The following is a 56,865-nucleotide window of genomic DNA, read 5'->3' on the forward strand; positions in this document are numbered from 1 at the left end:
AAGGCGCGCCCTATAATGTCTATACCCGGCCAGCGGATAAAGCGGCGGTTGCGTTCTTTAGTGATGTCAATGTGTTGAAGGCGCAAGTTAACGGAGCTCTGGCGGAAACGCCATTCGGCCAGTTTCTTGCGCCGGGTGTACCTGACGGCACGGACGTTGAGATCGTCTTCCGCCCGCAGCACGTCAAACTGGATTTCGACCGAAACGGCAAAGGACCGCTGCCCACACCGACTGATGGGGTGGCCGCGCGTGGCGTGGTCCAGCGGGCGCGCTTTCTGGGCAATGAAAGCCTGGTTGAGTTCCGCATGGACTATGACGGTTCGATCCTGAAGGCCACGGTGCCGAATGTCTTTGTACCGCAGCCGGGGCGCGTTATGTGGCTGACCATTCGCCGGGACCGGTGCTTTGTTTTCCCCGAATAATGCCTGACGTGGCATTTTAGACCCAACTGGTGCGCGAATGCCGCAGATTGCGCGTGCGCTTCGCTTGCCGAGGCGCGGGGCCGGGTCTATCAAGGGAGAAACGCAGGGATGGATGGGGCATATGCGTATTCTTCTGACCAATGATGATGGCATCAATGCACCGGGCCTGATCACGCTTGAGGCAATCGCCGCCCAGCTTGCCGGGCCCGACGGAGAAGTCTGGGTCGTTGCGCCAGCATTCGAGCAATCCGGCGTGGGCCATTGCATCAGCTATACCCATCCGATGATGGTCGCCAAGCTGGGTGAACGTCGCTATGCCGCCGAGGGCTCGCCCGCCGATTGCGTGCTGGCCGGTCTGCATGATGTGATGAAGGATGCACTGCCCGATCTGGTGTTGTCCGGGGTGAACCGGGGCAATAACTCGGCCGAAAATACGCTCTATTCCGGAACGATCGGTGGCGCGATGGAAGCCGCTTTGCAGGGTGTCCCAGCGATAGCCTTGTCGCAATACTTTGGCCCGCGCAATCTGGGGCTGGACGACCCGTTCGAGGCCGCCGCCCGGTTTGGGGCGGATCTTGTGCGCAAGATCTTGGACGCGACCCCGGCCGAGCAGGGCGATTACCGCCTGTTTTATAACGTGAATTTCCCGCCCGTTCCCGCAGATGAGGTGCTGGGCACCCGCGTGGCGCCGCAGGGCTTTCGCCGTGACACGCATTTCTCGGTCGAACCACACAGCTCGCCCTCAGGGCGGCGGTTCTTGTGGATCAAGGGCGGCTATCAGCACAATCCGACCGCGCCCGGGACGGATGCGGCGGTCAATCTGGCGGGCTATATCTCGGTCACGCCGATGCGTGCGGACCTGACAGCGCATGACACGCTTGAGACCTTGAAGTCGATCGAATGACGGGCTTGAGTGCAGAAACCAAGATGCAGTTCCTGTTTGCGCTTCGGTCACGTGGCGTGACAGACAAGCGTGTGTTGGCGGCGATGGAACAGATCGACCGGGGCCAGTTCGTCAGGGGCCTGTTTGCCGAGCGCGCCTATGAGGACACGCCGTTGCCGATTGCTTGCGGGCAGACGATCAGCCAACCTTCGGTCGTGGGGCTGATGACGCAGGCGCTGGATGTGGGGCCGCGCGATACTGTGCTCGAGATAGGGACCGGGTCGGGCTATCAGGCGGCTATCCTGTCCAAGTTGGCCCGCCGGGTCTACACAGTTGAGCGTCACAAGCGATTGGTGCGGGAAACCGGCGCGTTGTTCCGCGAGCTGGGTCTGACCAATGTGACCGCGATGTTGACGGACGGCTCATTTGGTTTGCCTGAACAGGCGCCGTTTGATCGTATCATTGTGACCGCGGCGGCTGAGGACCCTCCGGGCCCGCTCTTGGCGCAGCTCAAAATCGGCGGTATCATGGTATTGCCGGTGGGGCAGTCGGATGCGGTTCAAACTCTGATCCGTGTGCGACGGACCGAAACCGGCCTGGACTATGACGAATTGTTGCCTGTTCGTTTCGTGCCCTTGCTGGAAGGGCTGGGAAAAGACGAGGCGTAGAAGTTTATTCTGAGGAACCCACCCGAACCCCGGTCAACAGGGGCAGGTGATGAGGACGGTAAAATGAGAGCAGTTTCCAAATCAGCGACGCTCCGCTGCGCAAGCGGCATGGTGGCAATGGTGGTTCTGGCCGGGTGTGAAGGCCCGCTGGACTATGATCTGCGCGGTCAGGTAGGCGGGTTTTCGACCGCTGACGCGGCGCAATCGGCCACCACAAGGCGCCCTGCGCCCGATGCACGCGGGGTCATTACTTATCCCACCTACCAAGTCGCCATCGCTCGGCGCGGCGACAAGGTCAGCGACGTGGCGGCGCGGGTCGGATTGCCCGAAGGGGAACTGGCCGTATTCAACGGTTTGAAGCCGACCGATACGTTGCGGGATGGCGAGGTGATCGCGTTGCCGCGTGCGGTCAGTGCGTCGTCGGGCAATGTCGATATTGCCACGATTGCCGGGACTGCGATTGATGAAGCACCGACCGATGGGTCTGTGCGTACCTCGACCCTTGCGCCTGCGCAGCCGGCGGCAGCGCCTGCACCGGTGGCCTCGGGGCCGGAGCCCATCCGGCATCAGGTCAAGCGGGGGGAAACCGCGTTTACGATTTCGCGCCTTTATGACGTGCCGGTGGATGCACTGGCCGATTGGAACGGATTGGATTCCGATTTCACCGTTCGCGAAGGCCAGTATTTGCTGATCCCGGTTAAAACCCAGACGCCGCCACGCCAGACAGAGGAACCGGCGACAAATGTGACTCAGCCGGGTGAAGGCTCACCCACGCCGACGCCTCCAAGTGCCACCCAGCCTTTGCCTGACGAAGAGGTCGTAGCAGCGCCGTCCGCGCCGGATGTGACGGCGGAAGCGCCGACGTCTCAGAGCAACTCGGCGCTGGGTTTGCCGGTGACGGGTTCGATCATTCGGACCTATGAAAAAGGCAAGAACGAGGGGATCGACATCGCGGCAGCTCCGGGCACCGCGGTAAAAGCGGCCGATAGCGGCACTGTCGCGGCGATCACTGCGGATGCAGATCAGGTTCCGATCATTGTGATCAAGCACAACAATGATCTGCTGACTGTTTATGCCAATGTGGACGGTATCACCGTTAAAAAGGGAGATCGGGTGCGTCGCGGTGAGAAGATTGCCGCCCTGCGGGACGGTGACAATGCCTATGTGCATTTCGAGGTTCGCAAAGGGTTCGAAGCGGTCGATCCTGAGCCTTTTTTGAAATAGGAAATGGCCCGTTCCGGGCTATGCCTCCGGCGGGGATATTTTTGGCCAGATGAAGGGCGGATCACGCTTTGGGGTCGAAGTCGCTCAGGCGTTTGCCGGGTTCATCTGTGAAGAGTTCGGGCAGGGGATGGACAGCTTCGATCAGGTCGATGCGGAAGACGCGGAAGCCCTGACGTAGCTCGCACCAGGCGGTGAGGGTCCAAACGCGCCCCCAATATTCCATGTGTAGGGGGCGGATTGTGCGGTCGATCAGTGTGCCGTCGATCCGGCGGTAGCTGAGGTGCAGTTTCTGGCGCGATTTTATGGCGGCGCGGATCGGGGCCATATGGGCCAGTCCACGCGCGGCATCGGCAAAGGGGTAGACGGCGAATTTCCAGGCGTCGGCCTCGGCGATCACCTGCGTGGGAAGAACTGCGTCGATTTTGTCTGCGAGCGTCTCGGCTGCGGTTTTCAGATCGGGGTCGGCGGCCTGGGCAACGATCGCCATGCCAAGGTTCAGCGCCTCAAGCTCGGCTGGGGTCAGGTTCAGCGGCGGCAGAGTGATCTGTTCGCGCACCATATAGCCCACGCCGCGCTCACCCTCGACCGGGACGCCCGAGGCGACCAGCGTATCCATATCGCGATAGATCGTGCGGACCGACACCTCGAGCCGGTCCGCTATGTCCTGCGCGCGGTGCAATTTGCCGTCGCGCAGGATTTGAATGATGTCAAACAGGCGATCCGTGCGGCGCATGTCACGCCGTCCGAACCGCGTTTAAGCGGTCATGTTCCATAGCACTTTCTCGTGACGCATCTGGATGCTGTCGGGCTTGATTGCCGTCATCAAGGCGGCAGCGAAGTCTTGTTGCGGGAACTGCGCGGCGGCGTCCTGTGCGGCTTTCATATCGGTCCAGACAACGTAGTCGGTCCAGCGGCCATCCTCGCCTTGGCTCAGCTGTCGATGCGCAAAGCCGGGGGCCGCGCGTACGAAGGCTTCGGTGGTTTGGCTTAGCTTCACGAACGCCTCGGGTGTGGTGCTGTCAGCGAGGGAAAAGGTGACGATTTCGGCAACATGGGTCATTTCAATCTCCGTTGACCTGGTTTCGATGATCTCTTCCTAGTCACGTACAACTGACATAAACCTGTCAGTTGAGAAAATCCAGCGCCCAAAAAACGCGTGAACGGGGCGAATTCGAACGCGGATTTGATCTGGCGCACTGTTGTCCGCGGCTCGTCAAGCGTAGACACATGGCCAAACAACATTCCCGGCGCTCGGCGTCGATGTAGAAGGAGACAAGACATGCTTAACAATATCGGCCTTCCCGGTCTGCTGCTGATCGCCGTTGTGGTTCTGGTTCTGTTTGGCCGCGGCAAAATCAGCTCGCTGATGGGCGAAGTGGGCAAAGGCATCACCTCGTTCAAGAAGGGCGTCAAAGAAGGCGCGGATGAGCTGGAACAGGACGCCTCCGAGATGGCCAAGGACGTCACCCCCGAGACCGACAAAGACAAGGCCTAAGCGCAGATGTTTGATCTGGGCTGGACCGAGCTTCTGGTCATCGGCGTTGTTGCCCTGATCGTTGTAGGGCCAAAGGACCTGCCGGTGCTGTTCCGCAATGTGGGGCGGTTTGTCGGCAAGGCCCGCGGCATGGCGCGCGAGTTTTCCAGCGCCATGAACGAGGCTGCTGACCAGGCGGGTGTCAATGAGATCAAGAAGGGTCTGAACGCGGCCACCAACCCTGTCGGCAGCGCCATGGATGGCGTGAAAGAGGCCGCGCAGGATCTGGCCAAGAGCATCGACCCGACCAAGTTCGACCCCGACAGCGAGACCGGCAAGCTGGCGGCCGAAAGGGCAGAGCAAGCCAAGAAGATCCAGGCTTCGACTGCGCGCGCCGCCGCCGAGCGCAAGGCGAAAGAGGCGGCTGACGCTCTGGCCAAGGCCGAAGAGGCCGAGGCCGCGCTGAAATCCGAAAGCAAGACATGACCAAGACCGACGAGATCGAGGACAGCTCGGCCCCATTGATCGAGCATCTGGCAGAACTGCGCACGCGGCTTATTCATTGCGTTGTGGCGTTTCTGATCGGGATGATCATCTGTTTCACTGTGGCGACGCCGCTTTTCAACTTTCTGACGCGCCCCTTGTGTGACGTTCTGGCTGAACGCGGGCAGGATTGCGGGCTGATCTTCATCTCGCCGCAGGAAGGGTTCTTTGTGGCCATCAAAGTCTCACTGCTGGGCGGGTTCATTCTGGCCTTTCCCTATATCGGGATGCAGATGTGGCGGTTCGTGGCGCCTGGGTTGTACAAATCCGAAAAGAACGCGTTTTTACCGTTCATGCTGGCCTCGCCCTTCATGTTCCTGTTGGGGGCCAGCTTTGCCTTCTACGTGGTCACACCGCTGGCCTATGACTTCTTCCTTGGCTTCCAGCAATTCGGTGCCGAAGGCGAGGCCGTGACCGATGGCGCAACCGCAGCACCACTGAGCGTGGTCTTCCAGGGCTCGGCGCAGGAATATCTAAACCTGACGATCAAATTCATCGTAGCCTTTGGTCTGTGCTTCCAACTGCCGGTTCTGCTGACGCTGATGGGCAAGGCGGGGCTTGTGACGGCCGAAGGTCTGGGATCGGTTCGCAAATACGCCGTGGTCGCCATTCTGGTGCTTGCCGCGCTGGTGACACCGCCCGACGTGATTACTCAGGTGATCCTGTTCGTGGTGGTCTATGGACTGTACGAAATCTCGATCTTCCTCGTAGCGCGTGTCGAGAAAAAGCGCGAAGAACAGCTGCGCGCTGACGGCTACTATGACGACGAAGAAGAAGCGGACGCCGATATCGTGAACGAAGAAAGCAAGTAAGCCGGCTTAATCCTGAACAGGCGCGCTCACTGGTGGCGCGCCTTTTTCATGCATGGGCCTTGCCGCTTGCATCTGATCATGGTTTGAACCCCAAAACAGTCGGAGGCCCTGATGGATGACCAAGCCCTGAACCGCATTGCTGATGCCTTGGAGCGCATGGCTCCAGCCCCCTTGGCAGCCCCGGATTTCGGCGCGGCACCGGCTTTCGTCTGGCATGTGGACCCGGACCGGCTGGAACCGGTGACAAAGGTCAACCGGGTCGATCTGGACCTGCTGATAGGCATTAACCGCTCGCGCGACACACTGTTGGACAACACGCGGCGCTTTGCGGCTGGGTATAAGGCAAACAATGCGTTGCTCTGGGGTGCGCGGGGTATGGGCAAGTCCAGCCTTGTCAAAGCGGTCCATGGGAGCTTGCAAGATGAATACCCCGATCTGAAACTGGTCGAACTTCAGCGCGAGGACATGGGCTCGGTCGCGCGTCTGCTAAACCATCTGCGGGCCGCGCCGCATCGGTTCATCCTGTTCTGCGATGATCTTTCGTTCAGCCATGATGACCAACACTACAAATCGCTCAAGGCGGTGCTGGACGGTGGTATCGAAGGCCGCCCGGAGAATGTTGTCTTCTACGCCACCTCGAACCGCCGTCACCTGATGCCGCGCGACATGATTGAAAACGAACGGTCCAGCGCCATCAACCCGTCCGAGGCGGTCGAGGAAAAAGTCTCACTCTCCGACCGCTTCGGCCTTTGGCTGGGCTTCCACCCCTGCGATCAGGACGAATACCTCGCCATGATCAACCGCTACTGCGCCGCCTATGGCGTCAACGTCGCCCCCGACACCCTACGCGCCGAAGCCATCGAATGGCAGGCCACACGCGGCGCACGTTCTGGCCGCGTAGCGTGGCAATTCTTCGTCGATCTGGCCGGGCGCACCGGGACCCATATCGGCTGATCCGCCCGCTTCATCTGGCTAAAAATATCCCTGCCAGAGGCATGGCCCGCAAGGGCCATTCCCCTATAGCGACGCCAAAATCCGGGCCGCCTCATCCGTAGGGCTCGTCAAAGCACCACGGTCCTCGCCGGGATGGAACCGGGCGCGTACGGCGGTGGGCATGGGGGCGGGCTCGACAATAGACACGCGCGGGCCAGTACGCTCGGTCTCAAGCTGCCAACTCCGCGCCAACGCCATCTGTGCGCCTTTGGTCGCGCCGTAGATGCCATAGAATTTCTCACCCGCCTTGGGGTCGTCGAAAAACACAGCGTGACCGCTCTCGCCCAACAAAGGCGCAACATATGGGATCAGAACTGAAGTCGCCGTCGCGTTGGTATTCAAAGCCTTCGCCCATTCCTTGGGATCGATGAAGTGCGTAGGCGTCAGGGCCGAGGTGTGGATGGCGGTATGCAGCCATAGATCCACCTTGCCCCAGCGATCGTGAATACCTCGGCACAGGGTTGCCATGGCGTTCGGGTCGGCGATGTCCATTGGCGCCAGCGTGGCCGCGCCGCCCTTGGCCTGAATGCGGTCGTCCAACTCTTCCAGCCCACCGGTGGTGCGGGCAACAGCAACGATGTGGTATTCGGGGGCCAGCGCCTCGGCCAGGGCAGCACCCAGGCCCCGAGACGCCCCGGTGATGAGGGCAATTTTAGTCTGATCGGTCATGGGTGGGGTTTGAACCCCTGCGCGCAAGCCGTCAAGACAGGATTAGCGACCGGGGATGGCGATCCGCTGGGTCTGGCCGCTTTGTCGCAGCATGATCCCTTCGGCATCAATGGCTACGACGGTGCCCGAGGCAACGCGGCTACCCGGTTTGACCTCTTTGACCCGACCCGAGGACAGGCGCATCAGCGCACGTAGCTCGGTTTTGGGCCCGAACACGCCCAACAGGGCGACCGAACTTTTCTTTAGCGCGTCCTTCTGCGTAGCCGCGCTTTCGACGGTGGAATTTGGCATGGTTTGCGGCAGGGGCGAAGGGCCCCAACCCCTTATGTCTGAGTGAGTGGTGGCAGCGGCCTAGCAAATGAGCAGGTGAAACGAAAGGCGGCGGTGCTCGCTGGTTTTCTCACAATTTCGCGTGGGTCTGCGAACCCATTGCGATTGCGTTTCCTTCGCCAGAGAGTTGTGTGTCAGAAAATTTTGCCCCCGGCGCTGCATCTGACAAAAACGCCCGGACCGACACTAAGATCCGAGCTTTTCCGCGCTTCTGATTCGCTGGATTTACGAACCCGACGCCAATTTCGTGGCGTTCCAAGACCCGCCCGGCACCTGCATGTCCTCGCGCTTTTTGCTGACGCGGGTGCTGTTTTCCAGGCTGTCCAGATAATCGTCGCTGACGCTGCCGGTGATGTAATTACCGTCAAAGCACGAGCAATCAAACGCCTCGATCTCGGGGTTGCCTTCCTTGGCGGCCCAGATCAGGTCGTCCAACTTTTGATAGAACAGCGCATCTGCGCCCAGTTCCTGCCGGATCTCTTCGATCTCTTTGCCGTTGGCGACCAGTTCATGCTTGGTGGGCATGTCGATGCCATAGACATTGGGATATTTCACAGGCGGCGAGGCGCTGGCGATATAGACTTTTTTCGCGCCAGCCTCGCGGCACATTTGCACGATCTTCTTGATCGTGTTGCCGCGAACGATGGAATCGTCGATCAGTAGCACGTTGTGACCTTTGAACTCCAACGGGACCGCATTCAGCTTGCGGCGCACCGATTTCTGGCGTTCTTCCTGACCGGGCATGATGAAGGTTCGGCCGACATATCGGTTCTTCACCAACCCTTCACGGTAGGGAATACCGGTGATCTTTGCGGCCTCAAGCGCCACAGGGCGGGCGCTGTCGGGGACGGGAATGATCCGGTCGATCTCAAGCCCTGAGTCCTGGATCTGCTTGGCCAGAGTCTGCCCCATGCGCATCTGGGTTTTGTAGACGGAGACCCCATCCAACAGCGAATCCGGACGGGCGAGGTAGACATATTCAAAGATACAAGGCGTCAGCTTGCCTTCGACGGCCTGAAACTCATGCTTGTTGCCGTCGAGATCGATCAGGATTGCCTCGCCGGGGCGCAGGTCGCGCAGTTTGTCAAAACCGTTGATGCCAAAGGCCACATCCTCGGACGCAAAGGCAAAATCGTCACCATCCACATCCGATTCTCGGACCGCGACGGACAAGGGGCGAATCCCGTGCGGGTCGCGGAACGCCAGCATGCCGACACCGGCAATCAGACAGATCACCGAATAGGCGCCCTGAATACGCTCCATCGTCATCTTCACACCGGCAAAGATGTTGCGGATCGGATCGGCATTGCCGTTGACCTTGATCGCATCAGCCACCTTGTCTGCCAGCACATTCAGCAGAATCTCGGAGTCCGAGGTAGTACGCAGGTGGCGGCTGTATTTGCCGGTCACTTTCTCTCGCTGTTCGGCCGTGTTGGTGATGTTGCCGTTATGGACCAGATAGATGCCATATGGGGCGTTCACGAAAAACGGCTGCGCCTCGGCGGCGCTCAGCGATCCGGCGGTCGGATAACGCACATGGCCGATGCCCACCTTGCCCAGCAAGGTTTCCGCATCCTTGGCGTTGAACACGTCCTTGACCAGACCATTGGCTTTCTTCTCGCGGAAGAATTCGCCGTTATAGGTGACGATCCCCGAGGCATCCTGACCCCGGTGCTGCAACATTAGCAGCCCGTCATAGATTTCCGCAAACACATCATGCGTTCGGCTTGCGATCCCCAAAATCCCACACATGTACGGGCTCCAACTTTCTATGACGTAGCGATTGACGGCAGGTTGAGAAACATCGGGGCGCTTGCCCTGTTCAAAGCCGCTGGCTTGCCTGTGGATACAGTCGCACCCTTGCCGCAACGGGCTGGTGCGAAAGAAAACGGGTACAGCAAGATCGGTGGCTCCGATTCCATCTCAGTTCGGCCCTCACATACTGCGTAACGATGCCTGTGTCATCAAAGGATCACAATTCACATCTGATGCAGGCGAAATTTGCTGCAACGACGCCTGTTCAAGTGACAGGCAGGGCAGGGTGTGCTGTCATGACCGGATAGAGACTATCATTTTTTTCGCCGGGATGAATTGAGCCATGTGGCAACACAAACAGGGTCAAAAGAAAGAAACACCCCCAAAACGCCGGTGTCACCGATGCCGTGGCATGGGGCGCGCGCCCTGTCAGATCTGCAATGGCGCAGGCGAAGTGGTCAAAAGCCGCGATGTGTTTGGAAAACCTATAACCAGCCGCTGTGATGGCTGCTTCGGCTTGAAGAATATCCGCTGCACCGTCTGCGCAGGCGAGGGCTTTACTTGACCGGTAAAAGAAAAGCCCGGCTAAAGCCGGGCTTTCAGGGTTATTCAGTTGCCGCTGGTTCGGTCAGCTCTTCGGTCGCGGCGGGCTCGGTCGAGCAGCTGGCGACAAGCTCTTCATATTGCTGTGTGATCCAGCCAAGCGCCTCTTCCGGGTTTTGTTCTTCGATCTGGTCGCTGAACTGTTCGAACACTTTGGCCGAGCGGCTTTCATCGACGATCGTATAGGACTGACCGGTCATGACGGTGTCGTAGACAAAGAAGGCAATGGCGACCAGCAGGATGCCACGCGCAATCCCGAAGAAGAAGCCAAGTGCCTGATCCAAACCGCCCAGGGCTGAGCGTTGCACCAACGACGAAAACAGCGGGGTAAAGATGCTGACCACGATCAAGGCTACCGCAAAGACCGCCGCAAAACCAGTGATTACTGACAATTCGCAACTGTCGCGCAGGAAATCTCCGACAACCGGAACTTCTTTGATAAGCGGAACCGCTTGGGGGGCGAAAATAAAAGCCAAAACAGCGGCCGCGACCCAACCTGCAATTGCCAAAATCTCGCGCAATAAACCGCGGGAATAGGCCAGAAGACCCGACACCACGATGATCAGGGCAACCACCCCGTCAATAATTGTAAAACCTTCCATGGCCCTCGCCTGTAGTTTTTTTCAGCCTCTCAAGGCTTTACCTTAACCTGCTCCGAAGGTTTCGCCAACAAACCCCACTAAATCAGAGGGTCGGGTGAGTGTCAGACCTGCCACAGTGCCGGTTTTGCCACCTGCCGGAGCTATAGCTGATGTGAAACCAAGTTTCTGGGCTTCTTTCAACCTGTTTTCGGTTTGGGCTGCGGGTCTCAGAGCCCCGGAAAGTGAGATTTCTCCGAATACGACAGTATCTGCAGGCAGGGCGGTATCTTCGCGCGCACTGAGCAGGGCTGCTGCCACCGCAAGGTCGGCTGCGGGCTCGCTGACCTTCAGGCCTCCGGCGACGTTCAGGTAGACGTCCAAACCGGTGAACGGCACGCCACAGCGCGCTTCGAGCACCGCCAGGATCATGGCCAGTCGCCCGCTATCCCATCCTACAACGGTGCGGCGCGGTTGTGAGTGGGGAGAGGGAGCGACAAGTGCTTGTAACTCAACAAGAACCGGGCGGGTGCCTTCGATCCCGGCAAACACGGCCGAGCCGGGACTGGGCGTGCCGCGTTCGGACAGGAACAGGGCCGAAGGATTGGTGACCTGTGCCAATCCCTTACCCGTCATCTCGAATACGCCAATCTCGTCGGCGGGGCCAAAGCGGTTCTTAACTGCGCGTAGAATACGGAATTGATGTCCGCGTTCGCCCTCAAAATACAGCACCGTGTCGACCATGTGCTCCACGACGCGGGGGCCCGCGATCTGGCCCTCTTTGGTGACATGGCCGACCATGATGATCGAAATGCCGTATCGTTTCGCAAACGTGGTCAATTCATGGGCTGCGGCCCTTACTTGTGACACGGAGCCGGGCGCGCTGTCGACATTGTCGGCCCACATGGTCTGAATCGAGTCGATTATAGCAAGGCCGGGCTTTTCCGCCTCAAGCGTGGTAAGGATGTTGCGCAGGTTTGTTTCTGCCGCCAGTTGCACCGGCGCGTCCTCCAGCCCCAGACGGCGGGCGCGCATCCGTACCTGGGCGCTGGCTTCCTCGCCCGAGACATAGATGGTTTTGACGCCAGCACGAGCAAACCGTGCGGCGGCTTGCAGCAAGAGGGTGGATTTTCCGATGCCTGGATCTCCGCCCACCAGTAGGGCCGAGGCGGGGACAAGGCCACCGCCCAGTACGCGATCCAGTTCCTCGACCCCACACAATGTGCGAGGCGGAGGGGTTTCCTCGGTCGACAAGTCCGTGAGTGCGATGGTCTGGCCCCGCTTGCCGCCGAGGGATTTCTTGGCTGGGCCAGCCGAAAGGGGGGCTTCTTGTACAATCGTGTTCCACTCGCCGCAGCCGTCACAGCGGCCGGACCAGCGGGAATGCGTGGCGCCACAGGCCGAGCATGAAAAAGTCGTCTTTGCCATGCGGCCCTTGGTGCCCGAGGTGGGGCGGTTCTTCAAGCCCTTGCGGGCTTTCATTGCCGCCGGTGGCGCGCCACGTCCTCAAGCCCTGCGGGCCATCGTCCGCGGCGGGCGCCCAAGGGCGCCTACTCTGCGGCGCGCGAAGGCGACATGGCGATGACGCTGGATGTCGCCGTTTTGCGATCCTCGACCGGGGCCTGAAGCTGGGTCGAAAGTTCGGGCAGCAGGTCGAACAACTCGTCCCGCAGGCGTGCCAGTTGCGATTTGGCGATGGATTCTTCGATTTCGACATCGCGGGTCCATTGCCGCAGTTCTTGCTGGATGGTTTGAGCGTCACCGATGCGCTGCTGGAATTGTTCGATCTCTTCCTGACGCTGTTGCAGGAAGGTGCGCGCCCGGGTCACGCGTTCATCACTGTAGGTGACGGCCAATTCATGGCTGATCTGGCTCATCTGAGCGGCGAGTTCCAGAATTTCAGGCTCCAGAGCTTGCAGGTCGGGATGTTGGCGCAAAAAGGCGATACGTTCTTTGACGGCATCGAACTCGGACGACATCATGAATGTGTCACCCCGATCCGCGGCATGAGCTAGTTGGTAGGCATAAGTGATGTCCTGCATGTTCATCGCAAACTTGCGATGCGCATTTTCAAGCGCCATCATCCGGCTATTTGCGGGCAGGTAGAAGGCCAGCATGAGAATCAGTGCGGTCAATCCGATCTGTATGAACATGCCCGCATCTGCGGTCGGCGCGGTGCCGAAACCAGCTTGCATTGACAGCCAGGGTAGGACCCCGAGTGCGGATAATGCGGTGGTTGCCACGGCCGCAAGCGCAGCCATGCAGATGAGGAAAAAAGTCAGTCTTAAAAAGGCATTCTGAAATTGCAATGTTATGTTGTGGAGGGCGGCCATGGTTGTCCATCTCCTTCTAGAACCGGAACACACCGGAGCCGAAGCGGAGTAGACTTAACGCATACAGAGTGATCCGCTACGGACCCGAAAACTACAATTTGCTGCTCGAAATATTAAGATGATACTTGGGTAAGTGTTTTCAATCAATTGGCTTTAAGCTTTTCGTGAGGTGGATGTCATCTCTGTAATATGTCCCAATGCCAGCGAGGCCAGAATACAGCCTGTAAACAGGTAAAGACCCCAGGCGGTTTCGATGGTGGCGTAAGAGATGCCCTTGGCCAGCGTGATGTAGAGTGCGATCAGGAAAATATCGGCCATGGCCAACTTACCAAGGATGTTCAGCGCGGGTTGAACGCGCGGGTCCAGCAGGCTCCATTGGATCAGGGCGGTGCCGATGGTTTTTATATAGGGCGCAAACAGGGCGAAGACGGTGACGACCAATGCGAGGAAAATGTCGGATTGCCAGAGGGACTGGAGCCCGGTGATGACGCTGATTTCGCTGAGGCCGAAGATCGGCAGGAGACCTGCGCGCATCAGCGGGGCGAACCACGCGATGGGGTAGAGGATCAGGAGGGCGAGGGTGGCGAGGCGGAGGGTCATGACAGGGCGTCTTGGCGAGATTAAAAATTCGCTGCGATGTTCTGCTATGCTTAACCTAAATCAGCACTCACCACAGAGTTATTTTTTGAAGGGAGGAACGATGTCGGGTTTTGTGGCCTACAAGTCAATTGTCGACCCATCGGACTGTGATTTTCTTGGGCACATGAATGTGTCCAAGTATTTTGCAGCCTGTTCGGATTCCGTTTTTGCGCTGCAGGCTGAGTTGGGGCTTACGGCCGACGACATGCGGTCGGGACGAAAGCTGTCCTTTGCGGTGGTCCATGCAGACAGCAATTTTCTTGCGGAATTGAGTGCTGGCGAAGCCATCCAGATGGAAAGCGAGATTCTAGAGGTTGGAACGAAATCTATGACTTTCAGCCACAAACTAGTTCGCGTTGCTGATGGAGAACCTGCATTTACGACCGTTTTCAAATGCGTTTTGCTCAATTTGCAGACGAGGCGCGCCGAAGTCATTCCGCAGGAAATTGTCGAGCGTTCGACATATTGGATGGCAAAGAACGAAGATTAACGCACCGCCTCAATCGGCCCTTCTGCACTGCCACTGATGAACTGCTCCACATAGGGATCACCCGAGGCATCCATTTGACCAACAGGCCCAGTCCACTGGATGACCCCTCCGTGCAGCATCGCCACATTGTCGGCAATGGCGCGGACGGAACTCATGTCGTGGGTGATGGTCATGGCGGTGGCGCCCATCTCGGTCACGATTTCGCGGATCAGGTCGTTGATGACGCCCGACATGATTGGGTCCAAGCCCGTGGTAGGTTCGTCAAAGAAAATGATCTCGGGTTCGGCAGCGATGGCGCGGGCAAGGCCCACGCGTTTTTGCATGCCACCCGACAACTCAGACGGAAACCTGTCGGCCACGTCCGATTTCAGACCCACGCGGCGCAGTTTCTCGATGGCGATCTCGCGGGCATATTCCGGGGGACGTTTCAACGGGCCGCGCAACAGGCGGAAGGCGACGTTTTGCCAGACGGGCAGCGAGTCAAACAGCGCCGCACCCTGAAACAGCATCCCGAACCGCGCTAGAAACGCGTCCCGGTCGCCTTTGGTGGCGTCTTTGCCGTCCACGTAGATCATGCCACTGTCGGGTTTGATCAGACCCAGAATACACTTCAGCGCCACGGACTTACCGGTGCCCGAGCCGCCGATGATCACCATTGAGGTGCCCTGGGGGATCTCAAGGTTCATGCCCTGCAGCACGCGGTTGTCGCCAAAGGCCTTGTGTACATTCTCAAGCCGTATCATACCGAAAAGAACACCCCTGTCAGAATGAAGTTGGCGGCCAGGATCATAATGGCTGCAGCCTCGACCGAAGACTTGGTGGCACGCCCGACGCCCTGTGCGCCCCGGCCCGAGTTCATGCCGTAGTAGCAGCCCATCACGGCGGTGATCAGGCCGAAGGCGGCCCCTTTGGTTAGGGACGAGATCACGTCGTGTAGCTCAAGAAAGTTGACTGTGTTTTGCAGGTAGACGGCGGCGTTGAAGCCAAGGCTTTGCGTTGCGACCACATAGCCGCCGGCGATGCCGATCACGTCGCCCACGGCCACCAGAACAGGCACGGTGAGGATTGCGGCCAATACGCGCGGAGCGGTCAGGTACTTCATCGGATGGGTGGACAGCGTGACCAGCGCGTCGATTTGCTCGGTCACTTTCATCGTCGCGATTTCCGCCGCGATAGACGAGGTGACGCGCGCTGCGATCATCAACCCGCCCAGCACCGGGCCCAGTTCGCGTACCATGCCGATGGCAACGATTTGCGGCACCACGGCCTCGGCGTTGAAACGGGCGCCACCGGCGTAGATTTGCAGCGCCAGCGCGCCACCGGTGAAGATCGCAGTCAGACCGACAACCGGCAGCGACAGCCAGCCGATATTCATCAGTGCTACGACAAATTCGCGCGGGTAGTAAGGCGGGCGGAAAATGTGCGAGATCGCATCGACCGTGAAAAGCGATACCTTGCCGAAGTTCGCAAACAGGGACAGGACGACGCGACCCAGCCCGCCCAGCATATACAAAGGGTTCATTCCACGTAGCCTCGGGAATAGCGCGCGCCCAGCGATGTGAGGATTTCATAGCCGATGGTGCCTGCGGCCTCGGCCAAATCATCCACGGTCTGGTGGCCGTTCAGGATGCGCAGGCGTTCGGGGTCTTCGGGCAGGTCGGTGACATCCACGGTGATCAGGTCCATCGAAATGCGCCCAACAACCGGGCAGGGCTGACCGCCTGCAAAGGCGTCGATGCCGCCCCCAATCGCGCGATGCAGCCCGTCGGCATATCCGGCCGCGACGGTGGCGATGCGGGACGGACGACGCGCGGTCCAGCTGTTGCCGTAGCCGACCGTCTCACCTTCGGCCAGTTCACGGACCTGAATGACGGGCAGGTCCGCTGTCACCACGGGTTTCGCCGCAGCAAAGGGCATGCCGCCGTAAAGGCCGACGCCAGCGCGGCAGAGGTCAAAGTGATATTCGGGTCCCAACAATATCCCACCGGTTGCTGCCAAGGAGCGTCGTGCAGTGACACCCTCGGTCATCTCGCGGAAATTGCGCAGTTGATAGGTGTTCATTGGGTGGTCGGGCTCATCGGCGCAGGCCAGATGCGACATGATCAGCGCAGGGTTTTGTGCCTCGATCCGTTCGCGCAGTTCAGCCCAATCTGAGCGTTCCAGACCCAGACGGTTCATGCCCGTGTCGAGCTGAATGCCGAAGGCGTGGCCGGGCAGACTTTGTTCGTGGCGCTGGACCTGTTCTGGTGAGTTCAGCATCGGCGTCAGGTCATGGGCCTGCAACAGATCTGCATCGCCCTCCATATGGCCTGAGAACACGCCGATCATCGGACCGGGGCCTACGGCGGCACGGACCTCGGCACCTTCTTCGGCAGCGGCAACAAAAAAGGTGCGCACGCCTTCTTCGGCCAGCGCATCGGAAACGGGGCCAGCCCCAAGTCCATAGGCATCGGCCTTGACCACCGCAGCGGTCTCGGCATTCGTCTTGGCATCCAAGGCGCGCCAGTTATTGGCCAGCGCAAGAAGGTTGATAGTCAAACGTGCGGTACTCATGGCACTGTTCATGACATTGGATCGCGGCAGGTCAAGGGGGTACGCACCGTTTATTGCCCGGTTTGACAGGAACGTGGGCAGGGATTGGCCACGGATCAGGGAAAAGCGCGCAGGAAATCGCAAAAAATCTCAATCCCATTGAAATTGCCGAACAGCAGTCGCAGGGTTAGGCGAGGAATCATGCTAAACGGTGTTATGCAGCGGGCAAGGGTGAAATTATGATGCTATCTTCGGGGCTTACCGGGCAAGAGGCCGCAATTCCTGAATTCTACCGCGATGTGTTCGCAGCGTCCGAGGGCGAAGCGGAAGGCGATGCGCTTTTTGCGCTAACGCAAGCCCTAATGGACACCACGCCCCCCGAAGCCCTGTTCTGCGTCACTGCTGGCGAGGTTGGTGATCTGAAGGGTTGTATCTTTTTTTCTCGGCTTTTTTACGAAGATGATCCGCGCGACGTGGTTCTGATGTCTCCGGTCGCGGTTCGTACTGACTATCAGGGGCAGGGGATTGGGAGAAAACTGATTGCTTATGGTCTGGACCAGATGCGTCAAGCGGGTTTGGATGTTGTCGTTACCTATGGCGATCCCGCTTACTATAGCAAAGCAGGATTCCAGCCAATGACGATAGAGTTCGCCAGCCCACCCCACGCGCTGAGCATGCCACATGGATGGCAGGGGCAATCGCTCACCAAATCGGACCTGACGCCGCTGGCAGGCTCGTCACGCTGCGTGTCTGCCTTCGATGTGCCAGAGATGTGGTAGGTCAGTAGCCCTCGATCTGGCCGTCCTGCTGCCAGGGTTTGACCAGATTGCCAAAGCGGGTGAACTGCGCCTCGAACGAGAGTTCAACCGTGCCGATGGGGCCGTGGCGCTGCTTGCCGACGATGACCTCGGCCTTGCCATGCAGGCGGTCCATGGCCTGTTTCCACTCTTCCATCTTTTCCAGCTCATGATCGCCGGGCTTTTCGCGCTCTTTGTAGTATTCCTCGCGGAACACGAACATCACCACGTCGGCATCCTGTTCGATCGAGCCCGATTCCCGCAGGTCTGACAGTTGCGGACGCTTGTCGTCGCGGTTTTCCACCTGGCGCGACAGCTGGGAGAGGGCGATGACCGGGATGTTCAGTTCTTTGGCGATGGCCTTCATGCCCATCGAAATCTCGGCAATCTCGTTGACGCGATTGTCGGCCATGCCGCGACACAGCTGCAAATAGTCGATGACCAGCAGGTCCAAACCGTGCGTCCGCTTCAACCGCCGCGCGCGGGCAGCAAGTTGCGAGATCGGCAAAGCCGGGGTGTCGTCGATGAACAGTGGGCAGGCTTCCAACTCTTTCGCCGCGTCTACAAAGCGGCGGAACTCGGCTTCGGTCATGTCGCCCTGACGGATCTTGTGCGAGGAGATTTCCGAGGCTTCAGCCAGAACCCGGCCTGCCAACTGCTCGGCGCTCATCTCCAGCGAGAAGAAACCGACCACTCCGCCGTCAATCGCACCCTCAGACCCATCTGGCTTGGTGCCGCGTTTGTAGGCTTTGGCCACGTTGAACGCGACGTTGGTCGCCAATGAGGTTTTCCCCATCGACGGACGACCAGCCAGAATAATCAGGTCGGACGGGTGCAGGCCCCCAAGCTGTTTGTCCAAGTCGGCCAGACCGGTGGAAATCCCTGCCATGCCACCACCGCGCTGATACGCTTCGTTGGTGACGTTGACGGCTTCTGTGACCGCCTTGAGGAAGGATTGAAATCCCTGTTCGGTCTGGCCCTGCTCGGATAGCTGATAAAGCTGTTGCTCGGCCTCGACGATCTGTTCCTTGGGCTCGCTGCTGACATCCACCCGCGCCGCCTTGTCCGAGATATCGCGGCCCAGCCGGATCAACTCGCGCCGGATGGCGAGGTCATAGATCATCTGGGCATAGTCATGCACCGCAAAGGCACTGATCGACGCACCCGCCAGTTTGACCAGATAGGCGGGGCCACCCAGTTCCTTGAGGCCCTCATCCTCGGCCATGAAGGATTTCAGCGTCACGGGCGAGGCCAAAGCATTCTTGGCGATGCGATTGGCCGCCACCTCGTAGATGCGGGCATGGACCGGGTCATAGAAATGCTCGGCCCCAATGATCGAGGCGACGCGATCATAGAGATCGTTATTGGTCAGAATCGCGCCCAAAAGCTGCTGCTCGGCCTCGATGGAATGCGGCATGGTTTCGGCGTTCTGAATCTGCGCCGCCGCCTGCTCGATACTGCTTATCTCGTTCATTTTGTCCCCGCTGCCCGTGCGACAGTTCTAATCAATCCGGCACCCGTTGGGCCATCTGTAAATCTCTGAAGATAAGTCGCGAATAACTCGACTTCAGCTTGGGATAAGTTTGGACAACTTTGCCAAAGAACACCGCGCGGCGCAACATTTAGTGCAGCTTCATCGCGGCAGCACTAGATGCGAGCGCTGAGGGGGCGATTCTTTGCCAAGTTACCCCCAGTTTATGCACAGGCACTTTAGGAGGGTTTGTTGGCTTCCTGCCATCCACGCGGGTCGTTCAGGAAGGCTTCGACACCGTCAAGTGTCTCTGCATCAAAGGCTTTCTGCGCTTTTGCTTCGGCCAAAACATCCCACCAAGTGCACAGGTGATGCAGTTTCACACCGTGATCGCCCAGGGTTTTCTCGGTCTCGGGGAAGATGCCGTAGTAAAAGATCACCGCCGTGTGGCCGCAGGTCGCCCCGGTGTCGCGGATCGCATCCACGAAGGACAGCTTTGATCCGCCGTCGGTGGTCAGATCTTCGACCAGCAGAACGCGCTCACCCTCGGACATTGCACCCTCGATCCGGGCATTGCGGCCGTAGCCCTTGGGCTTTTTGCGCACATAGGTCATGGGCAGGGCCATCCGCTCGGCGACCATGGCGGCAAAGGGGATGCCTGCGGTTTCACCACCTGCGATGTTGTCGAACGCCTCGAACCCGGCTTCGCGCATCACGGTGACGGTCAGGAAGTCCATCAGGGTCGAGCGGATGCGGGGGTATGAGATCAGCTTGCGGCAGTCGATATAGGTCGGGCTGGGCAGGCCAGAGGCCAGTGTGAACGGCTCGCGCGCGTTGAAGTGGACGGCTTTGATCTCCAGCAGCATGCGCGCGGTCAGGCGGGCGATTTCGGTGCTGTCGGGGTACGAGCTGGGGATCATGATGCAAACCTCTGGGCTGATAACACGTTGCGGGCTGATAGCCCGCCGCAGGGCACAGAGTCGAGGGGGCGGGCAAAAGAAATGCGGACCCGCAAGGGGCCCGCTTTGCACATTCAGTATGACGCGCGATCAGCTTGTCATGTCGTAAGCGCGCTCACCATGCACCGACAGATCGAGGCCATTGGTCTCGGTCTCTGCATCCACCCGCAGCGGAGTGATCAGCGCGACCAGTTTGATCAGTACAAAGGTAACAACGACTGTGAACACTCCTACGATGACCAGGCCACCCAACTGTGCAGTCCAGGCGCCCAGGCCAAAGACGGCGATCATAAGCGTGCCAAAGATGCCGCCGACGCCATGCACGGCGAATACATCCAGCGTATCGTCGATTTTCAGAACGTTGCGGATGACATTGACGGCTTCCTGACACAACACACCGGCCACGGCACCGATGATCAGCGCCTGAACCGGATCCACATAGCCCGAGGCGGGTGTGATCGAGGCCAAGCCGGCGATCGTACCTGTCACTAGACCGACCATCGAGGCCTTGCCGTACTTGATCCGCTCATACAGCGCCCAAGTCAGAGAGGCAGTCGCGGCCGAGATATGCGTCACGGTCATCGCCATCGCAGCACCGCCGTCAGCGGCCAGTTGCGAACCGCCATTGAAGCCGAACCAGCCAACCCACAGCATCGCGGCACCGATCATGACAAAGCCCGGATTGTGCGGCGGCGTCGTGCGGTTGCGGCGCGGGCCCAGAACCACGGCGATAATCAGCGCGGCCAGACCGGCGGTTTCATGCACCACGATTCCGCCTGCAAAGTCACGCACGCCGACCTCGCCCAAAATGCCGCCATCTGTCAGAATGCCACCACCCCAGATCCAATGCACCACCGGCGCATAGCACAGCAACATCCACAGGCCCGAGAAGGTCAGCACAAAGCCAAAGCCCACGCGCTCGACATAAGCGCCGACGATCAGGGCAGGGGTGATGATGGCAAAGGTCATCTGGAATGCGAAGAAGAGAACCTCGGGCAGCGTGCCCGATAGGCTGTCTGCATCGACACCGTTCAGAAACGCCTTGCCCAGACCGCCCCACAAGCCTGATCCGCCATCGCCGAACGCGATGGAATAGCCTGCGACCAGCCACAGGATGCTCATCAAACAAGCGATCGAGAAACAGTGCATGAACACGCTCAGCACGTTGCGGGCGCGCACGAGGCCGCCATAGAACAGGGCGAGGCCCGGCAATGTCATGAACAGGACCAAGGCGGTTGCCACAATGATCCAGGCTGTATCGGCTCCATTCATCGGCCGGTCTCCTCTTCAACTTGCGTGGCGCGGCTTGAAGCGGATCAGGGACGAGGAAAAAAGAGGCAACATCACAAAAAGCAGCCTGTTTTTGGGGCTTTTTGTGAAAAGGTGATTAAATAGGCGGCGATCAGAGCAACATGCCCTATTTTTGAGCAATACTAGAAAGCGCCTGAGAAAGCAGGCCCAGCGCGTGATCTCGAGCCGCGCGCCGGACGTTTTCCCGACCCAACGGACCAAATTCAACTGTCTCAGACCGTGTGTGCAAACCATCGGCGGCAAGGCCGAAGCAGACACGGCCCTCGGGTTTGAACTCAGACCCGCCGGGGCCTGCAATGCCTGTGATCGACACGGCAAGTTGTGCCTGTGAATGATGCAGCGCGCCTTCGGCCATTTCGCGTGCGACCTCTTCCGAGACTGCGCCGTAAGCATCCAGCGTCGCAGCCTTCACGCCCAGCATCTGTTGTTTGGCGGCGTTGGTGTAGGTGACAAAGCCGCGATCCACTACGGCCGAACTGCCGGGGATATCAGTCAGGGCAGCCGCTACCATGCCGCCAGTGCAGCTTTCAGCAGCGGCAATCATCACACCTTGCGCCTTGGCGCGGTCCAGTAACGTGGCGACGATCAAAGTCCCAACACCCCGTGCGCGATCCCGGCCAGGATCAGCACGCCGATGGCGGCAAACACCCCGGCGATCACATCGTCCAGCATCACGCCCATCGCATCTCCCTTGCGATCCGCCCAACCCACCGGGCCGGGTTTGGTGATGTCGAACAGCCGGAACAGCACGAACCCTGCAACCCAGCCGGGCCAGAGGGCCGTGATCTCGATCCCATGCGCCCAGGAGGGGTAAGAGATCGCCCAAAGCGCGATGAACTGGCCTGCGACCTCATCTACGACGATCTCGGACGGGTCGTGATCCTCTTGCCCTGCGGTCATCACGCGGGTCGCCCAGAGCCCGCCAAAGAACACCGCAAACGTGGCGATCACCAGCAGGGGAAAACCACCCAGTGTATGAAAGACCCACGCCAAGGGCAGGGCGGCCAGTGACCCCCACGTGCCCGGTGCGGGGCGTAGATAACCCAAGCCACAGACGGTTCCGATCAATTGTGCCGCGTTCATGATTTCACCAGACAGGCTGTAGCCAGAGAAGCAATACCTTCGCTGCGGCCAGTGAAGCCCAGCCGCTCTGATGTGGTCGCCTTGACTGAGATCTGATCGGTCCGCAGCCCCATAATCCGAGCCATCCCGATCCGCATCGCCTGGGCATGGGGGCCGATCTTGGGGTATTCGCAGACCAGTGTGCAATCGATATTCGAGATCGCGTATCCCATCGTCGCGGCCAGTTCGACCGCATGGCGCAGGAAAATCTCGCTGGCGGCCCCTTTCCATTTTGGGTCCGAGGGCGGGAAGTGTTGGCCGATATCGCCCTGCGCCAGCGCGCCATAGATCGCATCGGTTACGGCGTGCATTCCCACATCAGCGTCCGAATGCCCCTGCAGCCCACGATCATGCGGCACCTGCACGCCGCAGAGGATTACATGATCCCCGTCGCCAAAGCGATGCACGTCATACCCGTTGCCCAGCCTTACATCCATTTTCGTTCCCAATATGCGTTCCGCCCGGGCAAAATCCTCGGGCCGTGTGATTTTGATATTGTCCGCATCGCCAGGCACGATGGCCACGTCCAAACCTGCGGCCCGAGCAACCTCGACATCATCTGCGGCACTGCCGGAATACGCAGCATGGGCCGCGACTATAGCGTCATAGTGAAAGCCCTGCGGCGTCTGCGCGGCGAACAGGCCGCTGCGGTCTTGTGTGCCGGTGACGGTTGCGCCATCTCCGGTCCAGAGCGCGTCTGTCATCGCCAATCCGGGGGCTGCTGCAGGGCGAGTTTCCAACGCTTGCAACACGTTGCGAATAATCTGCGTGCTGACACAGGGGCGGGCGACGTCGTGGATCAGAACGCGGGTCACATCCAAACCGCTCAGGGCGGCCAGCCCCTTGCGCACCGATCCCGCGCGATCCTCGCCGCCTGCGGTCAGAATCAGGCCCGACTCGGCGAGCTCTGCCCACGCTTCTTGGTCATCAGGTGATAGAACTAGCGCAATATGATCGACGTGCTCATGAAACCGCTCGATCGTCCAGTCCGCGACGCGGCGTCCGGCTAGAGGCCGCCATTGTTTCGGGATACCCCCTCCGGCCCGCAGGCCGCGTCCTGCGGCAACGATAATGGCGGCGGTGGTCATAAGGAGTGTCTCCGGCAAATTCAGGGCAATGTTTAGGGTGCGGTGAATGCAGAGGCAATCACCCGCGTTAACCCGCCTAAAAATTAAGCATGTGATGATTTTGCGGGCTTTTCAGTTGCCGATTTGTTGTTCATATACGCTCAATTCGATATCTAAGTCGCATCTGCCCAAGGATTAAGCACGTTGACACTGCAACTCGCTGAAAAAGACCTGACCCCTCCGGTTCTGCTGGCCCCGATGGCCGGAATCACCGACCGCCCGTTCCGCGATCTGGTGATGCGCTTTGGCGCGGGCATGGTGGTTAGTGAGATGGTCGCCAGTCAGGAAATGGTGCAGGCCAAACCCGGCGTGCGCGAACGGGCCGAGCTGTCGGCCGACGTGGAAAACACCGCCGTTCAACTGGCCGGGCGCGAGGCGCATTGGATGGCCGAGGCCGCCCGGCAGGTCGCTGATCGGGGCGCACGGGTGATCGACATCAACATGGGGTGTCCCGCCAAAAAGGTAACGAATGGCTATTCCGGTTCGGCGCTGCTGAAAACGCCGGATCATGCGCTGACATTGATCGAGGCGGTGATCGCGGCGGTCGATGTTCCGGTCACGCTGAAAACGCGGTTGGGGTGGGACGACAAGTTACTGAACGCGCCGGACGTCGCGCGGCGCGCGCAGGAGGTAGGCGTGCAAATGGTGACTATCCACGGGCGCACGCGCTGTCAGTTCTACAAGGGGCAGGCGGACTGGCAGGCCATCCGTGCGGTGAAAGAGGCGGTCGATATCCCCGTTATTGCAAACGGGGATATCGTGGATACAGAAACAGCGGGAATAGCTCTGAACCAGTCAGGCGCGGATGGCGTCATGATCGGGCGTGGCGCTCAGGGTCAGCCCTGGGTCCTGGCGCAGGTATGCCACGATCTTTATGGCGCGCCGGCACCGGTGGTGCCGCAGGGCGATGACCTGATCGAGATGGTGCGAACGCATTATCAGGCGATGCTGGGCTTTTACGGTACCGATCTGGGTCTGCGCGTCGCGCGTAAGCATCTGGGTTGGTACATGGATCAGGCTAGAACGCCCGCAGCCTTGCGCCGCGCTGTTCTGACTTCTCGCGATACGGATGAGGTGATCCGCCTGCTGGGTGACGCGCTTGGGACGCAAGTGGAGGCGGTTGCATGAATTCGGACCAGAGTATTTGGACTTCGCTTCCGGTACCAGCCTTCATCATTGATGGCGACGATCGGATATCCGACGTCAATTCAGCCGGAGAGGGCTTCCTGAACGCCTCGCGTAAATCGGTGATCGGGCACCCGGTGTGGGATCAGATCGCGGTTGATGCCCCTCTCGAGGAAGCGTTCGAGCGGGCGCGGGCACAGGGAACACCCCTGTTCGTGAATGATGTAGATGCGGGATCGGGTAATCGTGCGCCGCTGCAATGCGCGCTACAGATTGCCCCTTTGGTTGGGCATCCGGGGTCGATGATCATGATCATCTCACCGCGCGAGTTGGCGGGACGGATGACGCGGGGCAATACGGTTAAATCGGCGGCGCAGTCGGCGATTGGTATGGCCGAGATGTTGGCGCATGAGATCAAGAACCCGCTGGCCGGCATCACCGGCGCTGCGCAATTGCTGAGCATGAATATCTCTCAGCAAGACCTTGAGTTAACAGATCTTATCGTTGCCGAGAGCCGTCGAATTGTAAAGCTGCTGGAACAGGTCGAGCAATTCGGAAACCTGTCGGAGCCCGACTTCAAACCTGTCAATATCCACGACGTTCTGGACCGCGCGCGACGCTCTGCGTTGCTGGGGTTCGGCGCGCATATGAAGATTATCGAGGACTACGACCCCTCGTTGCCCTTGGCCTATGGCGACCCCGATCAATTCCTTCAAGTTATTCTGAACCTATTGAAGAATGCTTCGGAAGCAGCTGATTCCAAAGGCGGAACCATTCGTCTGCGGACGTATTTCGAACATTCCTTCCGCCTGCGGCGCAGCGATGGCTCGGGCCATTCGTTGCCCCTGCAGGTTGAGATCATCGACGATGGTCCGGGCCTGCCCGAGAAAATCCGTAGCGATATTTTCGACCCTTTCGTGTCGGGCAAGGAAAACGGCACCGGCCTCGGGCTGGCGCTGGTGAGCAAGATCATCTCGGACCATGACGGCTGGATTTCCGCCGACTCGGTGCCGGGCCGCACGGTGTTTCGTATCTCGCTGAGGCGGGCACCGAAGGATGCAACGTAGGACAAAGCCGACAAGAGCTTAAGGAGAGCACCCAATGGATGGAACAGTACTGGTCGCAGATGACGACCGCACGATCCGCACCGTTTTGACACAGGCCCTGACGCGGGCGGGGTGCAAGGTGCACGCGACCTCTTCGTTGACCACGCTGATGCGCTGGGTTGGCGAAGGGAAAGGCGATGTGGTGATCTCAGATGTCGTTATGCCGGATGGCAATGGCCTGGAGATGCTGCCCAAGATCGCGCAGGACCGACCCGGCCTGCCTGTCATCGTGATCTCGGCCCAGAACACGATCATGACGGCGATTCAGGCGGCCGAGGCCGATGCCTATGATTATCTGCCCAAGCCGTTTGACCTGCCTGATCTGATGAAACGGACCGCGCGAGCGCTGGAGCAGAAACAGCGCGTGCAAATCGACGCCAGCGAACCGGCGCAGGACCGCCCAGAAGAACTGCCCCTAGTCGGGCGGACCCCGGTGATGCAGGCGCTGTACCGGTTGGTCGCACGGGTGATGAACACTGATCTTTCGGTGATGATATCCGGTGAAAGTGGAACAGGTAAATCATTGATTGCACGGGCTATTCATGATTTCTCGGACCGTCGCACACTGCCCTTTGTCACGGCAACAGCCGCTGATTTGCGCGATCTGGAAGGTCCTGCACGGGTGATGGCGCGGGTTCGAGGTGGGACGTTGCTGATCGACGAGATTGCCGATATCGAGGACGAACTGCAGGCGCGTATCGTTCGCATGATGGACACGCCCGGCGACCACGTCCCGCGCTTTATGGCCACCAGCCAGTCGGACCTGACCGACGCGATGGAGAGCGGGCGCGTGCGTCAGGACCTGTATTACCGTCTGTGCGGCGCGACAATCCACGTGCCTGCGCTGCGCGAACGTGTGGATGACATCACCCTTTTGGCCGACCACTTTCTGGCGCGGGAAGAGCGCGAACACGGCACCAAACGCTGGCTCAGCCCGGATGCGGTAGAGCTGGTGCGGCGCTATTCGTGGCCGGGCAATGTGCGACAGTTGGAAAACGCGATCCGTCGCCTCAGCCTGACCAGCCGTGCCGATGAAATCTCGAAATCCGAGGTCGAGGCGGTTCTGGGCAGCCAGCCCGAAGCCGAACCTGTTCTGGGCGATGGTGAGCGCGAGAAACTGTCGACTTCGGTCGCGCGTCACTTGCGGCGGTATTTCGACCTGCACGGCAATATTCTGCCCCCACCGGGTCTGTATCAACGCATCCTGCGCGAAGTAGAGGCCCCTCTGATCGAATTGGCCCTGGATGCAACCGGCGGAAATCAGGCAAAATGTGCTGATCTTCTGGGGATTAACCGGAATACGCTGCGGAAAAAGATCACAGACCTCGATATTCAGGTGACACGCCGCCGCAAACTGATGTAATATCGCCACACAAAGCGTGGCATTCGGGTTCAACCCCGACAAGGACCACGAAATATGGCGGTTTGCCGTGAAAACGGCGCATCAGGATGAGGGCAGACGGTGGCATCCCGAGCACAGAGCGGGCTGATCCTATCGATTAATCGGTGGCGGAAATCCCGAAAGCTGCGCAATATTAGCACCTTGGGTCTAGTTCTTCTGGGCCCGGTTCTGGCGTTGGTGACCTATCTGGTCATCGGTCCCTTTGACTTGGGCACAACCGCGCCGTCGCTGCGCCTGATTCTGCTGGCAGATCTGGTCTATGTGCTGGTGGTTGCTGCGCTGGTTCTCAGCCAATTGGGCAGTTTGATCGCCGCGCGCCGGGCGAAATCGGCCGGATCGCGTCTGCACCTGCGTCTGATTGGTGCCTTTACCCTGCTCGCACTGGTGCCGACAGTGACGGTGGCGATTTTCGCTGGCCTGACGGTGAATATCGGTCTCGAGGGCTGGTTCTCGGACCGGGTGAGGCAGGTTGTTGGCTCATCCCTGACCGCAGCCGAAGCCTATGAGCAGGAGCACCGCGAAGGTTTGCGGCAGGACGCGACGGTTCTGGCGCTGTACCTCAACAATGCGCGCGCGGTGGATTTCTATATCTCGGACGCGGAATTGCGCGCGGTTCTTGCGCAAGGGCAATCGCAAATTCAGCGTGGGCTGCGTGAGGCTTATGTCATTGACGGAGCAGGGGAAATAAAGTCGCGCGGCGACCGGTCTTACCTGTTCAACTATGAGGCACCGACGCCCGAGCAGATCGTAGAGGCCTCGGACACGGGCCTTCTGATCATCGACGATTGGCAAAACAGTGAATTCCGGGCGCTCGTGCCGCTACGCGCCTATCTGGACCGGTATCTCTATGTCAGCCGCGAGGTGGATGGTCAGTTGTTGACGCTGCTGGATGACACCAAGGAAACGGTACAGTTCTATCAACAGCTTGAAAGCGAACGGGGCAGGGTACTGTTCGAATTTGGTCTGCTCTATCTGGGATTTGCGGTCATTTTGATCTTGGCGGCGATGTCGCTGGGTATGTGGTTTGCCGAGCGCCTGTCGCGTCCCGTCGGACGGCTTACTACAGCGGCGCAACGTGTGGGGGCCGGTGATCTGAGCGTTCAAGTCATCGAAGAGGCCAGCGACGACGAGATTGCCATATTGGGACGTTATTTCAACCAGATGACGCGGCAACTTAATGCACAGCGCGACACTCTGCTAGAAAATACCCGCCAGATCGAACGTCGTCGTCGGTTGTTCGATTCGGTGCTCAGTTCGGTCACGTCGGGCGTTGTTGGTGTCGATCCCGATGGGTGCGTTACACTGGTGAACCGTTCGGCGGAACGATTGTTGGACTGGTCGCGCGGGGACGAAACGCTGGCGATTGGCATAGCGGTGCCCGAGTTTCTGCCCTTGTTCGAAAGCCTTAAGGAAAGCGGGCAGGAAGCCGTTCAGGGTGAGGTCAAGGTGACGCGCAAGGGCCGTCTTGAAAACCTGCTGGTGCGGATGGCAACCAGACGGGGTGAGGATGGCGGGCTAGAAGGCTATGTTGTCGCCTTTGATGACGTGACCGATCTGGTTAGCGCGCAGCGGATGGCCGCGTGGGGCGATGTGGCGCGACGCATTGCGCATGAGATCAAGAACCCGCTGACCCCGATCCAACTGAGCGCCGAGCGGATCAAACGCAAATTCTCGCGGAAGCTGGATGAAGAGGATTGCGATAGCCTTGTATCCATGACCGATGTGATCGTACGGCAGACCAATGATCTGCGGCGGATCGTGGACGAATTCTCGAAATTCGCACGGATGCCCGAGCCCGATCGGCGTGAAGAAAACGTTGTCGATCTGGTGCGCGAGGCGGTTTTGTTGCAGCAATCAGGGCAGCCCGATGTCGAGATCACAGCGCAATTGCCAGATGATCCGATTCCAGCTGATCTAGATGCGACGATGTTGAACCAGGCTCTGACGAACCTGATCAAGAATGCCGGGGAAGCCATAGAAACCCTTAAGCAAAAAGGCCCCCCCGAGAACCTGAAGCCACAAATCAAAGTGGACGTAGAACGCGATGACGCGGGTACCGTCATCACCATTGCAGACAACGGCATTGGCTTGCCCGAAGATCGGGCGCGCCTGTTCGAGCCGTATGTGACAACGCGGGACGCCGGGACAGGTTTGGGCCTGCCCATCGTCAAAAAGATTATCGAAGAGCATGGCGGCGCGCTGACTTTAGAAGATGCGCCGGTCTTCGACGGACAGGACCATTTTGGCGCGATGGCCGTGATCCGTTTACCAGCGGGTAATTTTTCCCCGTCTGACGCGCCCCAAAAGCAGGCAATTCAAACAAACAAACTGAAAGCAGGCCAAAGATGAGCGACATTCTGATCGTAGATGACGAACGCGATATTCGCGAACTGGTGTCCGACATTCTGGAGGACGAGGGCTATACGACCCGCTTGGCAGGGAACTCGGATGAGTGCATGGCCCAGATCAACTCGGAACCGCCGGGGCTGTTGATTCTGGATATCTGGCTGAAGGATAGCCGGATGGACGGGATCGACATTTTGAAAACCGTCAAACGTGACAACCCGGATGTGCCGGTGGTGATTATTTCCGGCCACGGCAACATCGAAATTGCGGTCGCGGCGATCAAGCAGGGGGCTTATGACTTTATCGAAAAGCCCTTCAATATTGACCAGTTGATGGTGGTCATCCGTCGTGCAATGGAAACATCGCGTCTGCGCCGCGAGAATGCCTCGCTCAAGCGCAAAGAGGTGACAAATTCCGATATGATCGGCAAATCCGCCTCGTTCCGAGCGATGCAGGGGCAGTTGGACAAGGTCACAAAATCGAACGGCCGCGTCATGCTGAGCGGCCCGGCAGGGTCGGGCAAAGAGATTGCCGCGCGCTATATCCACGCGCATTCCAACCGCGCCAATGGGCCCTTCGTGACCGTGAATTGCGCCGGGATCGAACCCGAACGCGTGGAAGAAGTTCTGTTTGGCCGCGAATCCTCGGACCGAGGGGTCGAACCGGGCCTGCTGGAGGAGGCCCACGGCGGTGTGGTCTATTTCGACGAGGTTGCCGATATGCCACTGGGCACGCAGTCCAAAATCCTGCGCGTGCTGGTCGACCAGCAATTCCAACGTGTCGGTGGGTCGGACAAGGTTCGGGTGGATTTGCGCGTGATCTCATCCACCAACAAGGATCTGGATGCCGAGATTGCCGCTGATCGCTTCCGCGAGGAACTGTATCACCGGCTGAATGTGGTGCCGATCGACGTGCCCTCGCTTGAGGATCGGCGCGAAGATATTCCGGTTTTGGCCCAGCATTTCATCGAGATGTGCAACGAAACGCAGGGCCTGCCGGTTCGCGAGATTTCCGAAGAAGCGGTGGCCTTGCTGCAGACCATGACATGGCCGGGTAATGTGCGTCAGTTGAAAAACCTGATCGAACGGGTGCTGATCCTGGGCGACGGCACGGGGCCGATCGAGGCTAAAGAGCTGCCGACCGAGGATGAAAAGGCCGACGATTCCGGCCGCGTTGTTCTGTCTGGCGCACTGGCGACCTTGCCGCTGCGCGAAGCCCGCGAGGCGTTCGAGCGGGAATACCTGCTGACCCAGATCAACCGCTTTGGCGGCAATATCAGCCGCACCGCCAGCTTTGTCGGGATGGAGCGCAGCGCGCTGCACCGCAAGCTGAAATCACTGGGCGTGGTGACGTCGAACAAATCGGGCGCAAGGGTGGCGCAACTGGACGAACCGGAGCCGGCGGAATAATCCGCCGGTCCTTCACCCCGTCTGGCCGGGTGTGATGATCTGAAACGATCCGTCGTCGAATTTAACAAAGCAGGACTCGGTTCCGATCGGCGGAAATTGGGTCGTGCGTGCGGGTGGTACACTGGCTTTTATCCGTTGCTTGCATGGTGGCAGGCTGATCGGGCGATACCCTTTGGCCGCCATGCACTGTGCTTCAACACGGTCGCGTAGGCCTTTATTGACGTCCACGGTGTAGATCTGCCCAGGCTGCCACCATCCCGCTGTGCGATAACAATTGCCGCGCCCGTCGCAGCGGGTACGGCCCGGCCAATAGGTGGGGGGGCCTTGACGCACCTGGGTCGCCACCGGAGCGTCATCCAGTGCCTGAACCTGACATTGTGTAGTCTCGGTCTGCACACGCGAAACGCTTGCGCCTTCTTGGTAATACATCGAAAGCGGACCGCATGAGGTCAACGCAAAGACAGGTATCAGGAAACGGGCAACTGTTTTCATAGGCTTATCTTGCCCTCGGCAGGCGGAAATGACAATTCGATTGACCGTTTTGGGGCCATCTGTCATTCAATCCTTTCAGGCAGAAGGGCCAGGTATATGAAGGTCATCATTTGCGGGGCCGGTCAGGTTGGCTGGCAGATTGCGCGGCATCTGTCGGGCGAACTGAATGACGTTACAGTGGTTGACAACAACCCGGACCTGGTGCGTCGCGCCACGGAAACACTGGACGTTCAGGGTATTGCCGGCTTTGCCAGCTATCCTGACGTACTTCAGCGCGCGGGCGCCCGTGATGCGGATATGATCATCGCCGCCACCCATTCCGATGAGGTGAACATGGTCACCTGTCAGATGGCGCATTCTGTCTTTTCGATCCAGCGCAAGATTGCCCGATTGCGGTCTAAATCCTATTTACAGGCCATCCATTCCGACCTGTATCGCCGCGATCACTTGCCCATCGACGTGGTCATCAGCCCTGAACGCGAGGTGGCCGCCGCCGCCATGCGCCGCCTTTCGGCCCCTTCGGCCTTTGATACCGAGATGTTCATGGACGGGCAGGCGCAGCTTTTGGGCATCCGCATTGACGAGGATTGCCCGATCGTAAACACGCCCCTACGTCAGTTGACCGATCTGTTCTCGACCCTCAGCTCGATCGTGGTTGGGGTGCGGCGCGAGGGGACTCTGTTTGCCCCGGAGTCCGAGGACCAGCTGTTCGTTGGTGACGAATGCTATGTCTTTGCCAACGTAAAAGACGTCGACCGCACGATGGAGGTTTTCGGCAAGGCGCAAAAGAAACAGGACCGCGTGGTCATCGTGGGCGGCGGCAATGTCGGGCTCGAGGTTGCGAGGACGCTTGAGGAACGCGAAAGCCGGGTGCGCGCCAAGATCATCGAACGCGACCGCAGCTGTGCCGAACTGGCCGCCGAAGCGTTGGAGCGCACGATTGTTCTGAACGGCGATGGCTTGGACTCCGCGCTGTTGCGCGAGGCCGGGATCGAGCGTGCCGACGCTATGCTGGCCGTCACTGACGACGACCGTGCCAACTTGCTGGCCGCCGTGCGGGCCAAGGCCGAGGGTTGTGCGCTGGCGATTGCACTGATCAATGATCCCAGCATGGTGGCCTTGATGGGACCTTTGGGCATTGACGCCTATATCAACCCGCGCGCCACCACTGTGAGCTCGATCCTGCGCCACATCCGCCATGGGCGCGTGCGGCAGGTTTATTCCATCGGCGATGCCGAGGCCGAGGTGATCGAGGCCGAGGTTCTATCGACCTCTCCCATGGCGGGGCAAAAGCTGCGTGACATCGACTTTCCCGAGGGCGTTCTGGTCGGGGCTGTTCGCAAAGGTGATGAGTTGCTGCGCCCCACGGGCAGCCTGCGGATCGAAGAGAAAGACGTGCTGGCGATCTTTGCCATGGCCAAGGACGTGCCCGAGGTCGAGCGCTTGATGCAGGTTTCGATTGATTTCTTCTGATGGAGCGCGCGCGGACACAGCGGATCGGATTGGTGCGGCGCTTGCCGCTGTTTCTGCTGATCTGGGCCATTGCCGCGCTGTCCATGTGGATACCCGCGATTTATGCGCTGGTTCTGGATGATCACGACACCTCGCGCTCGTTCTTCTATTCTGGGTTTCTTGGGCTATTTATTGTGGCCATCATTGCTTTGGCCTCATCGAACCGTGTGCCGCGCAGGGGGACATTGGGGCAGTTGGCGGTGCTTTTGGCCTGTTTCACCGTTTTGCCCCTCTATTTGGCAATCCCGCTGCATGACGCTTTGGGGAATACCACTTTTCTGAACGCCTATTTCGATATGGTCAGCGCCTTGACCACAACCGGCGCCGACCTGTTTCCCGACCCCGATCGTCTGAACGCGCCTCTGCATTTCTGGCGCGCGCAAGTGGGGTGGATGGGTGGCCTGCTGATGTGGATTTCAGCTGCCGCGATCCTGGCCCCTTTGTCGCTAGGCGGGTTCGAGGTTACTGCGCGTGGCCAACCGGGTCGTCCGGTCTCGGGTGTGGCGCAAAGCGAAAAGGTTGACCCGCGCGGGCGGCTAATCCGGGTCGCGCGGACGCTTACACCGATCTATGCCGGTCTGACGCTTGTGATCTGCCTGCTGCTGTTGATTGCGGGCGAGCAGGGTCTGACGGCGATCTGCCACGCCATGTCTACGATGGCGACCTCGGGGATTTCCCCCGTCGGCGGAATGGAGGGCGCGCAGGCCGGAATCACGGGCGAGGCGATCCTGTTCTTGTTTCTGTTCTTCGCCTTGTCGCGCCTAACCTTTTCGACCGACACCGCAACAACCGGCTATTCGCGCCTGGACAAAGACCCGGAATTTCGCATCGGACTGATGATCGTTGGCGCCGTCGCTGCGCTTTTGTTCGTCCGGGTTTGGCTGGGGGTCAATGAGATCGGCAACCGGTTAGAACCGATGCAGGCGGTCAATGTGATTTGGGGTATGCTCTTTACAGGCTTGTCCTTTTTGACCACGGCAGGGTTTGAAAGCGCGAACTGGAACGATGCGCAGCAACTGTCTGGCCTTGGCACGCCGGGTCTGATCCTGATGGGCATTGCTCTGATCGGCGGCGGGGTCGCGACAACCGCCGGTGGGGTCAAACTGCTGCGCGTGTTTGCGCTCTATCTGAATGGTGCGCGCGAGATTGACCGGCTGATCTATCCATCCTCGGTCAGTGGGGTGGGCGGCGGTAACCGACGTATTCAAAGCGATGGTGCATTCATTGCGTGGATCTTCTTGATGATGTTCGCTTTGACCGCCGCGCTGTTCAATATGTTGCTGGCCGCGATGGGGGCGGGGTTCGAACAGGCGATGGTGCTGACGGTCGCGGCGCTCAGCACCACGGGTCCGCTGATCGAACTGGCAACCGATGTACCTCTGCGCCTGATTGACCTTTCGTCAAACGCGAAGCTGACCATGTGCGCGGCGATGGTGATTGGCAGATTGGAGACTCTGGCCATTATTGCCTTGATTACGCCCACGCTCTGGCGGGACTGAGAATCAACACTCGTGTTAATGATTGATTTTTCATCTGGAAACTCGGTTAACGACACTCCATACTCCGCCAGAGGGAGCGCGTTGGTCCGCAGCGCGTAGCAAGAACAATGGCGAGTTTATAAAAATATGGCTTCGGACAGACAGAATCTGCAGGACGCGTTCCTGAACAATGTACGTAAGGCAAAGGTCCCGGTCACAATTTTCCTGATCAACGGTGTGAAATTGCAAGGTGTGATCACGTGGTTTGATAACTTTTGCGTGTTGTTGCGCCGCGACGGACAGTCGCAGCTGGTTTATAAGCACGCGATCTCGACCATCATGCCATCACAGCCGATCAACCTGTATGAGGGCGAAGACGCCTCTTGATGGAACATGACAGGACGCGCACCCGTGCCTGGGTGCTGCATCCGGAAATCAAGTCAGATGAACAGCGTCGTGTCCCCGAACCGGCGCTGGCAGAGGCGGTTGCACTGGCCGCTGCGTTGCCCGACCTCGACGTGGTCGGCTCTGAAATCGTGCGCCTGCCGCGGGCGCAGGCCGGGTTGTTGTTCGGCAGTGGTAAGATCGAAGAACTGGCCGAGCGGCTACATGACAATGAAATTGAGTTGGTGCTGATCGACGGCCCGGTGACACCCGTTCAGCAACGAAACCTCGAAAAAGCGTGGAAGGTTAAAATCCTCGACCGGACCGGGCTGATCCTTGAGATTTTCAGCGACCGCGCCCGTACCCGCGAGGGTGTGCTTCAGGTCGAGATGGCCGCGCTCAGCTACCAGCGCACCCGTCTTGTGCGCGCTTGGACCCACCTTGAACGACAGCGCGGCGGATTGGGTTTTGTCGGCGGCCCCGGCGAGACGCAGATCGAAGCCGACCGGCGCGCCATTGACGAACAACTTGTTCGCTTGCGGCGGCAGTTGCAGAAGGTGGTCAAGACCCGCACCTTGCACCGTGCGGCCCGTGCCAAGGTGCCGTATCCGATTGTGGCGTTGGTGGGTTATACCAACGCGGGCAAGTCCACTCTGTTCAACCGTCTGACCGGGGCCGAGGTGATGGCCAAGGACATGTTGTTCGCCACGCTTGACCCGACCATGCGCCGGGTAGAACTGCCCGACGGCCCCGAGGTGATCCTGTCGGACACGGTGGGCTTCATCTCGAACCTGCCGACCGAGCTGGTGGCGGCTTTCCGCGCCACGCTCGAGGAAGTGTTGGGCGCGGATATCGTCGTGCATGTGCGCGACATCAGCCATGAAGAGACTGACGAACAGGCCCGCGATGTCGAAACGATCCTGACCTCGCTGGGTGTGGATGACGCGCGCCCCCGGCTTGAGGTCTGGAACAAGATCGACCTGTTGACCGCCGACAATCGCGAAGCCGCCATAGCCCGCGCCGAGCGTGATCCTGCGGTTTTTGCCATCTCGGCGGTGACTGGCGACGGGGTTGACGCGCTGCTGACCGAGATCGCCACCAAGCTGCAAGGCGTCCGTCACGAGATCACCCTGACGCTCAGCTTTGCCGAGGGCGACAAACGCGCGTGGCTGTTCCGTCAGGACGTCGTGCGGTCCGAGGAGCAGACTGAGGATGGCTTTCAGATAACCGTCTTGTGGACGGATAAGCAGGCGGCGCAGTTCGCCGCCCTCTAGGTGTTATGCCCCGTCGATCTGCCGCTGGTAATCGTCAGCATCGAACCAGCCTAGCGAGGATTTGACCTTGTTATCCGCGGTCAGTTCCCATTCTTCCCAGCCTCGGGCAACGACGTGGTTGCCGGTCTGTGCATGGTGCCCTTCAAGGGTCCAAACAAAGATGGCGTGGCTCCCCGCCCAACGCAGCATGTCGCAGCGCACTTCAAGATCCGGGAAGTCGGCATAGAACCCGCGTGCCATCTCGGCCACCGCAGCGCGACCGACAATGGGCTCGCCCCGATTGATGATGATTTGCCCGTCGGGTGCATAGAAACTTGCAACGGCGTCCGGGTCGCCTGAACTCCACGCGATTGCATAGTCGCGCGCAAGATTGTTCATCGTATCTCTAATACTGGCCATCAATTCCCCCGGTCTCAAATCGTTTCACCTTGAGATCGTAAGCCAGAACACGGGTCTGCGTCCACGAAACCTTGTTTTCAGGGCAATGTCTTGCCTAAAACCCGGTGTCAGCGCGGGGTCAGGTGGGTCACGCCGACCGCCGCCGCACGCGCCAGATCAAGGTCCAGCGACATTGGGATGTATTCCCCGCGCCGCCACAGCTGCGCCTGATCGTCATAGTAGCGCGACAGGAAATGGCCCGACTGACCTGTGGCCGTGATAAAGACCGAGCTGTCAGGGTCGGCGAAATCATAGACGCCCCGATACCCCGCGCCATGTACGTTCTGGAATGGGTCTGGCCCTTCGCCCGAGGTGCGCCCCCGCAGCAAAGTATTGTCGCCGCCGCTGGTGGATTGACGGATATTTACGAAGAACCGCAGAACCGGAACCGAGCCCAGAACCGGGTGATCATGGGTGGCCTGATGTGCATCGCCCCAACGCAGAGATTCCAGCGCTCCACCGTATTTCTCGGAAATCCAGATCAGCGCATCGTCCAGCGCCAGTCGCGCCATGTCAGTGCAGGTTTCGACCGGTGCGCTTTGACGGACGTCACACCAAACTGACGCGCCGTCGATGTCGCGGTAGACGCGCTCGATGAACAGCGGCTCGACATGTTTGTATTCTGCGGCTAGCGGGCCCAGCTCGTCCGAGATCAGGCGGATTTGTAGCGCCCGCAACCAGGCGGCATAAATCAGCGGTTCGGGCAGGTGCTCGTTCATCTCGCCGTTCCATTCGGCCAGCAGACCAAGCGCGATCTGGCGCTGGCGTTCGGGCGTGCCTTCGGGTGCAGAGGCACCGGTGAACCACAGGTCCGCACCGATCAGCGGCAGAAGCGAGCGGGCTGTGAAACTGACCGTGTCTAGCTGCGCCTCGATAAAGCTGTCGCGGGTGTGCACTTCGCGCGATTGCATCAAACGCTGCCAGCGGTGAATGCGCTGTGTGTCGCCCCATTCGTATGAAACATGTTCGGGAAAGGGACGGTCGATGATCTTGTTGTTGGTATTGCCCAAAATGCCGCCCGCCGGGGCCACAAATTCGGGGTTGTCGGCATAGGGCAGGCGACCTTGCCAGCGGTTCTCGTTCAGCCAGCCGGGTGTCGGGATACGGCCCCGGCTTTGGTTGCGCAGGGCGCGGCGTGGCATGGCCCCGATCAGTTTCATCCCGATGGTGGTCCGATCGACCAGCGACAGGTTCTGTGACGGAGCGATATAGCCCTCGGCTGCTTCGATCCCTTGACGCACGCTGTCGGCATTCATCAGGGCCAATGCGGCGGACATGGAGGTGTCCTGCGCACTCAGCGCGGTCCACGACAATGAAGTCACGTGACCGGGTGGAGTGATCGTTTCCAGATCATAGTGGCTGCCGGGCAGCACAGGCCCGTTCTCGGTCCAGCGCAGGGTCAGGGTGATCGGGGCTTCGTCCTTGATCTCGATGATCGAGGGGCGCGCGCGGAAGGCTTTGAACCCGTCCGGTGTTTCGTATTCCTCGGGGTTGTCGGGGTTGAGCCGTTCGATATGCACATCCTGATCGTCCAGATAGGACGAGGTCAGTCCCCATCCCAGCCGATCACTGCGCCCGGCCATGACCGCAGGCACACCAGGGATTGTCGCGCCGATCATGCCGCCTTTGGCCAGCTCTAACCGTGCCAGATACCAGACGCCGGGTGCGGTGAAGCCCAGATGCGGATCATTGGCCAACAGGGTGCCGCCAATAGCCGAGCGTGAGGGGGCAGCGGTCCACGCGTTGGACGCGCCTGCAAGGCCGTGCTTGGGGAAGGGCGACAGCGGACTATCGGACATCGGCGTGCCATGGGCATAGCGCGGAAGTCCGGGAAAGAGCGTGGCATATTCCGGTAGAGCCGCGATCCCGGCACCGGGTACATCGGGCAGGATATCGGCCAACCGAGCCGAGTCGTTCAGCATAAGCGAAGTGCGCGCGCGCAGCACCTCATCCTCAAGGTGGCCGGACAGTTGCAGCGCCATCAGCTTGATGACGGCAAGGCTGTCTCCGGGCTGCCAGGGCGAAACGGGGGCGTTGAACAGAAACATCTCGGGCGCGCCGCGGCCAAGGGCCATTTCGTTGATCTCGTCCAAACGCGCATTCACGCCCGCCGCATAGGCCCGCAGGGCGGCTTTGGTATAGTCGTCCTGTACCTGAAACGAGCGATGCGCCAGACCGTAGAGGTCCAACCGGCGCAGCAACTTGTCGATATTGACCGTGCGTGCGCCGAAGACCTCGGACAGGCGACCCTGGGCGGTGCGGCGCATGACGGTCATCTGCCACAAACGATCCTGCGCGTGGGCGTAGCCCAGCCCAAAGAACACATCCGGGTCGGATTGACCCAGAACATGGGGTACATTTGCGGTGTCTCGCACGATTTCGACGGGGGCGGTCACGCCCCGCACGGCGACGGTCTGGTTATACTCGGGCAGGGATTGGCTAGCCAAAAAATAAACCAGAAGCACAGCCCCCAGCGTCAACATGACAAGGGCCGAGGTGATACGCACCAACCAGCGAAAAACTATACCCATCTGCGGTCCATGATCCGTTCCGTCAAACCTTGCCCGCAGAGTAAAGGAAGGCTGTACCAACCGAAAGAGGAACGCCACGAAATATGCAGGTTTAACTCTGCTTTAGAAACGCAAAACCCCGCCACGACCGTTGGGCCATGACGGGGCACGTAGCGAAGAGGGGCATTTCAGCTTCACGGAATGATCCGCGTGTATTTTGTGCCTTCGACGGTCGCCCCGATTTGCAGACCTGCCTGACCAAACACAGCCGCCAGAACAGGCGAGCGCAGTGTCGTCGTGTCTGTCGAAAGGCTGTCGCCCTGATCGCTGACCACGTAGCCGATGTCGGCTCCGGCGGTCCAACCGCTGGCGCGGCGGAAGTCGTTCAGCGCATCTTGTGTCATGAAGAACAGAACATGCGCATACTGCTGGGCGCCGATCTGTAAGCCGGCGGTGCCTTTGACGGCTGAGTAGTAGTCTACTGTTGCCCCGTTGATGCGCAGCGCGCCACGCCCAAAACCGCCGCCGAAGACAAAACCTGCTTCGGTGATCAGTGGCATGACTAGCATACCATTGGCCTTGTTGGCGATCTCAACAGTGTTGGGATAGCTCGCATACATTTCGGTCAACGTCGCATCGACGCGAGCGTCGATCGTTGCCGCATTGGAATTGCCGACGCCATTGCCACAGGCGGCGGTCACGGTCAGACCGGCCATGCCAAGCGCAAAGCCACGACGGTTCAGTCGGGGAAGGTTGGAACTGCTCATATGTTTTCTCTGTATAACTGCCTGATTTGCCGGGTGATCCCGATCTTATGTGCAAGACTACGCCGATTGCGGCGTCCTGTCACGGGAAAGCTGCCGCCGCACTCATCACAATCGGCGAAAAACCGCGTCACACAGGAATTTTATCCTTGCAAGAGGCGTGCGACCGTGGGCGCGAAATAGGTCAGGATGCCGTCACAGCCCGCGCGCTTGAAGGCCAGCAGGCTTTCCAGCATCACCTTTTCTCCGTCGATCCAACCGTTTTGCGCCGCCGCCTGGACCATCGCGTATTCGCCTGACACCTGATAGGCATAGGTTGGCGCGCCAAAGGCGTCCTTCACACGGCGACAGATATCCAGATAGGGCAAACCGGGCTTGATCATCACCATGTCTGCGCCCTCGGTCAGATCGCGCTCGATCAATCTCAAAGCCTCGTTCGAGTTGGCGGGATCCATTTGATAGGTTTTCTTGTCTCCGGTCAGCGCACCCGATGCGCCCACCGCATCGCGGAACGGCCCGTAAAAAGCGCTGGCATATTTCGCGGCATAGCTGAGGATCATCACGTTGTGATGCCCGGCGTTTTCCAAAGCACGGCGCACTTCCCCGATGCGTCCGTCCATCATGTCCGATGGTCCGATGATATCAGCCCCGGCCTCGGCCTGCGCCAGCGTCATTTTGACCAGTGCCTCGACGGTCTGATCGTTCACAATCTCGCCATCCACGACGTATCCGTCGTGACCGTTGATGTTGTAAGGGTCCAGCGCGACGTCCGTCATAACCGCGATATCGGGGGCGGCGGACTTGATGGCCCGGATCGCCCGGTTCGACAGATTGTCGGGGTTCCACGCCTCGGCGCAATCTTCGGTTTTCAAGCTTGGGTCGGTATAGGGAAAGATGCAAATCGCCGGAATCCCCAATGCTTGAGCCTCAACAGCGGCTTTTGCGATTATATCGACCGAGCGGCGAACGACACCGGGCATCGAAGGCACGGGTTCTTCCACGCCTTCCCCATCGCGCACAAACACCGGCCAGATCAGATCATCGGTCGACAGGCTGTTCTCGCGCACCAGCCCGCGGATGGCTTCAGACTGGCGGGCCCGGCGAAAGCGCGTCAGGGGATAAGGGGCGATGGTCGGTTTCATGTCGCGCTCTCCTTGAATATTCGTGCATTGGGTGGCATGAATTCGGCGTAGTCTCAAGGGTAACGATCGACGCGGGTCCCTCAGGACAGTGAATTAAAGGGCTGACGCGTGGACTTATTTTCTTCGATTTTCGAAATCATCGATATGCGCAGCTTTTCGAACCTGTGGTATTGGATCGGGCTGGCCGTTTTGTGGTCGACCGCCAGCCATTGGTCGATGGGTGTGCCGTTTGATCTGGTTCAGCGCGCCCGCCGGATCGGAGGGCAAAGCGAGCAGGATCTGCTTGACATCGTCCGGATCAACCGCAATCGGCTGCTTTATATTGTCGAGGTGTCGGGACTTGCGCTGCTGGGGCTAAGTTGTTTTTTCTTCACCGGGCTGGCCATGCTGGGCTTTGTCTATGGCGTGGAATTTGCGCAGGCGGTGTTTTTACTGATGTTTCCACTGGTGTTGGTAACGCTCATCAATATCTCGGCCGCGCGCAAGTTGAGCCGGGTTGAACCTGAATTGGCCTTTGTGGCGAAAACCCTCACGCGGTGCAGGATCTACACGCAGATCGTGGGGATGATTTCGATCTTGATTACCTCGCTTTGGGGTATGTATCAGAACTTTTCCATCGGCGTTCTGGGATAGAGAATTCGGAAAGGTTAGGCGATGAAGGCTCCGAACCATGTCACGGTTGGCGGCGCCCCCGAAGGGTTTGACGCACAGCTTGTCCTGAACGAGATCGCCCGGTCCGGCGGGCCGGTGTGTCATGTGGCGCGCGACGACAAACGGCTTGAGGCGATGCGAGCAGCCCTTGCCTTTTTTGCGCCGGATATGCCGGTCTTTGTGTTTCCCGGCTGGGATTGTCTGCCCTATGACCGGGTCTCGCCCAACGCAGATATCGCCGCCGCGCGCGTGGCGACGCTGGCGGCGTTAGTGCACCAGATGCCAGATCAGTTCGTGCTGCTGACCTCGTTGAACGCGGCCACCCAGCGGGTGCCCGCCCGCGAAGTTCTACGCGAGGCGGCCTTTACCGCTCGTGTGGACCACCGCGTGGATGAGGCCGCGCTGCGCAATTTCCTTGTGCGCATGGGCTTCACCCAAAGCCCCACGGTGATGGAACCCGGCGACTATGCCATTCGCGGCGGCATCATCGACATCTTCCCTCCGGGCGAATCCGGCCCCGTGCGTCTGGACCTGTTCGGAGACGTTCTGGACGGCGCACGCCGGTTTGATCCCGTCTCGCAGCGCACCACCGAAAAGCTGGACGTAGTAGAATTGGCTCCGGTGTCCGAGGTCATTCTGGACGATGCCGCCATCACGCGCTTCCGCCAGAACTATCGTATCGAGTTCGGCGCGGCGGGCACTGATGACCCTCTGTACGAGGCGGTCAGCGCAGGGCGCAAACATCAGGGCATTGAACACTGGCTGCCCTTCTTTCACGAAAAGCTGGAAACGCTGTTCGATTACCTTCCCGACGCAACGATCACCGTAGATGATCAGGTCACACCCGCGCGTCTGGCGCGGTGGGATACGATTGCTGATCAGTATGAGACCCGACGTTTGGCGCTGGAAAACCGGTCCCGAATGGATACGGTTTATAAGCCGACCCCGCCTGGATTGCTCTATCTGGATGATGCCGCATGGGAGCAAGCGGTCGGTGATCGTCGGGTGCTGCAATTCAGCCCGCTGCCACAGGCCAGTGGGCCGGGTGTGATCGACGCGGGGGGGCGGATCGGGCGTAACTTTGCGCCTGAGCGGCAGCAGGAAAGCATCAGCCTGTTTGGCGCTCTGGCCGCGCACATCACCGACAAGATGGCCCAAGGCCCGGTGCTGATCGCCTCCTATTCCGAAGGCGCGCGCGAACGTCTGACCGGGTTGATCGAAGACGAAGGTTTGGCCGAGGCGATCCCCGTTACCGACGGCACCCGCGTCGGCAAACGGGGCCTGCATCTGGCCGTCTGGGCGCTGGAGCATGGGTTTGAAACCCCCGACTTGACCGTTATCGCTGAACAGGACGTGCTGGGCGACCGCCTGATCCGCCAGCCAAAGAAGCGCCGCAAGGCCGAAAATTTCCTGACTGAGACTCAATCCCTGACCCCCGGTGATCTCGTGGTGCATGTGGATCACGGCATCGGCCGCTATCAGGGGATGGAGGTCGTCACCGCCGCTGGTGCTGCCCATGAGTGCTTGCTGCTGGAATACGCCGAACAGTCCAAGCTGTACCTGCCGGTCGAAAACATCGAACTACTGTCGAAATACGGCCATGACGAAGGTCTGCTGGATCGTCTGGGCGGCGGCGCATGGCAGGCCAAAAAGGCCAAGCTGAAAGAGCGCATCCGCGAGATGGCGGACAAGCTAATCCGTATCGCAGCCGAACGCGCATTGCGAAAGGCTCCTGTGATGGATCCGCCGCCTCACGCATGGGAAGAGTTCAGCGCTCGTTTTCCCTATCAAGAGACAGACGACCAACTGCGCGCGATTTCCGAGGTGATGGAAGACATGCATTCCGGCGCGCCGATGGATCGCCTGATCTGTGGCGATGTGGGTTTCGGCAAGACCGAGGTCGCAATGCGCGCCGCCTTTGTCGCCGCCATGTCAGGCGTTCAGGTCGCGGTGATCGCGCCGACAACGCTGCTGGCCCGACAGCACGCGGCCTCGTTTAAAGAGCGCTTTCGGGGTTTCCCGCTTGAAGTGCGGCAACTCTCTCGTTTCGTTTCAGCGAAAGAAGCGCAGCAAACCCGCGACGGGCTGGCACGCGGCACCGTGGATATCGTGATCGGTACTCACGCATTGCTGGCCAAAGGTATTCGGTTCAACAATCTGGGCCTGCTGATCATTGACGAAGAGCAACATTTCGGCGTCGGCCACAAAGAGCGCTTGAAACAGCTGCGCAGCGACATCCACGTCCTGACCCTGACCGCCACGCCGATCCCACGGACATTGCAACTTTCCCTCACAGGCGTGCGCGACCTGTCGATCATTGGCACGCCGCCCATCGACCGCCTGGCCATCCGCACCTATGTCAGTGAGTTCGACGCGGTCACCATCCGCGAGGCCTTGCTGAGAGAACACTATCGCGGTGGGCAGAGTTTCTACGTGGTACCGCGTATCTCGGACTTGCCTGAGATCGAAGAGTTCCTAAAGGAACAACTGCCGGAACTGACCTATGTGGTCGCCCACGGTCAGATGGCGGCAGGTGAGCTTGATGATCGGATGAACGCTTTTTACGATGGCAAATACGATGTGTTGCTGGCTACGACGATTGTGGAAAGCGGGCTTGATATTCCTACCGCGAACACGATGGTCGTACACCGCGCCGATATGTTCGGCCTGGCGCAGCTCTACCAAATCCGAGGCCGGGTGGGACGTTCAAAAACCCGCGCCTACGCCTACCTGACCACCAAGCCTCGTGCCCGCCTGACAGCTACAGCCGAGAAACGTCTGCGGGTTCTGGGCTCGCTAGACACGCTGGGCGCCGGGTTCACCTTGGCCTCTCAGGACCTGGACATTCGCGGCGCGGGCAATCTGCTGGGCGAGGAACAGTCCGGCCAGATGCGCGATGTTGGTTACGAACTTTATCAGTCGATGCTGGAAGAGGCGATTGCCAAGATCAAAGCGGGCGAGATGGAAGGGCTGTCGGATGCCGACGACCAATGGGCGCCACAGATCAATCTGGGTGTGCCAGTTCTGATCCCCGACGACTACGTACCCGATCTAGACGTGCGTCTGGGCCTTTATCGCCGTTTGTCCTCGCTGTCGACTAAGGTCGAGTTGGAAGGCTTCGCCGCCGAACTGATCGACCGGTTCGGCAAATTGCCGAAAGAGGTAAACACCTTGATGCTGGTCGTTCGCATCAAAGCCATGTGCAAACGCGCAGGTATCGCCAAGCTGGATGGGGGCCCAAAGGGTGCTACCATTCAGTTCCACAACGACAAATTCGCGTCTCCGCAAGGGCTGGTCGAATTCATCCAAAACCAACGTGGCATGGCTAAGGTCAAAGACAACAAGATTGTGGTGCGGCGGGACTGGAAGAATGACGGTGACAAGATCAAGGGGGCGTTTGCGATTGCCCGTGATCTGGCCGAGAAAGTCATCGCCCAGAAAAAGAAGTCCAAAACCAGTTGAAACCGGTGGAAGGGGGCGCTGCCCCCGGCGCGTGTCGCGCGACTCCCCCGGGATATTTAAGGCCAGATGAACGGGGGATCCCAGCTTCATCTGGCTAAAAATATCCCCGCCGGAGGCATCGCGCTTTAGCGCGATTTAGCTTTGCATCGCGGCTTGGGCGCAGAAACACGAAGCTGCGACCGCCCGGTCGGCCCGAGCTAGAGCGAGGTCAAGCCGTTGTTTGATCTGTTGGATTTCGAGCGTTTCATTCCGCGCCTTGAGGCAATCATGCAGGCCCTTGAGGCTCCAGACATTGTCCGGGTGGATCGAGGCGCGGCTGAGCGTTCCGCCCAGACCCAGATCTTCCCGATATACGGCTTCAGCCTCGGTCACGTGACCTTGTTCGAACAAAAGCGCCCCAAGCGCGTGGCGGGTGGGCTGCATCCAGCCCCATGGCTCGTCGTAAGGCAGCGTATCATCCAGTTCGACCGAACGCCGCAGATGCGCGTATGCCGCTTCATAGTTTTCTTTGCGGTATTCGATCTCACCCCGCAGCATTTCACTGGCGATTTCCAGTAGGTCGATGACCCGGTTGTTGTGCAGGCGGCGGGCCTCGGGCACGCGGGCTTTGGCGGCGTGGAACTGGGTTTCTTCCGCTTCGGCTTCGGCAACCTCTCCGGTCGCAGCATGGGCGAGTGCGCGGGCATAGTGGGTTGTGGCCGTGAGCGTTCGGTAGAGGTCGGGGTCATCCGGCAGGTCTAGCGCTTTGGCCTCGGCCCAGCGACCAAAGCGGATCAGGATGTGAGGTTTCATGGACAGATAGGCTTCGAAGAAATCGGCCATCGGAGGGCTTTCGATCCGCAGCATCTCTTCCGGCGTAGTGTCCCAAATTGCCTGATTTGCGGCCAGAGCCGGTGCCATCTGACCCAGAAAGAGCGCGCCATAAATTGTGAAGTGGTAATTGTGCAGCCGGTAGCCCGTATAGATCGTGAAGGCGCCTTCGCGCTCGAAATACTTCAGGTCCGCGACCGAAGCCTGCTGGTTCCACTGAACGACATTGTGGTAGTGGCCGCACAGAACGTCGATATGGGTGGGCATGTGTACCAGGTGTCCTGCCTCGGGAACCAGTCTGCGCAGCACGTCGCCAGCCTTGAGCGCTTTTTCCGGGGTTGGCGACATTTCCATCAGGTGCACGTAAAGGTGCAGCAGGCCGGGATGAGACATGGCTGCGGGATCGTCGGCCATGGCGTCTTCCAGCGCGGTTTGCGCCTCAAACGTTGCTGCACCTGCGGCGGGTAGGCCTGTCTTCAGGTCCCACATTTTCCAAGGTGTGAGGTTCAATAGCGCTTCGACATAAATGGTGCGCAGGTCCAGATTACCGGGCTGGGCGGCAAAGGCGTCACGCATGGCTTCGGCAAAGTCATGGTCCCAGCTGTGCATGTCGGGAATTGGTTCGCGCTGTGGATAGCGGGCGGGTAGGGCGCTGATCAGCGCTTGTTCGACCGGGTTGCAGATTGAGGCCAGAGCCAGTGCCTGCTGCGCTGCGTCATAGGCTTGCTCTAGCGACTTTTTCTTCCCGCGGTCATCTCGCAAATCCCAGGGAAGGTTATAGTTAGGACCCGCCGCATAAGCGATACCCCAAAAGGCCATGGCGCAGTCCGGGTCGGCCTCGGCAGCGCGCTGGAAACAGGCGACGGCCTCGTCATGGTTATAACCGTAGGTCCAGTTCAGCCCCCGATCGAACCAAAGCTGCGCGTCGGGTGAAGTCGTAGTGATCGGGCAGGAATATGGGCCCAGATCGTAATAGTCGCTCATTTCAGTCTCCCCTCGGGTCGAGCGGAGGTTAGCGCGTTTCAATCAAGCTGCACAGGTCAGACGAGTAGTCTGTTTTCGATCCGGCCCATATGCAGCATCAGGCCGAAACCCAATGTGCTCATGGTCAGTATACCCGCGCCCAGAGGCAGGATCGAACCGTCAAAGAGCAGACCGATTGGGCCAGCGATCAGCGCGGCCAGAACGGTTGAAACCGAACCGATCACCGAAGCCGCCATGCCCGCGATATGGCCCATCGGTTCCATCGCGATGGCGTTGAGGTTGCCCATGGTCATTCCGGCCATGAAGAATACGGCCGTCTGCCAACTGACGAATAGCGCAAAGGACAGGTTGGCCGACAGGTCGAACGAATTCAGCAGCAGTACGGATGAGGTGAACAGAATCTGACCGCCCAGCCCCCAAGTCACCAACCGCCGCATGCCCAGACGCACAACAAGGGTCGCATTCAGCAAACTGGCCGAGCCCGACATCAGTGCCACAAAGCCGAACCAGAAGGGAAAGCTGTGGGCGCTGTTGTGGATCTCGTCATAGACCTGCTGGACCATGGTCAACATGGTAAACAGCATGCCAAGGCACAGGGTCTGCACCATGATTGACAGGCGCACCGTGGGGTGGCTGAACATCTCGCGGGCGGCATCCAGCATTAGCGGCAAGCGCAAGGGACGGCGGTTTTCGGGCGTCAGCGACTCGGGCAGACGCAGGCCCATCCATACGATGGTGATCAGCGAAAACAGCATGAAGGAGACAAAGACCGCGCGCCAACCGGCCAGGGCGATCACGCCGGCGCCCATCATGGGCGCAATGGCCGGGACCAACGTGAAAATCATCATGGCGATGGAGACGATCCGCGCCATCTCGCGCCCAGAATAGAGATCGCGGATTATGGCCACGGCGACCACACGCGGCGCGGCGCTGCCGACACCTTGCAGAACGCGGGCCAGCAGCAGCATTTCCAGCGAAGAACTTGCCCATGCGGCGGCAGCGGCAAGGATATAAAGGGCCGAGCCTACATAGATTACAGGTTTGCGCCCGAAAGCGTCCGACAACGGGCCGGTGAAAAAGGTGCCTATACCCATACCCAGCACAAAGGATGTCAGGATCAGTTGCGCCTTGTTGTTGTCATCGGGGCTAAGCTGTGCGCCGATATCGGGCAGCGCAGGCAATATCGAATCGATGGAAAACGCAATTGTTGCAAACATCATTGCGACAAGTGCGACGAACTCTCCGCGAGACATGCGACTGGCCATGGTGCCCTCCTGACCCGTTCACGCTATCACGCGCGGTCAGGGGGCGCCAGTCATGCCAATGCACACAGACCTGTGCTAATTTGCAGGGGAGGCCTCAAGTTGAGACATGATGTCCGCGATCACGCGCTCCCACATCTCGGGCGGCTGCGCACCGGGAACGGCGTGCTGGTTGGCCACGATGAAGGTCGGGACCGAGTTCACGCCCATTTGGCGCGAGTGGCTGTCGCGGTTGCTGATATCCGAACGGTCTGCGTCTGACTTCAACAGTTTCAACACTACGGCGGCGTCCATGCCGATGCTGTCTGCAATATCGCCAAGAACCTCATGGTCTCCGATATCGCGCGCCTGGACGAAATAGGCGTCGAACAGGGCGTCCACGGCCTCGGTTTGCTTGCCCTCGATCCCGGCCCAATGGATCAGGCGGTGCGCGTCCAGCGTATTTGGGGTGCGCTTCATGCCTTCGAAGTCGATCTTCAGCCCGGCATTCTCGGCATGTTCGACCACCGGCGCATAGGCCCGCACGGCGCCTTCTTTGCCGCCGAATTTACGCTCCAGATATTCACGACGATCCATGCCGTTATCAGGCATGTCGGGGTTCAGCTGAAACGGGTGCCATTCGATGACGAAGGGGTGGTCGGGGATCGCGGCCAGCGCTTTGTCCAGATGGGTCTTGCCGATATAGCACCACGGGCAAATCGGGTCGGACATGATATCAAGCTTGACGGTCTGGGTCATTGTTGGCTCGCCTTGAAGTAGGCCGGAAGCGCCCGGCGCAGGAGTTTGCCGTTCCCACCGGTCGGCAGTTCGGGCAGATAGATAAAGGCGCGCGGTTGCTTGTAGCGCGCCAGATTTGCTTCCACATAGGTGCGCAAGTCCGCCTCGTCCAGTTCTTCCGGCCCGGTATAGAAAGCGGCGATCAGAAAAGTGTCCTGTTTGACCTCAACCGCTGCCGCTCCGACCTGCGCGATGCCTGGGTATTGCGACAGCACCGCTTCGACCTCAATCGGTGAGACCCGATAGCCGCCCGCGTTCATCATGTCATCGTCGCGCCCCAGATAAGTGATCTGGCCGTCAACGGCCATCGCCCCTTGATCTCCGGTTAAAAACCAGTCGCCCTGCATTCGCGCCTGCGCCTCGTCCGGGGCGTTCAGATAGGTCAGCATCAGGCCGGGGTCCGAACGGTGGATGGCGATGGTGCCTGCCTGACCCCGCGGTGCAGGGCCGTCGGGCCCCAGAATCGCAACGCGACGACCGGGTTGCGGTTGTCCCAATGACTCTCCCCGTGCCGGATGGTTAGGGCTGGAGGAGATGAAGGTCGAACATTCGGACATACCGTAAGCTTCGAACAGCTCGGTTCCCGTGGCGCGCATCCAGGCATGGTGCAGCGTAGGCGACAGCTTTTCCCCGGCGCACAATCCATGGCGTAGATCGGGCAGGTGCAGGTAATCAGGGGACGATACGATCTTGCGGAACACCCCCGGAGCGGCGGCAAAGATCGTGGCTTGGTGGTCGCGCAGCAAGCCGGGCAGGGCGGTCAGATCGGTGCCCGGTTCTGGGATCAGCGCCGTAGCACCGATTGTCCAGGGATCCATCAACCCGGTGCCCAGCGTATAGGTCCAGTTGAAGGCGCCCGCGTGGCACAAACGGTCATCTTCGCGCAACCCGTACCAGCCATCGACCATCATTTGCCGTGCCCAGATGGCCCTATGCGCATGGGCGACAGCTCGGGGTTTGCCCGAAGTGCCCGAGGTGTAGACGACATAAGCCAAACGCTCGGGGTCGCCCATCTGGACTGTGGCGGGTGCGAGGTCGCGCATCATGGTCAGGTCGGACAAGGAAACTTGAACCGGATGAGGAGCACAGGCCACCGATGGATCACGCAGCACAGCCGCTGGTTTCAGATCCTGAATGATTTTCGCCGTTTCAGGTTCGGTCAGTTGAGACGAGGTTGGAACGGGGACAATCCCCACCGCAATTGCGCCCAGATACGCAATCGGAAAATCAACCGTGTTTCCCAACCGCATCAACGCGATATCACCCGGGAACAGACCCGCCTGCAGCAAGCCGGCGCCTGTGCCCAGTATGGCGCGTTTCAACGCGGCATAAGTCCAATGTTGCGCGCCCTGCGCACCCAGCACTGACAAAGCGGTCTTTTCCGCAAAATCATCCGCGTGACGCAACACATGCGCAGCCAAATTGAATGGTACGGGGCAAGCTGGTGGCGGGCCTTGATCGAAGACAGACAACATGGACCTTGGCTAACGTGACGTCTGACGCGTTGCAAGCAGGACGGGCTGGCCCTATAGAAAAACGCATGAGCACCCAAGAGCAGACATCGCTGATCCGCATCGCGCGGGAATCCGGAGACCATACCGAGCTTGAGCCGTTGGATCTGGGCGCCCGTGTCCGCGAATTGCGCAAAGCACGCAACTGGACGCTGGAACAGGCGGCCACGCAGGCAGGGCTGGCGCGTTCGACGCTCAGCAAGATCGAAAACGGTCAGATGTCGCCCACCTATGACGCGCTGAAGAAGCTGGCGGTTGGGCTTGAGATCTCGGTGCCGCAGTTGTTCACGCCCCCGCAACGCGAGCAGGTGATCGGGCGGATGTCTGTCACCCGGATGGGTCAGGGTGCGGCACATGCGACCGCGACTTACGAACATGAGTTGCTGGCGGAAACACTGACCAAGAAACAGATGCTGCCCTACCGTGCGCGCGTACGGGCCCGCTCGATGGACGAGTTCGAGGGCTGGGTACGCCATGATGGTGAAGAGTTCCTGTATGTCCTGACCGGCGTCGTGCGGCTGTATACGGAATTCTATGAACCGGTTGAGATGCGTCGCGGTGATAGCGCCTATTACGACGGCAGCATGGGCCACAACGTCGTGTCTGTCAGCGATGAGGACGCAACGATCCTGTGGGTAACGTCACTTACGTAAAGTGCTGCTGAATTCACGGTTCAGACCTTCTGTGAACAGAAAATCCTCTAGCTCTTCATGGGCTTCGTTTACGGTCAGTTGGTGCCGCTCGGCCAGATAGGCTTCGAACCCTTTGCGATCCTTGCCCAGCTTTGGCTTATCCTGATCGCGCAGGTTCGGAAACCGCCGTTTGGCGCGTGCGTACATCGCATCCCAGTCTTGCGTCAGGTCAGTCCAGTTCAGCATGTGCAAGCTTTCCGGTTTCCAGGTTTCAAGGCTGCCCGGCCTATATTCAGGTTACGAAGCCCCTGCGCGACCCCGTGCATGACAAAATGTCGCACCTTGCGCTTGCGTATTTTCGGAATGGAAATGCCCGTTGCAGCCGCACCGCAACGGGCTGTCGGACCTAAGGTTGGAGTGAGTGGAGGCAGGTCCGTTTCTCAGACGCGCTGCGGGGTACGAAATTGGCTAAAGTTCAAGAATAAAAGCAAAAATCTTATCACACAGAGCGAAGTATAGGCCGAAGGCTAGCGGCAAAGATGTATTCGGTAAAGCTCTTTTTGAGACTGCGCCGATTTTGGACGAAAATTCGCGGACCCGCAGATTTTGTGGTAGGGAAAACAGTGACTACTCTATGTCGTCAGAAAACCGAATGTGCCAATTTTCGCCGACAGGCTGCGACGGGCGAGATCAGACCTTGGCTCGGAGGGCGGAATGGGGCGCGAAAGCGCCCCATTTGGGCTATTCTTCGAACCACCAGACCTGTGGCATGTATTCCGGCCCGTCCCCGTAAATCGGCAGAGTGTCGGGGAATTTTAGCTCTTTCGCGTGGGCGATGCGGCCAACGTCGAAATTCCAGATCGGGATGACATAGCGCCCGGCGGTCAGAACCCGGTCCAAGGCGCGGGTCGCGGCCACGAAATCCTCGCGGCTTTCCGAGGCAAGCATGGCGTCGATCATCCCATCTACCGCAGGCGAGGCAACGCCCATCAGGTTACGCGTCCCCGGCGTGTCGGCGTTCTCGCTGCCCCAATAGAGCCGCTGTTCGTTGCCCGGAGACAGTGATAGTGCCCGGCGGAAGAAGGTCATGTCGAAGTCCAGCTCGGAAGTGCGACCCGTATATTGGGCGCTGTCGACCATCTCGGTCGTGACCTGAATACCCAGACGCTCCAGCGCGCGACTGTAAATCTCGATCGCCGTTTCGCTTTCGGTGTCACCCTGTTGCAGAAGGACGGTGAGGGTAAAGGCATCGCCCGCTGCATTGCGCAGCACGCCGTCCTGAATGGTCCAACCAGCCTCGGCCAGCAGAGCGGTCGCTTTGCGGATATTGGACCGGTTACGCGCTGATCCGTCACTTTCGGGTAGGCTGTAACCCTCAAGCACGCCAGGCGGCAACGTGTCTGCAAAGGGTTGCAGCAATTCAGCGACTCGGCCCGATGCTTCGCCTGGTTGCATGGCAAGATCCGAGCCCGAGAAATACGAGGTAATCCGGGGCTGTGCGCCACCCGTGATCGTGTCGTTGATGAATTCGAAGTTGAAGGCAAGGGTCAACGCCTCGCGCACACGCCAATCATCGAACGGGGCCTTGCGGGTATTCATGACAAAGCCTGTCATTCCCGAAGGTTTGCCATGCGGGATTTCAGTTTTGATCACGTCGCCACGCTGGATCGAGGGGAAGGTGTATTGCGTGTCCCACTTGTCGGCGTTGAATTCGCGCACGGCGGTCAGAGCACCGGCCTTGAAGGCCTCGAACAGGACCGTGCCGTCTCCGTAGAATTCGATCCGCATCTCATCCAAGTTCATGGTTCCGCGTCGGAACGGGATGTCCGCGCCCCAATAGTCCGGGTTCCGGCGCAGGGTGACATAGCGGCCGGCCTCATAGTCATCGATCACATAGGGGCCGGTGCCGACGGGGATGTCATGCAGGGTGGCGTCTGCGAAATCCTTGCCCTCCCACTGTGCCTTTTGAAGGATCGGGCGCAGACCGGCGATGAGCGCCAGCTCTCGGTCGGGGTCGTTAAAGGTGATCCGAACCGAGCGCGGGCCAGTCTGTTCGATACTGTCGATCTTGCCCCACAATCCGCGATATCGCAGGTGGCCTTCGGTGCCCAAAATCTCGTACGACCAGATCACATCTTCGACAGTCACCGGAGTTCCGTCTGAAAATTGGGCGTTTTCGCGCAGGGTGAATTCGACCCAAGAACGGTCTGGTGCTGTTTCAACCGATTCGGCCAACAACCCGTATAACGAGAATGGCTCATCCCAGGATCGCCCCATGAGGCTTTCATGGGTCCAAAATCGCAATTGCCAGGGTGGGGTGCCTTTTTGCACAAACGGGTTCAAACTGTTATAGCCGCCGGTATTTCCAAAAACGACTTTGCCGCCTTTTGGCGCGTCGGGATTCGCGTAAGGCAATGACACAAAATCCGGTGGTAGTGCGGGCGCGCCATACATAGCTATGCCATGAGCCGATTCTGCGTTAGCGATAGCACTGCTCAAAACCAGGGTGATTCCCGTGATCACAGGGCGAATGGGGCGGAGAATATTGGGGCGCATTTTGGAAACAATCCTGCTCTGGCCTTATTTTGTTGGGATTCATCGTACCGATGATTTTTCTTATTTTCAAACTTTTAGCTTGGACGGAGGCGTGGAATTGCTTATAAAGGGTGCACTGCTCGATAGGTTTCTTGCCTGTATGAAACCTGCCTCAATAACTTAACGCCCGCTTCGTGCGGGCGTTTTTTTTGTGCAGATTTTTGGCGCTGTTTCGTGCTTTTGTCATTCGCCGTTTTCTTTGCAGGTGCAGCATGGCACTGTGGCTGAAATTCGGTTTTCGAGGGAGAGCGACCATGAGCCTTTCGGGCAAGACGGCAATTATCACAGGGTCAAATTCAGGTATTGGATTGGGTATCGCACGCGAGTTGGCGAAGGCCGGAGCGGATGTGGTGTTGAACTCGTTCACCGACCGCGACGAGGATCACGCGCTGGCTGCCGAGATCTCGGATCAGACGGGAACAAACGCACGCTATGTCAAGGCCGATATGTCTAAAGGCGACGAATGCCGGGCGCTGATCGAGACCGTGGGCGTATGCGATATTCTGGTCAACAATGCGGGTATTCAGCATGTGGCGCCGATTGATCAGTTCCCAGTCGACAAATGGGATGCGATCATTGCGATCAACATGAACTCGGCTTTTCACACTACGGCCGCCGCTTTGCCGATGATGCGCAAGGCCGGGTGGGGGCGTGTGGTCAACATCGCCTCTGCCCATGGTTTGACGGCGTCGCCCTACAAGGCGGCCTATATCGCAGCCAAGCACGGTTTAGTGGGTATGACCAAGTCCGTGGCGCTGGAGACGGCACAAGAGCCGATTACCTGCAATGCCATTTGTCCGGGCTACGTGTTGACCCCGCTGGTCGAGGCGCAAATTCCCAATACGATGAAGGAATATGACATGAGTCGCGATGACGTGATCAAGAACGTCATGCTGGAGCGGCAACCGTCGAAAGAATTTGCCACGGTTGAGCAGTTGGGAGGCACAACGGTGTTTTTGTGCTCGGACGCTGCAGCGCAAATCACCGGCACGACGATTTCCGTGGATGGCGGTTGGACGGCGTTGTGAGACTGCGTGGGGGCTCGGCCCCCACACCCCCGAGGTATTTTTGAACAGAAGAAGGGGTGAGCGTTGTGAAGAGGATCAATCTGGCCCTGCAGGGCGGTGGTGCACATGGGGCGTTTACCTGGGGTGTGCTGGACCGGATTTTGGACGAAGAGGATATCGAGGTCGCTGCGATCACCGGGACTTCGGCCGGGGCTTTGAATGGGGCCGCGTACAAGTCAGGTATGGTTCGGGATGGGCGCGATGGGGCGCGTGCCAACCTGAACGGGCTTTGGGCGCGTATGGGGGCCGTGGGCGACATGCGGTTGGCCAATTGGATGCAGGCCGTTGAGCCTGCTCAGGTCGCGCAGGCGATGGAGTATTCCTTGCCGTTTTCCGTGGGGGATACGTGGTCGCGGTTGGTGTCGCCTTATGCATACGGGCCGTTCTACAAGAACCCATTGGAGTCGGTGATTGATCGCTTCAACTTTGATGAGGTCTGTGCGGATCTGGGACCAGCCCTGTTTGTGTGTGCGACCTGTGTGCGCAGTGGCAAGATCCGAGTGTTTACGGGGGACGAGATTTCGACCGATGCGATTTTGGCTTCGGCCTGTTTGCCGACCTTGTTTCAGGCGGTGGAGATTTTCGATCCAAAAACGGGGCGGACTGAGGCTTATTGGGACGGTGGTTATACCGGCAATCCGGCGCTTTACCCTTTGTTTGACAAAGGTTTGCCCGATGATGTTGTGATCGTGAATATCAATCCTCTGGAGCGGGACGAGGTGCCGAAGACCCCGCAGCAAATCCAGAATCGGGTGAATGAGATCAGTTTCAACTCGTCCCTGTTTCGGGAGTTGCGGGCGATCAGTTTCGTACAGCGTCTGTTGGCCGAGGGCAAGTTGCAGGCGGGTGAGATGAGCCGCGTGTTGGTGCATATGATCGCGGATGATGAGCTGATGAATGATCTTTCCGTGGCGACCAAGACGGTGCCGAACCCGGTCATCCTACATAAGCTGAAAGAGGCTGGGCGTCGGGCTGCTAGTCGGTTTCTGACCGATCACAAGGCGGATTTGGGCCAGCAAAGCACTGTCAACCTGCCGGAGATGTTCGGCTGATTACTCGGGCGGCTGGGTCGGGTCTTTTTCGTTTGGGTAGACCAGGCCGGCTGAAATGACCAGTTTGGCGGCGTCCTCAATGGACATGTCCAGAAGGATCACGTCCTCTTCAGGGAAAAACAGCAAGAAACCGGAGGTCGGGTTCGGTGTTGTGGGCACGAAGACGCTGAGCAGTGCACCGCCGGTTTCGGCACGGTCGCTGACCTCGCCCCGCGCGGTGGTCGAGACGAAGCCGATGGCCCAGATGCCACGGCGGGGATATTGGATGAGACAGGCTTTTTCAAACGACCGTTCGGTTTGCGCGAAAACCGTTTCCGAGATCTGTTTGATCCCGGAATAAACCGACCGCACCACTGGCATCCGATTCACGACGCTTTCGCCGAAATGGATCAGCGACCGGCCCAGAATGCCTTTGGCGATCCAGCCGACGATCACCGTGAAGATCAGGAATATCACCACGCCGACGCCGCGCAGATTGATTCCTACATACTGTTCGGGGTGAAATTGCTGTGGCACAAGCGGCAGGACGGCGCTGTCGATCCAGCCAACCACAGACCAGATCAGCCAGACCGTTAGCCAGACTGGTGCAATAACAACGATGCCCGTCAGAAATGACGCGCGCAGCCGGGAAAACAGGCCCGGTCCGCGGTGAGGTTCTTCGTCAAAGGGCGTGTTCATTGCGGTCCTGAGTGATTTGCCGATTTAGTTAAGCAGTCCGGGGCCTTGGTACAATAGCTTTGCTCACTCGGACAGGGCGCGGGCGATTCTGGCGGCCAATTTTGCGTTATTTCTAACCAATGCGATGTTTGCGGTCAGTGAACGCCCCTCGGTCTGTTCATAGATGCGCTGCAGCAGGTAAGGGGTGACACCTTTGCCGGTGATCCGGTGCGCGTCGGCGTCCGCTTGGGCGGAGGCGATGATCGGGGCCAGTTCCTGCGCCGGGAT

General features: G+C 59.4%; 55 protein-coding genes (2 of these 55 only partly in view). 24 read left to right on the top strand and 31 right to left on the bottom strand.

The features are described 5' to 3' along the window. The 4 genes from ACR0CA_RS01420 to ACR0CA_RS01435 form a co-directional block, all read left to right on the top strand. Positions 1-422: the final stretch of an ABC transporter ATP-binding protein gene (locus ACR0CA_RS01420; RefSeq protein ID WP_170774388.1), read on the top strand. 664 nt of this gene lie to the left of the window's left edge; only the last 422 of its 1,086 coding nucleotides appear in the window; the start codon falls outside the window, past its left edge; the stop codon is at positions 420-422. Positions 423-543: 121 nt separating this feature from the next. Beyond that, entirely contained in the window at positions 544-1,326 is a 783-nt protein-coding gene (gene surE / locus ACR0CA_RS01425; protein WP_170774385.1) for a 5'/3'-nucleotidase SurE, read from the top strand. Beyond that, a complete protein-coding gene (locus ACR0CA_RS01430) occupies positions 1,323-1,973 on the top strand; it encodes a protein-L-isoaspartate(D-aspartate) O-methyltransferase (protein ID WP_170774383.1) in 651 nt (216 codons plus the stop codon). Before surE ends, ACR0CA_RS01430 begins: the two co-directional genes overlap by 4 nt. 63 nt (positions 1,974-2,036) lie before the next feature. Further along, positions 2,037-3,197 carry a peptidoglycan DD-metalloendopeptidase family protein gene (locus ACR0CA_RS01435; protein WP_480897247.1) on the top strand — a complete coding sequence of 387 codons (1,161 nt, stop codon included), beginning with the start codon at positions 2,037-2,039 and terminating at the stop codon, positions 3,195-3,197. Positions 3,198-3,258: 61 nt separating this feature from the next. On the opposite strand, the gene ACR0CA_RS01440 is transcribed toward ACR0CA_RS01435, so the two are convergent. Beyond that, a complete protein-coding gene (locus ACR0CA_RS01440; protein ID WP_480897248.1) occupies positions 3,259-3,930 on the bottom strand; it encodes a helix-turn-helix transcriptional regulator in 672 nt (223 codons plus the stop codon). A 21-nt stretch (positions 3,931-3,951) separates the two neighbouring features. Next, complete coding sequence (locus ACR0CA_RS01445; RefSeq protein WP_170782513.1) at positions 3,952-4,257, bottom strand: hypothetical protein; 306 nt, start codon at positions 4,255-4,257, stop codon at positions 3,952-3,954. Positions 4,258-4,476: 219 nt separating this feature from the next. On the opposite strand from ACR0CA_RS01445, the gene ACR0CA_RS01450 reads away from it, so the two are divergent. The 4 genes from ACR0CA_RS01450 to ACR0CA_RS01465 all read left to right on the top strand — a co-directional run bounded on the left by ACR0CA_RS01450 (position 4,477) and on the right by ACR0CA_RS01465 (position 6,980). Next, positions 4,477-4,692 carry a twin-arginine translocase TatA/TatE family subunit gene (locus ACR0CA_RS01450; RefSeq protein WP_170354368.1) on the top strand — a complete coding sequence of 72 codons (216 nt, stop codon included), beginning with the start codon at positions 4,477-4,479 and terminating at the stop codon, positions 4,690-4,692. Positions 4,693-4,698: 6 nt separating this feature from the next. After that, positions 4,699-5,157 carry a Sec-independent protein translocase protein TatB gene (gene tatB / locus ACR0CA_RS01455; RefSeq protein ID WP_170774374.1) on the top strand — a complete coding sequence of 153 codons (459 nt, stop codon included), beginning with the start codon at positions 4,699-4,701 and terminating at the stop codon, positions 5,155-5,157. Further along, entirely contained in the window at positions 5,154-6,026 is an 873-nt protein-coding gene (gene tatC, locus ACR0CA_RS01460) for a twin-arginine translocase subunit TatC (protein ID WP_480897249.1), read from the top strand. Before tatB ends, tatC begins: the two co-directional genes overlap by 4 nt. A gap of 111 nt (positions 6,027-6,137) precedes the next feature. Then, on the top strand, positions 6,138-6,980 hold the full coding sequence (locus ACR0CA_RS01465; RefSeq protein WP_480874111.1) for an ATP-binding protein: 843 nt from the start codon (positions 6,138-6,140) through the stop codon (positions 6,978-6,980). Between the two features lie 63 nt (positions 6,981-7,043). On the opposite strand, the gene ACR0CA_RS01470 is transcribed toward ACR0CA_RS01465, so the two are convergent. The 7 genes from ACR0CA_RS01470 to ACR0CA_RS01500 form a co-directional block, all read right to left on the bottom strand. Beyond that, positions 7,044-7,688 (bottom strand): SDR family NAD(P)-dependent oxidoreductase, encoded by a 645-nt coding sequence (locus ACR0CA_RS01470; protein WP_170782509.1) that lies wholly within the window; start codon positions 7,686-7,688, stop codon positions 7,044-7,046. 42 nt (positions 7,689-7,730) lie between these two features. Further along, positions 7,731-7,979 carry a hypothetical protein gene (locus tag ACR0CA_RS01475; protein ID WP_170782508.1) on the bottom strand — a complete coding sequence of 83 codons (249 nt, stop codon included), beginning with the start codon at positions 7,977-7,979 and terminating at the stop codon, positions 7,731-7,733. Between the two features lie 264 nt (positions 7,980-8,243). Beyond that, complete coding sequence (gene purF / locus ACR0CA_RS01480) at positions 8,244-9,770, bottom strand: amidophosphoribosyltransferase (RefSeq protein ID WP_170774364.1); 1,527 nt, start codon at positions 9,768-9,770, stop codon at positions 8,244-8,246. A 608-nt stretch (positions 9,771-10,378) separates the two neighbouring features. Continuing rightward, entirely contained in the window at positions 10,379-10,978 is a 600-nt protein-coding gene (locus ACR0CA_RS01485; protein WP_480548164.1) for a CvpA family protein, read from the bottom strand. Positions 10,979-11,020: 42 nt separating this feature from the next. Then, positions 11,021-12,382, bottom strand: coding sequence for a DNA repair protein RadA (gene radA / locus ACR0CA_RS01490; RefSeq protein ID WP_170782977.1), 1,362 nt, complete (start codon positions 12,380-12,382; stop codon positions 11,021-11,023). A gap of 122 nt (positions 12,383-12,504) precedes the next feature. Further along, positions 12,505-13,215 (bottom strand): DNA repair protein, encoded by a 711-nt coding sequence (locus ACR0CA_RS01495; protein WP_480897250.1) that lies wholly within the window; start codon positions 13,213-13,215, stop codon positions 12,505-12,507. A 225-nt stretch (positions 13,216-13,440) separates the two neighbouring features. Beyond that, positions 13,441-13,887 (bottom strand): paraquat-inducible protein A, encoded by a 447-nt coding sequence (locus ACR0CA_RS01500; RefSeq protein WP_480897251.1) that lies wholly within the window; start codon positions 13,885-13,887, stop codon positions 13,441-13,443. On the opposite strand from ACR0CA_RS01500, the gene ACR0CA_RS01505 reads away from it, so the two are divergent. Next, positions 13,886-14,416: an acyl-CoA thioesterase gene (locus ACR0CA_RS01505; RefSeq protein WP_480897252.1), complete on the top strand. Its 531-nt coding sequence runs from the start codon at positions 13,886-13,888 to the stop codon at positions 14,414-14,416. The genes ACR0CA_RS01500 and ACR0CA_RS01505 overlap by 2 nt on opposite strands. Here ACR0CA_RS01505 and ACR0CA_RS01510 read toward each other — a convergent pair. Genes ACR0CA_RS01510 through alr form a run of 3 tightly spaced genes read right to left on the bottom strand, consistent with a single transcriptional unit; the run spans position 14,413 to position 16,969 of the window. Continuing rightward, positions 14,413-15,159, bottom strand: coding sequence for an ABC transporter ATP-binding protein (locus ACR0CA_RS01510; RefSeq protein ID WP_480502476.1), 747 nt, complete (start codon positions 15,157-15,159; stop codon positions 14,413-14,415). The two genes, ACR0CA_RS01505 and ACR0CA_RS01510, sit on opposite strands and share 4 nt — an antisense overlap. Continuing rightward, positions 15,156-15,938, bottom strand: a complete 783-nt coding sequence (locus ACR0CA_RS01515; protein ID WP_170788687.1) for an MlaE family ABC transporter permease — start codon at positions 15,936-15,938, stop codon at positions 15,156-15,158. Before ACR0CA_RS01515 ends, ACR0CA_RS01510 begins: the two co-directional genes overlap by 4 nt. After that, on the bottom strand, positions 15,935-16,969 hold the full coding sequence (gene alr, locus ACR0CA_RS01520) for an alanine racemase (RefSeq protein ID WP_480502475.1): 1,035 nt from the start codon (positions 16,967-16,969) through the stop codon (positions 15,935-15,937). Before alr ends, ACR0CA_RS01515 begins: the two co-directional genes overlap by 4 nt. A 218-nt stretch (positions 16,970-17,187) precedes the next feature. On the opposite strand from alr, the gene ACR0CA_RS01525 reads away from it, so the two are divergent. Further along, positions 17,188-17,727, top strand: a complete 540-nt coding sequence (locus ACR0CA_RS01525) for a GNAT family N-acetyltransferase (protein ID WP_480897253.1) — start codon at positions 17,188-17,190, stop codon at positions 17,725-17,727. Position 17,728: 1 nt separating this feature from the next. Here the strand turns inward: ACR0CA_RS01525 and ACR0CA_RS01530 are convergent, their stop codons facing one another. From ACR0CA_RS01530 to ACR0CA_RS01555, 6 genes are all read right to left on the bottom strand, one after another. Next, positions 17,729-19,219, bottom strand: a complete 1,491-nt coding sequence (locus ACR0CA_RS01530; RefSeq protein WP_170774341.1) for a replicative DNA helicase — start codon at positions 19,217-19,219, stop codon at positions 17,729-17,731. Positions 19,220-19,455: 236 nt separating this feature from the next. Further along, complete coding sequence (locus ACR0CA_RS01535) at positions 19,456-20,136, bottom strand: orotate phosphoribosyltransferase (RefSeq protein ID WP_170774339.1); 681 nt, start codon at positions 20,134-20,136, stop codon at positions 19,456-19,458. A gap of 129 nt (positions 20,137-20,265) precedes the next feature. Next, the gene (locus ACR0CA_RS01540) at positions 20,266-21,447 is read right to left on the bottom strand and encodes an ammonium transporter (protein ID WP_170774337.1); all 1,182 of its coding nucleotides are present in this window, start codon (positions 21,445-21,447) and stop codon (positions 20,266-20,268) included. A gap of 145 nt (positions 21,448-21,592) precedes the next feature. Then, complete coding sequence (locus tag ACR0CA_RS01545) at positions 21,593-22,075, bottom strand: CinA family protein (RefSeq protein ID WP_170782500.1); 483 nt, start codon at positions 22,073-22,075, stop codon at positions 21,593-21,595. Further along, entirely contained in the window at positions 22,072-22,569 is a 498-nt protein-coding gene (locus tag ACR0CA_RS01550; RefSeq protein ID WP_480897254.1) for a phosphatidylglycerophosphatase A family protein, read from the bottom strand. The genes ACR0CA_RS01545 and ACR0CA_RS01550 overlap by 4 nt, the downstream gene beginning before the upstream one ends. After that, complete coding sequence (locus tag ACR0CA_RS01555) at positions 22,566-23,696, bottom strand: bifunctional 2-C-methyl-D-erythritol 4-phosphate cytidylyltransferase/2-C-methyl-D-erythritol 2,4-cyclodiphosphate synthase (RefSeq protein WP_480897255.1); 1,131 nt, start codon at positions 23,694-23,696, stop codon at positions 22,566-22,568. The genes ACR0CA_RS01550 and ACR0CA_RS01555 overlap by 4 nt, the downstream gene beginning before the upstream one ends. A gap of 183 nt (positions 23,697-23,879) precedes the next feature. On the opposite strand from ACR0CA_RS01555, the gene dusB reads away from it, so the two are divergent. The 5 genes from dusB to ntrX all read left to right on the top strand — a co-directional run bounded on the left by dusB (position 23,880) and on the right by ntrX (position 31,123). Next, positions 23,880-24,863, top strand: coding sequence for a tRNA dihydrouridine synthase DusB (gene dusB / locus ACR0CA_RS01560; RefSeq protein ID WP_480874082.1), 984 nt, complete (start codon positions 23,880-23,882; stop codon positions 24,861-24,863). Beyond that, positions 24,860-25,927, top strand: a complete 1,068-nt coding sequence (locus tag ACR0CA_RS01565; RefSeq protein ID WP_170788681.1) for a two-component system sensor histidine kinase NtrB — start codon at positions 24,860-24,862, stop codon at positions 25,925-25,927. Before dusB ends, ACR0CA_RS01565 begins: the two co-directional genes overlap by 4 nt. Positions 25,928-25,961: 34 nt before the next feature. Continuing rightward, complete coding sequence (locus tag ACR0CA_RS01570; RefSeq protein WP_480897256.1) at positions 25,962-27,329, top strand: response regulator; 1,368 nt, start codon at positions 25,962-25,964, stop codon at positions 27,327-27,329. Between the two features lie 99 nt (positions 27,330-27,428). After that, positions 27,429-29,717, top strand: coding sequence for a sensor histidine kinase NtrY-like (locus ACR0CA_RS01575; RefSeq protein ID WP_480857260.1), 2,289 nt, complete (start codon positions 27,429-27,431; stop codon positions 29,715-29,717). Next, on the top strand, positions 29,714-31,123 hold the full coding sequence (gene ntrX / locus ACR0CA_RS01580) for a nitrogen assimilation response regulator NtrX (protein WP_480897257.1): 1,410 nt from the start codon (positions 29,714-29,716) through the stop codon (positions 31,121-31,123). The genes ACR0CA_RS01575 and ntrX overlap by 4 nt, the downstream gene beginning before the upstream one ends. A gap of 12 nt (positions 31,124-31,135) precedes the next feature. Here the strand turns inward: ntrX and ACR0CA_RS01585 are convergent, their stop codons facing one another. Further along, on the bottom strand, positions 31,136-31,615 hold the full coding sequence (locus ACR0CA_RS01585; RefSeq protein ID WP_170774318.1) for a hypothetical protein: 480 nt from the start codon (positions 31,613-31,615) through the stop codon (positions 31,136-31,138). Between the two features lie 96 nt (positions 31,616-31,711). On the opposite strand from ACR0CA_RS01585, the gene trkA reads away from it, so the two are divergent. From trkA to hflX, 4 genes are all read left to right on the top strand, one after another. Next, entirely contained in the window at positions 31,712-33,088 is a 1,377-nt protein-coding gene (trkA, locus tag ACR0CA_RS01590; protein ID WP_170788679.1) for a Trk system potassium transporter TrkA, read from the top strand. Continuing rightward, the gene (locus ACR0CA_RS01595) at positions 33,088-34,626 is read left to right on the top strand and encodes a TrkH family potassium uptake protein (protein ID WP_170788678.1); all 1,539 of its coding nucleotides are present in this window, start codon (positions 33,088-33,090) and stop codon (positions 34,624-34,626) included. The genes trkA and ACR0CA_RS01595 overlap by 1 nt, the downstream gene beginning before the upstream one ends. A gap of 126 nt (positions 34,627-34,752) precedes the next feature. After that, positions 34,753-34,992: an RNA chaperone Hfq gene (gene hfq / locus ACR0CA_RS01600; RefSeq protein WP_005982826.1), complete on the top strand. Its 240-nt coding sequence runs from the start codon at positions 34,753-34,755 to the stop codon at positions 34,990-34,992. Beyond that, complete coding sequence (hflX, locus tag ACR0CA_RS01605; protein WP_480502466.1) at positions 34,992-36,263, top strand: GTPase HflX; 1,272 nt, start codon at positions 34,992-34,994, stop codon at positions 36,261-36,263. The genes hfq and hflX overlap by 1 nt, the downstream gene beginning before the upstream one ends. 3 nt (positions 36,264-36,266) lie before the next feature. Here hflX and ACR0CA_RS01610 read toward each other — a convergent pair whose 3' ends face one another. From ACR0CA_RS01610 to hemB, 4 genes are all read right to left on the bottom strand, one after another. Further along, positions 36,267-36,662: a nuclear transport factor 2 family protein gene (locus ACR0CA_RS01610; RefSeq protein WP_170774310.1), complete on the bottom strand. Its 396-nt coding sequence runs from the start codon at positions 36,660-36,662 to the stop codon at positions 36,267-36,269. Between the two features lie 107 nt (positions 36,663-36,769). Further along, positions 36,770-39,232 (bottom strand): penicillin acylase family protein, encoded by a 2,463-nt coding sequence (locus ACR0CA_RS01615; protein ID WP_480897258.1) that lies wholly within the window; start codon positions 39,230-39,232, stop codon positions 36,770-36,772. Between the two features lie 173 nt (positions 39,233-39,405). Beyond that, positions 39,406-39,978 (bottom strand): lipid-binding SYLF domain-containing protein, encoded by a 573-nt coding sequence (locus tag ACR0CA_RS01620; protein ID WP_170774306.1) that lies wholly within the window; start codon positions 39,976-39,978, stop codon positions 39,406-39,408. 140 nt (positions 39,979-40,118) lie between these two features. Further along, positions 40,119-41,117 (bottom strand): porphobilinogen synthase, encoded by a 999-nt coding sequence (gene hemB, locus ACR0CA_RS01625; protein ID WP_480897259.1) that lies wholly within the window; start codon positions 41,115-41,117, stop codon positions 40,119-40,121. Positions 41,118-41,225: 108 nt separating this feature from the next. On the opposite strand from hemB, the gene ACR0CA_RS01630 reads away from it, so the two are divergent. Both ACR0CA_RS01630 and mfd read left to right on the top strand, forming a co-directional pair. Beyond that, positions 41,226-41,750 (top strand): component of SufBCD complex, encoded by a 525-nt coding sequence (locus ACR0CA_RS01630; RefSeq protein ID WP_170774303.1) that lies wholly within the window; start codon positions 41,226-41,228, stop codon positions 41,748-41,750. Positions 41,751-41,771: 21 nt separating this feature from the next. Next, positions 41,772-45,230, top strand: a complete 3,459-nt coding sequence (mfd, locus tag ACR0CA_RS01635; protein ID WP_480897260.1) for a transcription-repair coupling factor — start codon at positions 41,772-41,774, stop codon at positions 45,228-45,230. 135 nt (positions 45,231-45,365) lie between these two features. On the opposite strand, the gene ACR0CA_RS01640 is transcribed toward mfd, so the two are convergent. The 4 genes from ACR0CA_RS01640 to ACR0CA_RS01655 form a co-directional block, all read right to left on the bottom strand. Continuing rightward, positions 45,366-47,024 (bottom strand): hypothetical protein, encoded by a 1,659-nt coding sequence (locus tag ACR0CA_RS01640; RefSeq protein ID WP_480897261.1) that lies wholly within the window; start codon positions 47,022-47,024, stop codon positions 45,366-45,368. 56 nt (positions 47,025-47,080) lie between these two features. Continuing rightward, positions 47,081-48,289: a multidrug effflux MFS transporter gene (locus ACR0CA_RS01645; protein ID WP_480897262.1), complete on the bottom strand. Its 1,209-nt coding sequence runs from the start codon at positions 48,287-48,289 to the stop codon at positions 47,081-47,083. Between the two features lie 75 nt (positions 48,290-48,364). After that, positions 48,365-49,024: a DsbA family oxidoreductase gene (locus ACR0CA_RS01650; RefSeq protein ID WP_170774296.1), complete on the bottom strand. Its 660-nt coding sequence runs from the start codon at positions 49,022-49,024 to the stop codon at positions 48,365-48,367. Next, the gene (locus ACR0CA_RS01655) at positions 49,021-50,538 is read right to left on the bottom strand and encodes a class I adenylate-forming enzyme family protein (protein ID WP_480897263.1); all 1,518 of its coding nucleotides are present in this window, start codon (positions 50,536-50,538) and stop codon (positions 49,021-49,023) included. The genes ACR0CA_RS01650 and ACR0CA_RS01655 overlap by 4 nt, the downstream gene beginning before the upstream one ends. 65 nt (positions 50,539-50,603) lie before the next feature. Between ACR0CA_RS01655 and ACR0CA_RS01660 the strand changes: the two genes are divergently transcribed. Next, entirely contained in the window at positions 50,604-51,227 is a 624-nt protein-coding gene (locus tag ACR0CA_RS01660; RefSeq protein ID WP_170774292.1) for a helix-turn-helix domain-containing protein, read from the top strand. Here the strand turns inward: ACR0CA_RS01660 and ACR0CA_RS01665 are convergent. Continuing rightward, positions 51,216-51,452: a hypothetical protein gene (locus ACR0CA_RS01665; protein ID WP_170774290.1), complete on the bottom strand. Its 237-nt coding sequence runs from the start codon at positions 51,450-51,452 to the stop codon at positions 51,216-51,218. The two genes, ACR0CA_RS01660 and ACR0CA_RS01665, sit on opposite strands and share 12 nt — an antisense overlap. Positions 51,453-51,947: 495 nt before the next feature. Beyond that, positions 51,948-53,762 (bottom strand): extracellular solute-binding protein, encoded by a 1,815-nt coding sequence (locus ACR0CA_RS01670; protein WP_480857242.1) that lies wholly within the window; start codon positions 53,760-53,762, stop codon positions 51,948-51,950. Between the two features lie 293 nt (positions 53,763-54,055). Between ACR0CA_RS01670 and ACR0CA_RS01675 the strand changes: the two genes are divergently transcribed. Together ACR0CA_RS01675 and ACR0CA_RS01680 are read left to right on the top strand one after the other, a co-directional pair. Next, positions 54,056-54,829, top strand: coding sequence for a 3-hydroxybutyrate dehydrogenase (locus tag ACR0CA_RS01675; protein ID WP_170788668.1), 774 nt, complete (start codon positions 54,056-54,058; stop codon positions 54,827-54,829). Positions 54,830-54,894: 65 nt separating this feature from the next. After that, complete coding sequence (locus tag ACR0CA_RS01680; RefSeq protein WP_170774616.1) at positions 54,895-55,920, top strand: patatin-like phospholipase family protein; 1,026 nt, start codon at positions 54,895-54,897, stop codon at positions 55,918-55,920. Here ACR0CA_RS01680 and ACR0CA_RS01685 read toward each other — a convergent pair whose 3' ends face one another. Both ACR0CA_RS01685 and ACR0CA_RS01690 read right to left on the bottom strand, forming a co-directional pair. Continuing rightward, complete coding sequence (locus tag ACR0CA_RS01685) at positions 55,921-56,598, bottom strand: DUF502 domain-containing protein (RefSeq protein WP_170774285.1); 678 nt, start codon at positions 56,596-56,598, stop codon at positions 55,921-55,923. It lies immediately after the preceding gene. A 63-nt stretch (positions 56,599-56,661) separates the two neighbouring features. Next, positions 56,662-56,865 carry the 3' portion of a pseudouridine-5'-phosphate glycosidase gene (locus ACR0CA_RS01690; RefSeq protein WP_480897264.1) on the bottom strand. 702 nt of this gene lie beyond the right edge of the window, so the window shows 204 of its 906 coding nt (coding positions 703-906); its start codon lies beyond the right edge, outside the window; the stop codon is at positions 56,662-56,664.

This window comes from Ruegeria sp. F12 (assembly GCF_056533885.1).

Coding starts and splice junctions, on each gene's coding strand:
- ACR0CA_RS01615 (WP_480897258.1), bottom strand. CDS start 39,232: ATGGGTATAGTTTTTCGCTGGTTGGTGCGTATCACCTCGGCCCTTGTC.
- mfd (WP_480897260.1), top strand. CDS start 41,772: ATGAAGGCTCCGAACCATGTCACGGTTGGCGGCGCCCCCGAAGGGTTT.
- ACR0CA_RS01500 (WP_480897251.1), bottom strand. CDS start 13,887: ATGACCCTCCGCCTCGCCACCCTCGCCCTCCTGATCCTCTACCCCATC.
- ACR0CA_RS01475 (WP_170782508.1), bottom strand. CDS start 7,979: ATGCCAAATTCCACCGTCGAAAGCGCGGCTACGCAGAAGGACGCGCTA.
- ACR0CA_RS01495 (WP_480897250.1), bottom strand. CDS start 13,215: ATGGCTGCGCTTGCGGCCGTGGCAACCACCGCATTATCCGCACTCGGG.
- tatB (WP_170774374.1), top strand. CDS start 4,699: ATGTTTGATCTGGGCTGGACCGAGCTTCTGGTCATCGGCGTTGTTGCC.
- ACR0CA_RS01650 (WP_170774296.1), bottom strand. CDS start 49,024: ATGACCCAGACCGTCAAGCTTGATATCATGTCCGACCCGATTTGCCCG.
- ACR0CA_RS01450 (WP_170354368.1), top strand. CDS start 4,477: ATGCTTAACAATATCGGCCTTCCCGGTCTGCTGCTGATCGCCGTTGTG.
- hemB (WP_480897259.1), bottom strand. CDS start 41,117: ATGAAACCGACCATCGCCCCTTATCCCCTGACGCGCTTTCGCCGGGCC.
- ACR0CA_RS01570 (WP_480897256.1), top strand. CDS start 25,962: ATGGATGGAACAGTACTGGTCGCAGATGACGACCGCACGATCCGCACC.
- ACR0CA_RS01665 (WP_170774290.1), bottom strand. CDS start 51,452: ATGCTGAACTGGACTGACCTGACGCAAGACTGGGATGCGATGTACGCA.
- ACR0CA_RS01540 (WP_170774337.1), bottom strand. CDS start 21,447: ATGAATGGAGCCGATACAGCCTGGATCATTGTGGCAACCGCCTTGGTC.
- ACR0CA_RS01620 (WP_170774306.1), bottom strand. CDS start 39,978: ATGAGCAGTTCCAACCTTCCCCGACTGAACCGTCGTGGCTTTGCGCTT.
- ACR0CA_RS01640 (WP_480897261.1), bottom strand. CDS start 47,024: ATGAGCGACTATTACGATCTGGGCCCATATTCCTGCCCGATCACTACG.
- purF (WP_170774364.1), bottom strand. CDS start 9,770: ATGTGTGGGATTTTGGGGATCGCAAGCCGAACGCATGATGTGTTTGCG.
- ACR0CA_RS01440 (WP_480897248.1), bottom strand. CDS start 3,930: ATGCGCCGCACGGATCGCCTGTTTGACATCATTCAAATCCTGCGCGAC.
- ACR0CA_RS01525 (WP_480897253.1), top strand. CDS start 17,188: ATGATGCTATCTTCGGGGCTTACCGGGCAAGAGGCCGCAATTCCTGAA.
- radA (WP_170782977.1), bottom strand. CDS start 12,382: ATGGCAAAGACGACTTTTTCATGCTCGGCCTGTGGCGCCACGCATTCC.
- ACR0CA_RS01510 (WP_480502476.1), bottom strand. CDS start 15,159: ATGATACGGCTTGAGAATGTACACAAGGCCTTTGGCGACAACCGCGTG.
- ACR0CA_RS01670 (WP_480857242.1), bottom strand. CDS start 53,762: ATGCGCCCCAATATTCTCCGCCCCATTCGCCCTGTGATCACGGGAATC.
- ACR0CA_RS01565 (WP_170788681.1), top strand. CDS start 24,860: ATGAATTCGGACCAGAGTATTTGGACTTCGCTTCCGGTACCAGCCTTC.
- ACR0CA_RS01515 (WP_170788687.1), bottom strand. CDS start 15,938: ATGAACCCTTTGTATATGCTGGGCGGGCTGGGTCGCGTCGTCCTGTCC.
- ACR0CA_RS01535 (WP_170774339.1), bottom strand. CDS start 20,136: ATGATCCCCAGCTCGTACCCCGACAGCACCGAAATCGCCCGCCTGACC.
- ACR0CA_RS01645 (WP_480897262.1), bottom strand. CDS start 48,289: ATGGCCAGTCGCATGTCTCGCGGAGAGTTCGTCGCACTTGTCGCAATG.
- trkA (WP_170788679.1), top strand. CDS start 31,712: ATGAAGGTCATCATTTGCGGGGCCGGTCAGGTTGGCTGGCAGATTGCG.
- ACR0CA_RS01470 (WP_170782509.1), bottom strand. CDS start 7,688: ATGACCGATCAGACTAAAATTGCCCTCATCACCGGGGCGTCTCGGGGC.
- surE (WP_170774385.1), top strand. CDS start 544: ATGCGTATTCTTCTGACCAATGATGATGGCATCAATGCACCGGGCCTG.
- ACR0CA_RS01595 (WP_170788678.1), top strand. CDS start 33,088: ATGGAGCGCGCGCGGACACAGCGGATCGGATTGGTGCGGCGCTTGCCG.
- ACR0CA_RS01585 (WP_170774318.1), bottom strand. CDS start 31,615: ATGAAAACAGTTGCCCGTTTCCTGATACCTGTCTTTGCGTTGACCTCA.
- ACR0CA_RS01675 (WP_170788668.1), top strand. CDS start 54,056: ATGAGCCTTTCGGGCAAGACGGCAATTATCACAGGGTCAAATTCAGGT.
- ACR0CA_RS01610 (WP_170774310.1), bottom strand. CDS start 36,662: ATGGCCAGTATTAGAGATACGATGAACAATCTTGCGCGCGACTATGCA.
- ACR0CA_RS01435 (WP_480897247.1), top strand. CDS start 2,037: ATGAGAGCAGTTTCCAAATCAGCGACGCTCCGCTGCGCAAGCGGCATG.
- hflX (WP_480502466.1), top strand. CDS start 34,992: ATGGAACATGACAGGACGCGCACCCGTGCCTGGGTGCTGCATCCGGAA.
- ACR0CA_RS01655 (WP_480897263.1), bottom strand. CDS start 50,538: ATGTTGTCTGTCTTCGATCAAGGCCCGCCACCAGCTTGCCCCGTACCA.
- ACR0CA_RS01485 (WP_480548164.1), bottom strand. CDS start 10,978: ATGGAAGGTTTTACAATTATTGACGGGGTGGTTGCCCTGATCATCGTG.
- tatC (WP_480897249.1), top strand. CDS start 5,154: ATGACCAAGACCGACGAGATCGAGGACAGCTCGGCCCCATTGATCGAG.
- ACR0CA_RS01530 (WP_170774341.1), bottom strand. CDS start 19,219: ATGAACGAGATAAGCAGTATCGAGCAGGCGGCGGCGCAGATTCAGAAC.
- hfq (WP_005982826.1), top strand. CDS start 34,753: ATGGCTTCGGACAGACAGAATCTGCAGGACGCGTTCCTGAACAATGTA.
- ACR0CA_RS01660 (WP_170774292.1), top strand. CDS start 50,604: ATGAGCACCCAAGAGCAGACATCGCTGATCCGCATCGCGCGGGAATCC.
- ACR0CA_RS01550 (WP_480897254.1), bottom strand. CDS start 22,569: ATGAACGCGGCACAATTGATCGGAACCGTCTGTGGCTTGGGTTATCTA.
- ACR0CA_RS01555 (WP_480897255.1), bottom strand. CDS start 23,696: ATGACCACCGCCGCCATTATCGTTGCCGCAGGACGCGGCCTGCGGGCC.
- ntrX (WP_480897257.1), top strand. CDS start 29,714: ATGAGCGACATTCTGATCGTAGATGACGAACGCGATATTCGCGAACTG.
- ACR0CA_RS01465 (WP_480874111.1), top strand. CDS start 6,138: ATGGATGACCAAGCCCTGAACCGCATTGCTGATGCCTTGGAGCGCATG.
- ACR0CA_RS01685 (WP_170774285.1), bottom strand. CDS start 56,598: ATGAACACGCCCTTTGACGAAGAACCTCACCGCGGACCGGGCCTGTTT.
- alr (WP_480502475.1), bottom strand. CDS start 16,969: ATGAGTACCGCACGTTTGACTATCAACCTTCTTGCGCTGGCCAATAAC.
- ACR0CA_RS01430 (WP_170774383.1), top strand. CDS start 1,323: ATGACGGGCTTGAGTGCAGAAACCAAGATGCAGTTCCTGTTTGCGCTT.
- ACR0CA_RS01445 (WP_170782513.1), bottom strand. CDS start 4,257: ATGACCCATGTTGCCGAAATCGTCACCTTTTCCCTCGCTGACAGCACC.
- ACR0CA_RS01505 (WP_480897252.1), top strand. CDS start 13,886: ATGACAGGGCGTCTTGGCGAGATTAAAAATTCGCTGCGATGTTCTGCT.